This is a genomic window from Halobacillus faecis (assembly GCF_007991335.1).
Classification (GTDB): domain Bacteria; phylum Bacillota; class Bacilli; order Bacillales; family Halobacillaceae; genus Halobacillus; species Halobacillus faecis.
In genome coordinates, this window is record NZ_BJYD01000031.1 from 1 (window position 1) to 55,291 (window position 55,291).

Sequence of the window (55,291 nt, forward strand, 5' to 3'; positions counted from 1 at the left end):
AAAGAGAGCTATTCCCCGCAGCCCTATCCGCTCAACAAAAGTCTCGAAACTGAGTCTTCAAGTAAAGGGAGCTATGGTTTGCATAAAGAAAAGAAGGAAAAGAATTGTTTTACATTTGCATCTATACGTAGCACATGGGACGATAGTAGTTAGATAGAATGATAACGAAAGAAGTAAATGGGGTATGAAAATGAAATTAAGTGTATTGGATCAATCCCCTATCTTAACCGGGACAGACCCAAAAGAAGCCTTGCAGCAAACGACAGATCTAGCAAAATGGACGGATAAGCTGGGATATCACCGTTTCTGGGTCTCAGAACATCATAGTACAAGCAGTCTCGCAGGATCTGCGCCTGAGATACTTGCGGCCCATCTGGCTGCTCATACGGAAAACATCCGTATTGGTACAGGAGGCGTATTACTTCCTCACTACAGTTCGTATAAAGTCGCAGAAGCGTTCCGAGTTCTGGAAACTCTCCACCCTGATCGCATCGATCTTGGGGTAGGCAGGGCTCCTGGTGGGATGCCGAATATCAACTTAGCATTGAACCGCGGGAAGCTGCCAAGTATAGAAGATTATCCTTCCCAAGTGGAAGAGTTGATGGCTTATTTACATGGCCAGGACCCGCACGGAATGGACATATATGCAACACCAAAAGGAGAAACAGCACCTCCCGTGTGGATGCTTGGGTCGAGTGGAACAAGTGCCCGTTTAGCTGCAGACTTAGGGGTTTCCTACTCCTTTGCCCACTTTATCAATGGACGTGGAGGAATACGGGCGATGGATCGCTATCAAGATCACTTCACGACCTCTATGCAGCAAAGTAATCCAAATGGGAACGTCTCTGTATTTGTCGTCTGCGCAGAAACGGATGAGTATGCCGAATACCTGGCTTCGAGTCTCGATCTTGCTCTCTTACAAATTGAACAAGGTGGAAAACGGACACATTTCCCTACTCCTGACGAAGCGCTCAGCCATAAGTACACCATTTTTGAAGAAGAACGAATCCAGGAAAACCGAAATCGGATGATTGTTGGCTCTGTTGAAAAAGTAAAAGAAGAGATTGAACAGCTGGCGGAGAGCTATAATGTAGATGAAGTGATCGTCAATACGATCGTCACTCCATTTGAAGATCGTTTACGTTCCTACGAGCTACTAGCCGATGCTTTTCAATTAAGCCACTCCAAAACCACGATGACCTAACGTCATCGTGGTTTTTCTATTCCACTATTGTTCAACTAAATGGCAGGGTTGTGTAAGATTCAGTTTCGAGATGTTTCCAGGGTTCGGTGCCTTGTTGGGCGTCAGGGGTGGCTGGGAAGCTACTCGCTTTCGATGTAAGTGAGAAACGAACCCCTGGACGAAGTTAGAGGCTCCCACTATCCAACTATTAGAGGTGCAAAGCGCTCTGAATCAAGCTTTTACGCTCTGTGGAAGTGTTCTAATCATCCACATTTCTCAAACGCAATAGCCGATTTTTAGAAAGTGGTTTCGAGAATCTCCCACGGCAAGGGGCGGAGGGAAACGGTGAGACTCCTATGGGACGTGTGGGACAGGTGAGACCCCGGAAGGCATAGCCTGAGGAGGCTCACCGCCCGCCCCATGGAAAGCGAACTGTTTCCCGGAGCCCCTAGAACCACATAATCGTCTCAAAACTGAGTTTTCCACAATCGGGAGCTTTTGTGGAGTAGGGATATTAATTCTTCTTTCCTATTTAAATTGTCCTGGTAGTTTCCGATATTTATAGATGTCAGACATCATAACAAGGAGTGGTGATTTTGCAACGTCTCTACATACCCTTCGTCCTCCTTTCCTTACTTCTAGGAATGGTTGGATGTGCGAACAATGAAACGAAAGCGAATACAGAAGATACGATCAGCGCTGGTCTTATCGTTACAGACAGTGGGCTCGGCGATGATTCCTTCAGTGATTCTGCTTTTCAAGGACTTGAACAAGCACGCGATGAGTTAGGCATCACTTTCGATTATCGCGAACCGTTCGATCAGGATTACGAAAAGAATGCCAAAGAGCTATTGGCCCAAGACCACGATGTCATCATCGGACTTGGATATAATTCTCAGGAAGCCATTGAAAAATTAGCGAAAGAAAACCCTGAGCAATCATTCGTGATGATTGATGCTGTTTCTGAACTTGAGAATGTAACGTCTATCACCTTCAAGGAAGATGAGGGCAGTTACTTGATCGGCCTGATCGCTGGAATGAAAACAAAAACAGGTACGGTCGGATTTATTGGAGGCGAGAAAATTCCAGTTGTCGAACGTTTTGAGAAAGGATTCAAAGAAGGAGTACAAGAAGCAAATCCAGATGCAAAAATCCTTTCTGATTATGCAGGAACGTTTGATGATGATGAACAAGGAGCCTCCATTACAAACGACATGGTGGAAGAAGATGCTGATTTTGTCTTTCCTGCGGCAGGTTTTACAGGGATCGGAGTTTTGAAGGAAGCTCAAAAACAAGGAATCTACGCATTCGGTGTAGATAGTGATCAGTTTTTCGTAGCTGAAGAAGCTGTCGTCTCTTCCATGCTTAAAAATGTTAATGTCGCTCTTTTTGATGTGATGAAACTTTTAAGTGATGGGCAAAAGCTCGATGGTGGAACACAAACGCTCGGCATTCAAGAAAATGGTGTAGGTCTTGCTCCAATCCGCTTGATCGAAATGACGCCAGAAGAACAAAATATGATCAATGAAGCGACAGGAAAGTAAGGGGGAAATGTGATGACCATCGGAAGAAGATTATATATAATGACGCTCATTCCATTACTTTTATGCCTGGGTCTCATCAGTTTCATAGTATTTCAAATGATGGACGTGCAACGCTCGTCGAATCAAGATGTCCAAATTTTACTGGAAGGCAAAGAACTGCATGGCCAGCTTGTCAGTGTGGAACAGGCATTGACTACTTACGGATATAACCCATCAGAAGCTTCCCGCAGCGAAGCTGAAGTTCTGATTGAACAAACCGGCACCATCTTCGCGGATATGGAGCCGCTGATTGCCACAGAATCTCAGGAACAATGGTACAACCAGGCGCAGACAAAATTTGAAAATTGGACAGGACTTGCCTCAGAAGCACTGGCAAGCAATGATACGAATGAAGTACAGCGTCAAGCGGCCCGTACCGGCGGGATCATCAACGATATCTATATGCTCCAAAACGAATCCCAATCCTGGTATGACGGTCAATTGATGGATCAGAGACAGACGATCCAAAATATGATTCTGTTTACAATTATCGCAGCAGCCGTTCTAGTCGCCTCTACGATTCTATCAACGACAAGATTGAGTAAACATATTGCGCGACCAATTCGTGATCTCGCTGATCAAGCATTTCAAGTGGCCAATGGTAACTTGAGGACTACTATTGAAGTGAACGATAAAGAGAAAGATGAAATTGGGCAATTGAAGCGATCCTTCCGTACAATGATCGATAACTTGGAAGGAACTGTTCAGTCCGTTCATCACATCGGTCAAAATGTACAAGATTTTAGTTCCCGTCTTCACCATGAGATGGGTGGCCTTTCTGAAATATCGAGCCAAGTAGCCAATTCAACTGATGAACTTGCCCAAGGGAGCCAATCCATTTCTGAAGATGTTCAGGATGTGGCCAATCTAATGGATGACCTTCACCAAGGATTTGAAATGAACCGTGAACAGGGTCAATCCTCAATGGAAGCCAGTCAGCAAGCCCTCTCTTACGTCGATGAGGGGCAGACGAGCATTACAAACCAACGAGCATTAATGGATCGAAGTGCTGCGTCCATTGCAAATGTAGAAAAATCCGTCAATCAATTCATCCAATATACAGATCAAATTGAATCCACCGTCAAACTCGTCAACGATATCGCTGAACAGACCAATCTCCTCGCTCTGAATGCTGCCATTGAAGCAGCACGAGCTGGTGAACACGGAAAAGGTTTTGCCGTCGTTGCGGAAGAAGTACGTAAACTCGCCGATCAGTCTACTTCAGCTACAGGCAACATAAGTGAAATGGTCATGCAAATTCGAGATGGCGTTCAAATCATTGAACAGGAAATGCAAGAAACCATCCAAATCTCGGAGCAGCAAAACCATTCTGTAGATACGTCGAAAACAGCTTTTGAAAAGATAAGCACTCAAGTGAAGTCCATTGACGAACAGCTGGAAGCCCTGGTCAACGGCTTGGATGAGTCTAAAGAGAAAAGCGCGAATGTTTATGTTTCTATTGAGAATGTGAGTAGTATTGTTGAAGAGACAGCGGCAGGTACAGAAGAAATCTCTGCGTCTACTGTCGAGCAGCAAGCCGCCTTCCAACAGATGATCAAAGAAACCGATCACTTGGAAAATATGGTGGCAGACTTGAACAAGCAGCTGCAACATTTCGAATGGAATCAACACGCGGAAGAACAATTATTAGAAAAAGATAATGAAGTAGATCACGGAGATGATAATGAAACACTATACACCGCTTCAGCTTAATGAAGCGGTGTTTTTTTACCGGCGTTTCGGTTTCCCTGCTGGTCGTTCGAGGGAACGGAGATCTTCATCGACGTTCATAACCTTCTGTTCTACCATCTGTCTCGCGTCTGCTACTCCTTTGTTATAAAAGAAGGGACCCATTTCTTCTGCTAACTTATGTACCCATTGTTCAGCAGCCAGGTCACCGATGACCTCTCCCCGTTCTAATTCAAAGTATTCTTTGACCTGATCCACCATATACTCTCTTTCTTCTTTTTTTAATTTCATAGGCTTTTCCCCCTTTTTCTCTATCCTACCATACCCTCTTTCATTCCAGTCACACAGACCGCATCGTTGGGTTTTTCTGATTTGTAATGGATACACACACGGCGAAACCCTGCTTTTATAAGGAGATTCTGAATTTGACCGCCAAGTACTTCTGTCGTATCATCAGTGGCTCCTTCTTCATGGGGGACAATCGTCAGAGCGATTTTTCCTTTTTCACTAAGTAACGTCCGCAAGTGTCTGAGGATCTCTAAAGGTTGATCCCAAAAAGTGATAGTGTTAACGGCATAGATTTTGTCCAAAGGTTTGTGAAAATGATGCAGGTGATAGGCCTCCCCATGAAAAATACCGATCTGCTTTGAAGACGTCTGATCATTTAACTTTTTTAGAACCATTTCAACCATTTCCTCGGAAGGATCGATGCCATAAAGGGCTTCAGGTTCCCTGGCAGCTATTTTTTTCAATGCTGCTCCTGAACCAAACCCAACCTCTAAAACGCGGTCTTCCTTTCCTACATTCAGAAAAGACAGGGTCCAGTCATTCAACTCCTTGTTTTCTCTTTCCATAAACATTCCAGCAAACTTGCCCGCTATTCCTTCTGGTTTTGCGAATTGATTGTAAAGCATATGTCCGCCCTCCTTTTCACTCCCTTTACCCGTATCTTTTTAAGTTCACGCATTATGAAAGCAGTATTAGTTTTTTTCTGATCGGATTGTTTGTATGATAAATGACAGAGGGATTTATGCAGTACCCATATAATGAGAATCATAGGGGGGATTCGGTTGAAGAAATTCATACCATTTTTCCTGTTGGCGATGCTGCTTGTGGCCGCCTGCAGTGAAACATCCACAAATACTAAAGATTGGACAGAAGCTTCGTGGGATGAGATTGAAGCGGCAGCAGACGGGACAGAAGTCCGTTTGTACATGTGGGGCGGTGATGAAGGAATCAATGCCTATATTGACAACTATGTCACACCACAGCTGGAGGACCAATATGGTGTCTCGCTAAAACGGGTGCCTCTCGACACGCCGGAGATTTTACAAAAGCTCCAAACAGAAAAACAAGCGAATAAACAAAATGGCTCCATTGATGTGATATGGATCAATGGCGAGAATTTCAAAAACGCGAAAGAAAACGAATTGCTGATGGGGTCTTTTACAGAGGTTCTTCCTAATTTCAATGATTACTACAATACCGAAGATCTAGCTTTCCAAACGGATTTCGGAACAGAAGTGGAAGGAATGGAAGCACCCTGGGGGAAAGTTCAGTTTGTGTTTCATTATGATTCAGAAAAAATAACAAACCCTCCAGCTACCATGGAAGAATTACAGACGTGGATAGCTGATAACCCTGGCAAATTCACATACCCAAGAGCGGAAGAATTTACAGGTAATGCTTTCTTAAGGCACGTCCTATACGCTCAAGCAGAAAGGCCTTCGGATATTTATGAGCAGCCGTTGGAAGAGAACGACATCACTCCAACGGCCGAACGCACATGGTCCTATCTTAACGAAATAGAAAACGACCTGTGGCGATCAGGAGAGCACTATCCAAACAGCCTGACAGAGTTGGATCGTCTGTACAGTCAAGGTGAAGTATGGATGACAATGGGATATAACGAATCACGTGCTGCATCATTAATTTTAGAAGGCGTATTCCCTGAATCTACACGTTCGTTCGTCATGGAACCAGGATCCATCGGAAATACGCATTTTCTTTCCATTCCTTTCAACAGCCCAAATCAACCCGGTGCGTTGGCGGCCATCAATTTCATGCTTTCTCCAGAAGCCCAATTGGAAAAATATAAACCGGATGATTGGGGAGAGAATACGCCCATCAGCTTCGAGCAATTGCCTGAAGATATCAAAAAAGAATTTAAAGCTGTTGAACGTGGGGAGAGCGTGTTATCAACAGAAGAACTTGAAGAAAGCTTCTTGCCGGAGTCAGAAGCCGCCTATGTCGACTGGATAAAGGAACAGTGGTTCAATGAAGTTGTTCAAAAATAAAACTTTCCTTCTATTCCTTCCTGCGGCGATTTTTATGATCATCCCTTTCTATGGGTTCTTTCATGCGCTCACCCAAAGCACAGGAGGAGAGGGTTTAGCCCATTACGAAGAAATCTTATCTTCCGAACGGTTTCTGTCATCGGTCTGGTTTAGCATTCGAACAGCAGGAATAGCCACCATCATTTCCATCATCCTCGGGCTTGTATTCACAAAGTTATTTCACCCGCTGTTGAACAACACCTTTCCCCGGCTGATGGTATGGATTCCGATGCTTTTCCCTCATTTCGTCTGGGGGTATATGGTCATTCTCATACTTTCAGAAACAGGATGGATGGCACAGACCTTAGTGGCTGCCGGCTGGCTCGGGGACACTTCGAACTTCCCTGTATGGACCAGGGATCCAGAAGGCATAGGCATCATTATTACGTATGTATGGAAAGAAGTTCCCCTTGTCATTCTGCTTCTTTTCCCTGTGTATGCATCCATACGCCCTGAGTTTTACGATCTCGTAAACAGCCTTGGAGGAAACGCTTGGCACCGATTCACTACAGTCGATCTGCCACATCTCCTCCCCGTTCTCGTGGAGTCATTTTTGATCATCTTCTCTTTCACTCTGGCCGCCTATGAAGTTCCCGCTCTCATCGGCACCACTTTCCCGGAGATGATCTCTGTGCTCGGGTACGAATGGTTTTATGGAAGTTCATGGGACGACCGCCCACTAGCCTTTGCCGCCATGGTCATGACTAGTCTATTTCTCTTGGTATTGACTTTGATCGGCTACTTTGGGTTAAGCCGGCGCAGGTGGAGAGCAATGAGGGGGGATGGAGCATGATTCGCAAGAAAGCGATGTTTCTTAGTTTGAGTTTGCTTTTTTTCATCTTTCCACTAACCATCATGCTGTTGCAAAGCATAAGTGCCCCCTGGCGCTTCCATACGGGAGAAGGCATAGACTGGGGATGGCAAGGGTTCTCCCCCCTCTTTCAAAACTCGCAATTGTGGGAGGCAACGTTCACTTCCATCTGGATCGGGTTTGCGGTACTGTTCATCAACATCACCATTGGATTGTTCACAGGAAAAGCTTTAGCCTCCTACACTGCCTATGGAAAAGCCTGGCTGGAGGCTCTGCTTTTATCACCGATTTTGATTCCATCCTTGGCCATTGCGATGGGCCTGCATCTATTCATGATTCGGGTCGGTCTGGCAGACACCATTTGGGGCGTCATGCTTATTCATTTAGTACCAACTGTGCCTTACAGCATTAAGATCTTTCATAACAGCTATCAACAAATGGGAAAAGCGATGATGGAGCAGCCTCACATTCTTGGGGCAGGATTTTGGACACAGGTATTCACTGTAGAACTCCCGCTATTTAGACCTGCAATCCGCAGCCTTACCTTTTTAACGATTGTGATCAGTTTGAGCCAGTATGCCATCACCGCTATTATCGGCGGCGGCCGGGTCTTGACCTTGCCATTGGTCTTTTTTCCATTTCTCGATAATGCAAACACATCAATTATGGCGGCATTCTCAATCTGGTTCGCACTCATACCGGTTTTTATGTACATCATCATCGAAGCTTTGATGATGTTTCTCCCCTACTCTCGATTGCCATGGAGGAATCATCGATGACACAGACGAAGTTAGAAATGAAAAACATTACAAAAGCTTTTAACCAAGATATGATTTTGAAGGACCTGACCTTCCATTTGGAGAAAGGCGAAATCATGAGCATTGTCGGACCTTCAGGCAGTGGAAAAACGACCCTGCTCCGTATACTTGCAGGTCTGGAAAAACCGACAGAGGGCGAAATCATCATGAATGGAAAAGACATCACCAAACAAAAAGCGAATCGGCGCAGCATCAGCCTCGTTTTTCAACAGCCCTTGCTTTTCCCACATATGACCGTTGGAGAGAATATCACTTACGGAGCAAAAGTCTCAAAAAAATATAAAGAAGAAAAAATCAAAGCTTTACTGGACGCCATCGGGATGACGCGTTACCGTGACCATTATCCTTCCGAAATTTCCGGTGGACAGCAGCAGCGTACGGCCCTCGCCCGTGCGATGGCGACGGAACCTGAAGTGATCTTGTTCGACGAACCCTTCAGCAGCCTCGATCCATCTTTACGGCAGGACCTCAGGTACTGGGTGCGTGATTTTCTTGCCTCAAGAGAGACGACCGCTATATTCGTCACACACGACATGGAAGAAGCGATGATCATGGGGGATCAGATCGCTGTCTTTGAAGACGGAAACTTTCAGCAGATCGGCACAGCTGAAACGTTGCACAAGCTGCCCGCCAACAGCAGTGTCGCTTCCTTTTTAGGAGGCCATCTCATTTTAAATGACCAAGAATTCGTCCCCTTGCATGCCGTTCAAGTAGGAATTCAAAAAACACGGGAAGAAGAAATCAGCTTCGACGCAACTGTCGAGCATGTCACTTACCAACATGGCCGCCCGATTGCACATTTATATATCAAGGACCTGGAAAAGAAAATGTCCCTGCCAATCAACGAATCGTTCCCCAAACGAGAAGTCCAGGTAACGATTCCGGCTGATTCCATCAAGTCCTTCAGCGGAGAGACCCGATGAATAAAAAAAGTATATTCCGGACCGTGTTGTTCCTTAGCCTGTTTATTGCTCTTGCCTGGTTTGTTCGCTCACGATTTGATGTAAGTGCGGATAATATCCGCTCCTATATTCTATCGTTCGGTGCCATAGGACCAATCATCTTTATGGGGCTGTATGCCATCGGCCCCATCGTCGTGTTTCCTACCTCCGTGCTTTCACTTGCTGCCGCTTTTGCATATGGAATCTGGCCCGGCATGCTCTATATCGTCATTGGGGCTACAGGAGCCGGTATCACTGGATACATCATGGGAAGGTTTTTCGGAGACTCTGTACTCAAGTTCCATCAGTCAAAATGGGCGGGGAACATATACGAGCGGATGCAGGGACAAGGTTTCCTTTACGTGTTTATCCTGCGTCTGATCCCACTCGTTGGATTCGACATATTAAGCTATCTTGCGGGAATGACGAGGGTGAAGTTTCTCTCTTTCGTACTGGCTACGGTTATCGGGATGCTTCCAGGGACGTTTGCATACAGCCTGGTTGGAACAAGCCTCGCGAGCGGAGACCGTACGCTGATTTTGATCGCATTCAGTGTCTTCACCCTGCTTCTCGTCACCACCTACCTCTTCCGCAATAAAGTCCGAGCCTGGCTAAAACTATAAACTGTATTCAGCAATATGGCAGGATTATTGAGGACATAATTTCGGGATGTTTCTGGTTCGCTCCTTAGTTGAGCATCTGGGGTGACTGGGAAGCTAATCGCTTTCCTGAGGGGGCGCCGAGCTTCCTCCCCCTCTCGAAACTGAGTCTTCCATAATCGGGAGCTCCAGTAAAAATAGAAAGAGTCTTTGAGAGTGTCCGGAGGGGACGCTTCAAAGACTCTTTTTTATTTATATTTAGCCATGAATTCACGATCAATTTTGTTTTTTAACTGCCACGCCTTCTTATTATGTGAACTGACCGGTCCATACACAAGAAACCCTTTTTTCCCCCCTGTCGATAATATATAAAGGGCATTTTTTTGTGGAATGAATGTGTCCAATGGTAAATCAGAAAGATAGTTTTTCAGGTTCTGCCAAAGGACCGGTCCTTGTCTTACGGCATACACACCACTTTTAGGGAGGTTCGGATCATCAATCATTGTGACACAATCTCCGGCACCGAAAATGAAATCATAGTCACGGAATTGCAGGGTAGACCGAACAAGTGCGAAAGAGCGTTCGTCTATGGCGAGTGACGACTTTTCAAAAATCGGATCTCCAATGGCCCCACCCAGCCACAGCACACCTGTATGGCGGACTCGATTTCCATTGTCCGTTTTGACGAATTCTTCAAAAACCTCTTCGACACGTTCGTCTTCCCAGACACGCACCCCTTTTTTCTCTAAGAGCTTTTTCAATTTTGTAGAGATCCATTTCGGTCCATCAGCAAGTATTCGATCAGATGTAATTAAACGGACTTGACCAGGGATTTTGTGTTTATCTTTATAGGCTTGTATGGACATTGCAAGCTCCGTTCCAGCCGCACCACCTCCCACAATCAGCGGTTTTGTCGTATTTCTCAAGGTTTTCATCTGTTCTGTAAATTCGTAATTCGGTTTAATGGTCCGGGCAGCTGAATCTTCAAATGATGAAGGGAGACTTTTGGATCCAATATCGAAACTGACAAGATCAAAAGGATAAACGGACCCATCTTCACACACGACCTTTTTTTGTTGCGGTTTTACAGAAGCTGCTTTTTTTGGAATCCAATGAACATTAGCTGACTTCGCTAACTGACGAACATCCACGCGAATATCCTCTTCAGAATAAAGGCCTTCTGTGTATCCTGAGAACATTCCTGAATAATACTGGTAGGGCGAAGGTGTAATCATACAAACATCGACCTGCCTCCAAACTTCATTCCGCAATTGTCTCAAAATTTCCAGATGAGCATGGCCAGCTCCGACGAGCAATAACCTTTTTGACAAAAGAGCACCTCCTTACAGAAAACGTCCACATGGCAGGACCATGTGGACGTGTTTTTTTAAAGACTTGCTTGCAGAAACTCCTCTACTTCTTCTGGAGTTTTTGCATTCGCACTATGAAGATGGGCTTTCTTGTTTCCATCTTTAAAAATCAGGATGCTTGGAATCCCCATTACTTCGTACTTTTCTGCAATCTCTGGAAGTTCATCTCGATTGACGTTATACCAATCGTACCCATTGTATTCTTCTAGAATATCTCCGATAAACATATCCATGCGTCGGCAATCGGGGCACCAGTCCGCTTCGAATTTAACGATAACCGGACGGTCACTTGCAATTGTTTCGTTAAACTTTTCCGTTGTATGAATGGCTTCCATCAAACTCAATCTCCTTTATAAATATCTACTTCTTATCATACCCAAAATGGATGCATTTGTCTTTCGTCAGGCTTACTTATATTCCACCCTGCCTAATAACCATGCAGCAAGCAGACCACCGAGGAATGCAACGATACTGACAAGCATCAACATTCCCGTTCCAGGCACTCCAGGAAAAATAACAAATACAGATCCGATGACTAGACCGATGATAACCGCGAACGTTCCAGACGTATAATTTTCAAGGAAAAACTTCACAATCTTACTCATCACAACGATGCCACAGACAATCCCTGCACCTACAACGGCGATGATATCAATTCGGAAATCAGAAATCCCTGAAGTTACGGTCGTGTACACCCCGATAATCAATAGAATGAATGATCCACTGATTCCAGGGAGAATCATAGCACTGCTGGCAATCCATCCAGAGAAAAACAAGAGAATATATCCAGCAAATGACAAGTTTTGCATCGGTTCAGACTCAGCTGTTTGGAAAAATGCCATAGAAGCGACTAAAACAGCTCCAATCAGCAGTAATGCAAAGTGTTTTGCTTTAAAATTATGCTTCACATCTGCTTTATGCGTTAAGTATGGCAACACGCCGATAATCAGACCAAGAAAGAAAAACTGTGTCGGCCCCGGGTAGTGTTCAAATAGCCACTCGATCAAGTTAGCCATTAAACCAATGGCGATGACTACTCCAATTCCAAGCGGTAATAAAAATTTCAAATGTGTTTTCCATTCTTTACTAAAAAAACCATTAATGGCTTCAATCAGGCGGTCGTAAATGCCGAGAACGACAGCAATCGTCCCTCCACTTACACCTGGTACGACGTCACTCGCCCCCATCAGCATGCCACGGTAAATATTTCTCCATTCCCACATATCTTTGGCTCCTTTTATATCTAACCCTTTTCCCTTCTATTCTATCAGATTTCTTTAAGTTTTTATGATACATTTTCATGAAAAGTAACACAACAAGTGCCCGGTATATATCCACTTCGAATGAGAAGATTTTAGCAGTAGCCGGTCCCTCATCCCATGCAAAACTACCTTTCAAGGAATAGAGAGTTTGATGGAAGAAAGGAACTTCCGCACCATAGAGCGAAAGTTCCTTCTGAGATTAGGCTGATGTTTTTTCTTCTTTATCCTTCCCTCGATCAAGTGCAATTTTATCTGCCCGAATCGCTTTATATAAGGATACGACCATTAAAATCATGATGAAAGAGAATGGAAACGCAGCTGATATGAGCGCGTTCTGCAACGCCTGCAGTCCACCAGAATATAATAATACAGCGGCCATCGATGACTGGACAATCCCCCATACGAACTTAACCATCGTAGGTGGAGTCAGTGATCCGTTTGTCGTCTGCATTCCTAACACAAAGGTTGCAGAGTCTGCAGATGTAATGAAGAATGTTCCAATCAGTACCATCGCGATGATTGACAGGATCAACCCCAGCGGGTAATTATCAAATGTTCCAAACATCACTTGTTCTGTAGCTAGATCGGAAAGTCCACCTTGATCTTGTTGGACTTGGATCGCCGATGAACCGAAAGTGGAGAACCATAGAAAACCTACAGCAGACGGTACAAGTAAAACACCTGATAAAAATTCTCGAATCGTACGTCCTTTGGAAACACGTGCGATAAAGATACCGACAAATGGGGACCATGCAATCCACCATGCCCAGTAGAAGACCGTCCAGTTGTTGATCCATGTACGATTTTCTTCACTGTTCGGTGCAAGACGGAAACTCATGGTCGGCAAGTTTTGTAAATAAGCACCGATCGTGTCTGTGAACATGTTCATAATGAAGAGCGTAGGACCTACAACCAACATGATGGCAAGTAGCGCTATAGCTAAGATCATATTCGTATTACTCAAATAACGGATCCCTTTGCTCAATCCAGTATAAGCCGAAATCATGAATAGAACAGTAACGACACCTATGATGGCCAACTGTACACCAAACGAATCTTCAAGCGGTGTTAAAAACGTCAACCCACCATTGATCTGTGCTGCACCAAATCCAAGAGTCGTCGCTACACCGACAATGGTCGCGAACACGGCGATGATATCGACGACTTTCCCCCACGGTCCATTCATCTTATCTCCGAATAACGGTTCGAGTGTGGAGCTTATTAAAGCTGGTGCACCTCGACGGAACTTGAAATAAGCAAGAACAAGAGCAACGATTGCGTAAATTCCCCACGCATGAACTCCCCAGTGGAAGTACACGAATCGCATGGATTCATTTAGAGCGGCTGCTGTTCCCGTCTCTGCGGTCGGGGCATTATTGGCATAGAAATAGATCGGTTCTGCTGCTCCCCAGAAGACGAGCCCGATTCCCATCCCGGCACTGAAAAGCATGGCGAACCATGTCGCGTAGTTGTAATCAGGCTTGTCCGTAGGCTTCCCAAGTTTCATTTTTCCATATGGACTGAAAATCATATAAAGACAGAAAATCACAAAACCAGTAACGATCAGTAAGTAATACCATCCAAAGTGAACAGAGATGTAAGATTGGATGCTGCCTGTAATACTTTCAAGATTTTTAGGGGCAACGGAACCCCAGACGACTGAAAATAAAGCAATAGCTAATGTAACCCAAAAAACGGAAGTGACTTTTTTCATGATAAACTCCTTTCCAGAACTTGTACGTATTTTCGATACAGGGGGATATTCATGCGAGGGGGTGTAGCGTCTGATGTATGTTTATCGAATACCCAAACCGAGAAAAAATAAACAATTCGTCGAATTTTTCCTACATAAATATAGCCCAAAAGACGGATGTCTCCTGGGCTTTATCCATTTCAATTGATATGTTTCTCGAGTACGCGTTCAGTAGAGTAAATTTTCGAGCCACGGATGTTCAGGCTGGTGATGCATGAGTGACTGTTTTAACCACTCCTTTTGATGTTCATTGAGGAAAGGAAAGACGTTTTGGAAGTCCTCCTCGTCATTTTTTGTCGTATGGGTTGATTTATAGAGAAGGACAATTTCAGGATTCAAATACGGGTGCCCGAGTTCTGACTGCAGGTGCATACGACTGATCTCAAATGTAATAGAGGAATCTCTTCTGAAACGCCACCGGTGCTTATTTTTTTCATTGAGGAGAATCTCTAATCTATGACCCTCTGGAGAAAAGGCGTGGATTTCATGGACAGGAAGTGCGAGGACTTCTCCTTCCCAACGCTTAAGTTCCTTCTGTTTGACGACATACAAATCCCATGATTTTAATGTTTCGTATAATTGGTGCTGGTCTTCACGGAAAGCAGCGACTTCCACATCCTCATGATGCCTTGTTTCTTCGCCGATATGAAGGTCAATGGCCCATCCCCCTGCAAACATCCATTTCCTATTAAATTCATTTAACCATTGGCGGACTTCTGTACATTTTTCAAACATGCGAAACCTCCTCTTTCTCATTTTGTCCGAGTTCAAAATCTCTTAACCTTTCTATACGATCCGTACAGGAGTCGCTCCGAATTCAACGCGTCCATGTTTTTCACAGGAAAATGTAGGGAATAAACAAACCGATCATCAAATTCATGTTCATCAATTACTTATGATTCATGAAAGGAGTCCACGATGAAAGATCAAATCAAAAACCCTGTTTTCCTCATTTCCGCAACGGTCATCACTGTCCTCGTCATCGTAGGAGCAATTAATCCTGAAGGCTTTGGTACAGTCGCCGGTACCTTATTTGACTTCACTACCCTTAATTTTGGTTGGTTTTATCTCATTTCCGTCTTCGGCTTCGTCATTTTCCTGGCTGCTCTCGGACTGAGTAAATACGGAAAAATCAAAATCGGTCCTCAAGATTCCAAGCCTGAATTTCCTTTTTTCACGTGGATTGGAATGCTCTTCTCCGCCGGTTTCGGGGTAGGACTCGTATTCTGGGGAGTCGCAGAGCCGATGAGCCACTACTTCGAAACGCCCTTCTCAGATTTGGAAGCGCAGACCGAAGATGCTGCGCGCGTTGCTATGGGTTATTCCTTTTTTCACTGGGGAATCAACCAGTGGTCTGTTTTCGCCATTGTCGGCCTGCTTATAGGTTTTTTGCAATTCAGAAAGGATAAGAACGGCCTTGTGTCAACAGCTCTTGAACCCGTGCTCGGGAAGTCAAAGCCGGTGAAGTACACCATCGACTCATTAGCCGTTATCGCTACAGTAATGGGAATCGCCACTTCACTTGGGCTGGGAATTCTTCAAATGAACGGTGGATTGAACGCCGTATTCGGCATACCGAATAGTACATCGATCCAGCTTATCATCACAGGCGTACTGCTCGTCTTATACTTAACTTCATCCAGTACTGGATTGGAAAAAGGGATCAAATGGCTCAGTAACTTGAACCTGGCCCTTTGCTTAGTTTTACTTTTATTCGTCTTCTTCGCCGGCCCGACGGTATTTATATTAAATAGTTTCACCTTAGGGATCGGGGATTATATATCCAACTTTGTAGAGTACAGTCTAAGGTTAACTCCTTATGAAGGTGGAAGCTGGCTACGTGATTGGACGATTTTCTATTGGGCGTGGGTCATTGCATGGTCTCCATTCGTCGGGGCATTCGTTGCCCGCGTTTCCCGTGGTCGAACAATCAGGGAGTTCATATTCGGTGTCCTTGTCGTACCACCGCTGATCGCTTGTTTGTGGATCGCCGTATTCGGTGGTACAGCCTTGAACAGTGACTTGAACAATGGAACACAGATTGCTGAAGCCGTGAACAATGATGTGACGGTCGCTCTTTTTAAAGCTTATGAATACCTGCCTCTCACAGGCATTTTATCCTTCTTATCTATTTTATTGATCGCAACGTTCTTGATCACATCTGCTGACTCCGCTACCTACATCCTGGCAAGTATGACAACGAACGGCAGCCTCACCCCTGCTCTTGCCATTAAAGTGATTTGGGGGATTTTGATGGCAGCCATTGCCGGAGTGTTACTGGTCGCCGGTGGTTTAGATGCTTTGCAGACAGCCTCTCTCGTTTCCGCTCTTCCGTTTACAGTGATCATCATTCTCTTCGTTTATGCCTTTACGAAGATGATACGAAAAGAGCCACTGCCCGAACGACGCAAAAAAAAGAACGAATAGCTGAGAACGAAAAAGGTGTCCTATCCCAATACCGGATGGACACCTTTTCTATTTCCTATACTTTTAACTTTCTGGATTTTCTATACTCCAATAACCTCCATCAATCGGATCCAGGGCGGTCTTACTCTCTCCTATTCCCCATGAGCCTGCGAGCGTCAGTAAAAGAACAACAAACAATCCGGCTAACCTTTTCATAAGAGAAAACCTCCATTTATTTTTATATTCTTTCTAAATACGCTAGTGGTAATTGAGCAAAGAAGTAATCCCCTTGTTCTTGAATAAACCGGTGATAGGAATGCCTCAGCATCTCCCTGTTCCCTGTAGCCAGTCCCAAATAACTCTCTTGAAAGGGAGTGAGTGATACAAAGGAATGCAGGATCTCTTGTGTTTTCTTATAATCTCCCCGCGCTAGAGCAAGGTGAGCCTGCTCTACTGGATCTGTAGTGGAGATCCCTTCAGTTCTCTGATGAAAAGAAGATATAAAAGGAAGCGAGCGGTTTTTTACCGTTTGCAAAAAGCGTATATGCCCATGCTTTTCAGCAATCTCTATGGACTTTAGTAACGATTCCATAGAAGATTCATAGCCATTAAAAAGCTGACATAATGCCAAATCATGATGCATCCGGCTCTTTCTTCTAGATGAAACTTCTGTGTTGATCATTTTATATGCATAACGGCTCGCAAGGATAGAGTTATTGGTCTTCCAATAATGATAAAAAAGCAGCTCTTGATAACGTTGATTCAAATAATAATACATTAAAGGCTCGTCTACTTGCTGAAGCGCCTGGTCGCATTCATCCAAGTACTTATCCAATGCTGTAAATACTTTTAAGTCCTGATAAGAATAAACGAGGGTGAACAAGTGAAGGCATCTCAACGATGGATGCGTAAAATGGAGATCTTTTAGCTCATCTAAGTAATTTTTGTTTTTATCTCTATCGGTCTGAGACAAAATCACTTGATACAAATGACCTACCTCTTTATTTATGTAAGGGGATTCTGTAATGACAGACAGATCTTCAAAAAAATCATTCATATAAAAAAATTCCATGCAGACAATTTGCTCGTCAATTGAGGTGGGGAAATGGGAGAGGATGTGGTCTTTTGTTCTTAAGACAGCATCTCTTCTGGGGTATTCCCTTAAATAACCAAGGTACACATCATATAAAGAGGAAGTGCGACTCATTTGAAGCTTTCGCAATGGGCTCGGTTCAATTAGTTGGTAATCTGCCACAACACTCGCCCTCCTTATCTATCTTTCTTCTATTTTATTGAATTTTCGGAAATATGTCTATACAAAAATTAAAGAGACTGAAATATTTATGGATTATATTCCCTTTTAATCACCTGTTTCATAAACGTTCCCTATTCTTGAAGACTCAGTTTCGAGATGTTTTCGGGGTTCGTTACCCAGGTTGAGCGTTAGGGGTGGCTCACCGCGCTCCCGCGGAAAGCGAGCTATTCCCCGCAGCCCCACCCACTCAATAAAAGTCTCGAAACTGAGTCTTCAAGTATCCTGCCATATTGTGTAATAACTGGGGATAGAAAAAAGACACTACTAGAATGTAGTGTCAGAAAATGTTTGAGGTGAGGTACCATACGTTCCATAAGAGCAGGGTATAGACAATGAGACGCTCACTGTTTGATCCTGTTCTGAAGGTAAAGATGAACTGTAAATACTTCTTTGAAAAAGGGTAAGCCAATGGGATGCCTTTTTTCGTTATGTAATCTCCAAACAAATGGGAAACCACTCCTATAATCAATCCCCCGATATACATACGGGGGATGGCGAAGGCTTGTTCAAGGATTGTCCCGTATCCAATAAGTAAACCGACAAACAACACAGAGTGAGTCATTTTCCTATGTCCACGAATCATAATCAGAATAGGTAAAAGCAGCATGACGAAAATTTTCAGTTGTTCTCGATATGTATCCAAATACTCTGGTACAAATAAATAACAGAGAAAGGCGACGGTAAAGACTGTCATAAGTCCCCGCCAAAACTTGTGCCCAAGGGTAGATGTTGGTGTGTCGATATCCGGTAACAGCGAACCGAAAAGGACGAACACAAAGAATAAAACCGTTTGCAGAGGCTGTTCAGGCATCCACTCGAACGTAGGAAGCAAAGTCATTGCCCCCACCCCGAAAGTGAAGCCCACAACCTGGTGTCCTGATGCCATCATGATGTGCAGCGATCCCCTCTTTCTAGTATGTGCCTTTCAATAGGGAGAGCTCTATATCCGGGTCGTTCCGTTCTCCTATAAAAAATATACCCACAAAACTGTGGGCATTCATCTATATTAACAGTCTTTCTCTGGAAGCCCCAGCATCTGAAATTTGGGACCTTCCATGGTCTGCTTCCCTTCGATTGTCAAGTCTTCCGTCATATGGGCTATTCTACTGTCTATGGCCACGGGAATAGAATTGATGTGATGTAGTTCATCATCCCCTTCCGGTTCCCCAATCGTCATTCCGATATCCGGTTCCCCACACCCGTAACCAGCAAAAAACAAGCGCAGACATCCTGCATCTTCATCTTCTAAGATTTGATTTAATAAATCCCTCGCTTGGTCGGTGATTTTCATCGCCTTTCACCCCTTCGACTATAAAATACCATAATTACCAGCACGCCTGGTAGTAATACGAATTGCATGTATATGCTGTAGCTATTATTCCCTTCCAATAAATAAAAATCCCTGGTGGAGTTTCCACCAGGGATGTAGAGGTTATCTTTTATACAGCGCTCGCTTTGATTTCAACGTCGATGTTTCCACGCGTCGCTTTAGAGTATGGACAAACTTTGTGTGCTTCCTCAGCAAGTGATTCTGCTTCTTCCTGAGAAACACCTTTCACTTTCACATTAAGGACAACGCCTACTTTAAAACCATTGTCCGATTCATCTTTCATGAGGCTTACGTCAGCAGTGATTTCAGATTCGATATCTTTTTTCTGTTTACTTGCAACCAGGTTCAACGCTCCATCGTAGCAAGCGGAATAACCAGCAGCAAACAATTGCTCTGGATTCGATCCTTTTTCATCACCTTCGCCAGGCATGGAAAGGTTCAAATCAATTAAACCATCATCTGACTTAACGTGGCCATTTCGTCCACCTTGTGCTGTTGCATGTGCGGTAAACATTACATTACTCATTATCCATCACTCCTTGACTAATTATTGAATCCACAACAGTTACATACCTCATCTTGCCGTTGATTAAACATTTCTATTCATCATAGACGCGGTACTCCTTTTGCAAGTCCGCAGGAGCCATCTTCACCATCCATTGCATAATGTAAGTGAAAACCGCAAGATCATCGACAAGACCGAAAAATACGAGGAAATCCGGGATGACGTCCCATGGGAACAGAAGATAAGCGACTAAGAGTACAACGGAAAACCATTTCTTCCCGGTACTCACATCTTTTGATTTGAAAAATCGTACAAGAAACGGCACAGATTTTCTGACATTAAAAAGAAACTTAATTCTTCGCCATAAACGGATCATCGCCTTCCCTCCTTCCCCTATTATACCCTTCTTATTCCGACATAAAGCAAGCAGAATCCTCACAATTGCTTAAATAAGACGTATACTTTACCATAAAAAGAAAAGAGACTATTTCATATATACCAACCGTCCCGGTGACTGACGCCAACTCGTTATAAAAAAGACGGTTAAGCTTCGATTTGTACCCGCAGAGTAAATTTTCATAAGATAATCGGGCAAGGCCAACACATACTACCATTAGTTACATAGCCCACTTTATGAAGTTCTGCATACGATAACATAGCTCAAAGAAAATTGAAGGGGAGAAAGTTGCCATGAAGATCCTACTATTGAACGGAACGATCGTCGGGAAGAAGACCCGGACGCTCCTTGATGAAATCGAAAAATATATACAACAGCTGCCAACGGATCACACCACAAAAATTGTTGACCTTGAGAATTACGAGCTTCAATTCGTAGATGGCCGCCCAGCTGAAGAATACAACGATGATATGAAAAGATTGATCCATGAAATCGAAGAAGCTGATGCTTATGTCATTGCTACTCCCGTTTTCCAAGGATCAATCCCTGGCACTTTAAAAAACGTATTTGATGCTGTATCGCCCCTTGCCATGCGTTATAAACCCGTATCTATTGTAGCCAATGGAGGGACCTTGCAACATCACCTCGTCGTAGAGAACCAATTAAAGCCAATTTTGAATTACTTCCGCTGCATGGTGACACCAAACTACGTGTACACCCACACGAACCACTTTTCCACTCAGGGAGAGCTCATTGACGAAGACGTCCGCAACCGATTAAAAGAGATGACGGTCGTTTTTGATCAATACATGCAGATGAGTCGGGAGCTTGAACCAGATAAGTAGAGAAATAAAATACTGCTATTCATTTCCATGAAAAAGCGCGGGTCTTTTATAAGACGTCCGCGCTTTTTTATGCTTTTCCGAGTATTTTAGATATGTAATTTTGAGTTTCCCGGAATGGTGGCACACCCTCATACTTATCTACATTACCAGGGCCTGCATTGTAAGCAGCGAGCGCCAATTCGGTATTGCCATCATAACGGTCGAGCATTTGCCTCAAGTATTTTGTCCCGCCCATCAAGTTCTGCTCCGGATCAAATGGATCTTTCACACCAAGTCCCTTTGCTGTTGAGGGCATAAGCTGCATCAAGCCTTGTGCTCCTGCATGACTGACGACACCAGCATCAAAGTTCGATTCAGCCTTCACTACAGATCGTACCAATTTTTCATCGACGCCATAGCGAACCGATGCTTTCTTTATGAGCTGATCCACATTCGCGTTTCCACTGGTAACATTTGAGGTATCATTCATCATTCCATGACTTTTCTCTACAGACACTGGTACTTGCTGAGCCAAAGGACTTTGCACTGGGTGGGATAGACGGCTTGGCGAAGAAGGCACGCTCGCACGAAACGAATGCTCCATTGCTTCATGCAGAAGGCTTTGAAACGTAATATCCTGCATCCCATTTGATAAGTTGCTCGAATTTCGATTCCCTAACATAGACATGGCTTGCATTTGAATCATTAGTTGGATTTTACTGACATCCATGTGCTCCACTCCATATAGTTGATAATTCAAGTGTACAGGATTCATGCTTTTTCAACAATTATACTTCTGAATATATTTTACAATTTACCAATAGTAGACAAAACTTGAGAAAATTTTTTCATAAAACCTCTATTCAGTTATCACTTTTGCACGTTTTTTTCCCAAAGCAGCAACCCGGGAAAAGGTGATACAATAAGGAATAGCAAAAGAGATACTGAATCGTGCTCGTGCGCTGTCGTGCTGGTTGTCCACGCTTCGCACATGGTTTATTTGTTTATTTGTATTCATTTCTTTCTTGAGTACTCTCTTTTGTCTCTTACGTCGAATCACCCTATTATTTTTCCCCGCCAGGAAAAATAACCTGTAGATTTCATGGTCTGTCTCTCTTCAATGAAAAGACACATACCATCTCCCCCTTTTGCCCATTCAAAAGGGGGCTTTTTTTTATCCTCTTATATATCACTAGAGCTCCCGATTGTGGAAGACTCGGTTTCGAGATGTTTGTGTGATTCTAGGGGCTCCGGGACAAGGTTCGCTTTCCATGGGGCGGGCGGTGAGACCCCGCAAGGCTTCAGCCTGAGGAAGCTCAGCGCGCTCCCGCGGAAAGCGAGCTATTCCCCGCAGCCCCAATTCACTTAACAAAAGTCTCCAAAGCAAGTCCTTCTAAAATCCTGTCAAATCGTGTAATAATGATAGAACATTAGACAGACTCCGTGTTTTGTGTGGACAAGCCGGCAAATTATTTTTCTAAAAGCTAAATATTCCACGTTTGTACATCATATATTGAAAGTACAAAGGAGGTGGAATAAAGATGGATTTCAACAACCGTGTGTTCCTGTTTCTAGCTGCTCTTCTTTCCGGGTATGCGCTTTACAGCATCGGTGACTCAGCTGGTAACTTTTTCGATCAATTCTTGTTCTACGCCGGCTACATTGCAATGATACTTTTTTCCTTTGCTATTATTATCGTCGGGCTGGCAAGATTCTTGAATCAGTACAAATAGAAAATGGCCTCTCCAGGTGAGAGGGACGTGTGAAAAAAGGCTGCGGATGATCCGCAGCCTTTTTTTTATTTGGATGGTTTAAAAAGAGACTTGAAGAAGTTTGTCCATCCATTCTCTTCAGATGACTCTCCAACTTCCTCTTGTGCTTCCACCCTTATATGCTCTTTTTCAATCGCATAATCCAATGTAAGGACAGCTCCGAATTCTGATTGTGTTTCCTGGTTTGAAACAGTGGAGTGGTGGATGTTATGCCTCTCGGCTAGATCCATGTAGGGGGATAAAAACCGATAGCTTATCTCTCCGTTCAACAACAGTTTGGCATCTTGATAGCTTTTCATAAGCTCTTCCAACTCTTCCTGCCCCTGCTCACCCATCACCTGCCCCTTCGTCAGAGCGACCAAGACTCGTTCTCTCAACGTACCAAGGTATTGTTTTCTCTCTCCCGGTTTTGTTTGCCGACTTCCATAAATGCCTTCCTGTAGGTAATCTTCCATATCTGGTTTCTTCATAAGATGCACCTCGTTCAATCCTAGTATGACACAGAAAAAAGGCTGTACACATGACAGCCTTTACCTATTTTACAACCACGGAAATGTGAGAAGGAAGGACCGCAAGCTCCACGGGAAGGGAATCCCCTTCTTCACCATCGACATTTGTCACCAGGTTTTCCTCTGAAGTCACACGTACGTGATCCGCTTTGAAGTATTCCACATCCTGCTCATCTTTAAGTCCACCTCTAAGGATCGCTGAAACGATAGATGCAAGACGTATCATGTTTACTTTAGGTACGATATACCCGTGAATTTTCCCGTCATTTACTTTAGCTTCCGGAGATAATTTTTCGAATCCGCCTGCTGAATTCGTTAAAGCTGCAAGGAATAGAAAAGATTCCCCTTCCCATGCCTTATCATCGTATTCAATCCGCATTGGATAGCTGCTGTTCTGAGTCAAGGTTTTCATCCCTTCCATCATATAAGCAAGCGGACCAAATTTCGTCTTTTGTTCTGGCGTCACTTCATACGTTGCTTCAGCAAGGGCTCCTGCTGCCACGATATTAACAAAATACTGGTCATTGAACTTCCCAATATCCACAGATTTGCTCTGATCGGATCGGAGAACGTCAACCGCCTCTTCAACCTTCAGTGGAATATCAAGAGCTCTTGCAAAATCGTTCACTGTCCCAAGTGGGATAATTCCTAAACGTGGGCGGTGGCTTTCATCTACCATCCCATTAATTGTCTCATGGAGGGTACCATCTCCTCCCATAGAAACAACGAGATCGAACTCATCTCTACAGGCATTCTGGCAGTACTTTGTGGCATCCAGCTCCTTTTCTGTTTGAGCAACTTCCACTTCGTATCCTTTTTCCGATAAAATGCTCTCGATTTGTTCGACATGATCGACGGCTTCCTCTTTTCCTGAAGAAGGATTGACGATCAACATAGCTTTTTTCATTGTTTATCTCCTCTCCAAAACATCCTTTATTCTTTTGACTGGTATTCATAAAGGGTGCTGACAGAAGAAAAACCGATTTTGCGGATGAATTCACTTACTCCGTTTTGATGCGGCCGAAGGCTTACCTGTATGGCTTTTGCTTCCTGCTCATACATCCACTTGATTAGTTCGTCACACAGGTCTGTGCCAATGCCTTCCCGTCGATAAAATTCATCCACAAATACTTCCCTGACATATCCATACACATCCTCTTCCCCATGGGACTCAATGATGCCAAGGACATATCCGATCATTCTTCCATTCATATCAGCAACCAGTAGTTTCTGGTTTGGGTTCTTTGCTAGAAATTGATCTGCTGCCCAATACTTACGATTCCTGACTTCTTCATTGGTCAGCCTCTCAAAGCTTGCCACATGAAGAAAATCGATGCTGTACCTCGTAAAGTGCATCAAATCCTTTTCCTCAGGTTCCCTTATTTTCACCATCAGAAACTCCTCCTCTACGCTTTTAACACCACTTGGTATTCCGGTGTATTTTCAATAACTTCCCGGGCGAAGGAGCAGACCGGGTCAATTTTCAATTTATGTTTACGAGCGTAGTTTACAGCATAATCAATCAATTCCCCTCCCAAACCTTGTTCACGTTCAGATGGCGCAACGAAGGTACTTGTAATGACCATTGTATTTTCATCTTCATCAAATAGAAGCTGGGCTTTAGGGTCCTTTTCCTCTCCTATATAAAACGTTCCTTGTTTCTGTTGGATTTCCTGTTCCACGACAATCTCTCCTTTCCCTATAAAGGATACCCTTTCATCTCCAAGAAAAACATAACGTTTCCATATCCGGGTGGACGGTGATGAGTGTCCGTTAGAGAAATTGAGGTATTCGATAATGATATTTTAGAATGCGACATATTAAATTGAGTATTCGACATGGTTATTCAGGAATTCGACATCACAGATTGAGTATTCGACATAATAAGAGAATTTCTCACCGTTTCCCTAAGTGCCAATAGAAAAAGAGCACCTACTTTTTAAAGTAAGTGCTCTTTAACATCAGGCTGTTTGCTTTAAATCTTCCTCTAATGGGATGTCCTTCTGTAATCCGCGGCGGGCGGCAATGATGAAGGCTGTGACTACTGCTACGGTGCCGATAGCTGCAATGATGTAGGAAACATTCAAGGACAATCCGAATCCGATCGGTGCATTCAGGATATAGGTGAATGTCGCCATCGTCATAAAGGTTGCAGGCACGGCAGCGATGAAGTAGTTTTTACGAGACAGGAACAAGTACATCGCTCCTACCCAAAGCGCGATGACGGCTGTCGATTGGTTCGCCCAGGAGAAATATCTCCACAGCAATGTAAAATCGATGCGCGTCAATGCGAAGGAGATGACGAACAATGGAAGAGCAATCCAAACACGGCTCATGACTTTCTTCTGTGGAACTTTAATATAATCGGCAATAATCATACGCGCGCTTCGGAAAGCTGTATCCCCAGAGGTGATTGGCAGTACAATGACACCTAAGACAGCAAGTGTACCTCCAACCGCTCCTAGCATAGCGATGGAAACTTCACTAACGACGGCTGCCGGCCCTCCACTCGCAAGGATTTCATTCAGACCTGCAGATCCGTTGAACAAGCTCATAGCTGCAGCTGCCCAAATCATCGCGATGATCCCTTCTGCAATCATCATGCCGTAGAAAATACGACGTCCTTGTTTTTCTTTTTGTGTCGTTCTTGAGATGATAGGGGTTTGTGTCGCGTGAAAACCTGACAAAGCACCACAAGAAATCGTTAAGAACAACAGTGGGAAAATCGGTGCGTTATCCGGGTGCATATTGGTAAAAGTCAATTCTGGGATCGGTGCGCCTGTGACAATAAGAGATACTCCGACTCCAATTGCACTGATCAATAGAAGAGCACCGAAAATTGGATAAAAGCGTCCGATGATTTTATCAATTGGAAGCATTGTCGCTAACAAATAGTAAGCAAAAATCACAAGAAGAATGACTGGTAAGGCAAGCCAGCTGCTTGTCATGTTGTGTAAAAGGTCTGCAGGTGCTGTAACGAATACAGTTCCTACAAGGACAAGCAAAAGAATCGCAAACGCGTTGACAACGTGCTTCATGACTTTCCCTAAAAACTTCCCTGCAAGCTCAGGCAAATGAGCGCCACGGTTACGGATGGATATCATCCCAGTCAAATAATCGTGCACGGCTCCTGCAAAGATAGCTCCAAACACAATCCATAAGAAAGCTACAGGCCCATACAAGGCTCCGAGAATCGGACCGAAGATCGGCCCTACACCCGCAATGTTCAAGAGTTGGATTAAAGCATTCTTCTTTTCTCCCATCGGTAGGTAATCGACACCATCACCGTGAGAATAAGCAGGTGTTTCACGTCCTGTGTTGACTCCGAACGTCTTTTCAACATATTTACCATACGTAAGATAACCAATAATTAAAAGTGCAATACTCACTAGAAAAGTAATCATCGTTTTTCCTCCTTTTCGCGCTTATCTGTAATCGCTTACATAGAATATACCAAGATAACGCTTACAAAAGGGAGGTTCTTGATTAACATGTCAGGATTCTTGCCCAAGATGTCGTAAATGACGATTGAAATACAACGAAAATTTACAACTCCAGCTTCTTTCGTAATTCTTTGACATAATTCCTGCTCACAGAAAGCTTTTCCTCGGTACCCTGCAGTTCCAATTGGTAGGCTCCATTGAACCACGGTGATAACCTATGCACGTAATCCAGGTTTACTAGATAACTTTTATGAATTCGGAAGAACGAGAAACCTTGCAGCCGCTCCTCTACATCTTTCAGTGCATCTTTCGTTTCATAAACCTTTTGTTTGCCGACGATTTTTGTGATTCGGTCCTCCCTGTGGACATACATAATTTCAGATGGGTTTAGATATTCAATCATATCCTCCACTTCAACGGCTAACTTGGAAGGGGAATTGACAGCCTTCTCTTTTACTGGCTGAAGCTTCTTTTCTATTCTTTCCACGGTTTCATTCAACTGTTCCTCGTCATAAGGTTTGAGTAAATAATCGATTGCCTTTTGCCGAAATGCTTCAACCGCAAAATCTGGATACGCCGTTGCAAAAACGATCTCCGGTACCTTTTTGAGTTCTTGAACTGCTTTCGCTACCGCCATTCCATCCATCTTCGGCATCTCCACATCAAGAAAAAGCACATCCGGCTGAAGCTTTAATGTCTGCATGACCGCTTCATCTCCTGATCCTGCTTCTCCTACAACTTCTATCCTATCGTAAGGTTTTAGCAAGAAGTTCAATTCTTCTCGACTGAAGCGCTCATCATCAACGATGAGCACCGTGATTTTATCCCTCATGGTCTATCTCCTTTTCCTGAAGAGGGACAGTAAATGCAATGGTTGTCCCTTGTCCTTGTTCACTCGTAATTCGTAGCTTCGCACTCTCTCCGTGCATGTATTCTAAACGCTTATTTACATTATATAATCCGAAACCAGTCCCTCTCTCAGACGCAACCGATTGTTCCCCCAAGGTCCTCAACCTCATCGGTTCAATGCCTATTCCGTTGTCCGCAACGCTGATGTGAACGAAATTACCATCTCTATGGATACGAATCGTGATTTCCGCTCCCCCTTCCTGGTCTTTAATTCCATGCTTGATGCTGTTCTCGACCAGGGGCTGCAAAGTTAAAGGAGCAATTCGTGCTGATAAGGCGTCTTCATCAATATCGTAGTGGACATGAAGGCGATCAACGAAACGCGTTTCTTCAATGAGAAGATAAGACTTTACATGTTTCAACTCTTCTTTTAAAGAGATCCAGGTTTTAGTCGTCGCCCCTAGGTTTTGCCTGAAGAACTTGGAAAGCGCGATAAGCAGCGCTCTTGCCCGGTCAGGTTCCGTACGGGTCAGCGAAACGATGACATTTAACGAATTGAACAAAAAGTGCGGGTTAACTTGTGCCTGCAGAGCCTTCACTTCCGCTTCCCGCGCAAGCTCCTGTGCTTCTTCAGCATCAGCAAGCTCCAGCTGCTGACTGAGGAGAGCACTCAATCCCTGGATCAGTTCCAATAAGACATTGGAGATCTCTTTTTGTGACGAAACATAAAACTTCAAGGTTCCAACCACTTCTTGACGTTTTTTCAATGGAACGATAACAGCTGCCCCGAGCGGACAGTTCGGCTGTTGGCATTGAATTTCTTCATGTCTGACTACAACACGTTTCCCCGTCTCAATGACTTCACGAGTGGCGTCCGTTTGAATTGGCTCCCCCGCTTTGTGATGGTCATCAGCCTGGCCCACATGGGCCAGGATGCTTTGTTTATCTGTCATGGAGATCGCACTCACTTGAACCTCTTCATAAATGATTCGGCATGCCTTTTCTGCTGAATCCAACGTCAATCCTTTACGTAGATGAGAAACTGTTGATTCTGCCAACTTTAATGCTTTTTGTGCCTGCAAAGCTCCGACTTTCTCCTCTTCATGAAGAACATTGCGAATGATTAACAAGAACAATGCAGAGCCGACTCCATTTGCTACAATCATAGGCACTCCAATTTCTTGGACGAGGGCCCACGCACGAGGATATGGATCAGAAATAAGGAGAATGATCCCCATCTGTACCGTTTCTGCAAGAGCACCAACAAATAAGGCGGTCTTCAGTTTCAAAGGTTCCTCTTTTTTATGGAAGTAACCTGCAATGATTCCAGCTATGACAGCAGAAATCCCACAAGCGATTCCGGTGAATCCTCCGAGGGAAACACGATGCAAGCCAGCAATGATCCCAGCTCCTATACCAATGCGGTACCCTCCGAAAAGCCCAGCCGCCACGATTCCAATGACTCTTGAGTTCGCCAGTGCTTCCGATTCGACAAGATTGTAAGCCCAGCGTCCATAATCAAATGAACTTGTATCATAGGTGATGCCTGTATATGTACCAATGATTCCGAACAACCCGAAAAAAGCGATAGCCATGTACCGCTGACGCTGGTCGAGCGTTTTTTGATCAATCAACTCCCGAAAGAATCGGAAGCGAGTAATAATGAAAGCGACCGTTACTATAATCCCAAGTCTTTCAAGCATTGGGAGGAACAACTCAAACATACTCTCACTTCCTTTTTCATACCTCTACTCTTTCATTTATATGATCCCGATTGTGGTGGTGGTTGGCTAAGTTTCGACGTTTTTGAGCGGTGGGGGCTGCGGGGAATGGCTCGTTTTCCGCGGGAGCGCGGTGAGCCTCCTCGGCGCTTCCCACAGAAAAGCGAATGGCTTCCCAACCACCCCTGACGCTCAACTCAGTAATCGATTCTTGAAATCGAGTCTTCTAAATCCTTCCATTTAGTTTAATAGCGATTTATGTTTATTGTAGCATGGGCGGTTTGTTTCGATACACAGAATGAAGGCAGGAGATGAAATCTTATAATCCAGCTAGAACCCTATTCGAAAACATTAGGGAAACGTCAGAATTTTTTGATACACTAAAAAGAAAATGAGGTGATAGGATGACAACAAAAATAGCAATGATTCAAATGGACATCGCCTTCGGTGATCCTGAAGAAAACCGGAAAAATGCGCAGAAGAAAATAAAAGAAGCTGCTTCACAAGGAAGCGAGGTCATCTTGTTGCCTGAGTTGTGGACGACAGGCTATGATCTTTCCCGCTTTGAAGAAATAGCAGAAACACTTGAGGGTCCGACGCATCAGCTCTTGATTTCTTTAGCACAAGAACTTAAGGTCACCATTGCCGGCTCCATCGCTGAAGAAGCAAACGGTAAGTTTTATAATACCTTCGTTGCCTATGATGCTAAAGGTGACCGGCTGTTCAACTACCGAAAAGCGCATTTGTTCCGTTTGATGAATGAGGAAAAGTTTTTAGAATCAGGGGATCAAAAAGGAAATTTCCCCCTTGGAAATGTGCCTGTAGCCGGGGTCATTTGTTATGATATCCGTTTCCCTGAGTGGATGAGAACACACATGCTGGATGGTTCACGCGGATTGTTTGTCGTGGCAGAATGGCCAAAACCGCGGGTCGAGCATTGGCGTAACCTACTCATCAGCCGGGCGATTGAAAATCAATGCTTCGTTATTGCCTGCAACCGTATAGGTTCTGATCGAAACAATGAGTTCGGAGGCCACTCCATCGTTGTGGATCCTTGGGGCAACGTGTTGGCTGAAGGTGGTTTCGGTGAAGAGATCGTTTATGCAGATGTAGACTTCACAGCTGTTGAGGCCATTCGCGAGCAGATTCCTATTTTTCAAGACCGACGTCCGGACTTATATGAATGAGTTCTTCTTAGACCATCGTTGAACGATGGATATTAGAATAGAAATGGATCATCTTTCAATAAAAAATCCTTCCGAATCAATCGGAAGGATTTTTTTCATAAGCCGGGGGTTGATAGAAATAGTTCGGTGTGTCCATTCGGTTTTCATAGGCCGAATGAAAGATGTGTGTCGTTGCTGGCGAAACAGGCGGAATGAGCCATGTCCAGTCACCCGTGACCTGACGCCCACACGCTTGTTCTTTTTTCTCGAATTGTTGGAACTGTTGAGCCGCTGTATGATGATCAACAAGGCTGACCCCATCGGAATGATATGAAAACAGCACAGCTTGATTAAGCTCTACCAAAGCGCGGTCTTTCCACAAGGACGAATTTCGCTTCGTATCTAGGCCCATTGCTTCCGCTACAACAGGCAGAAGATCATAACGAAATTCATCGGCGAGGTTGCGGGCACCGATTTCTGATTCCATATAAAAACCGTTAAACGGGGCAGCTGTATAATTGATCCCACCAATTTCAAGACGCATGTCAGAAATCACCGGGACGGCATACCAGCGTACACCTAAATCTTCAAACCAAGGATAGTCGGGATGACGAAGCGGTATTTCTAACACCTTGTTTGAAGGAATGTCAAACCACATGGGTTCCCGCCCATCCATTTGAACGACAAGAGGCAACAAATCAAAGGACGTACCTTCTCCTCTCCACCCAAGCTTTTCACATTCCTTCGTAAACGAGACTGAAGCTGGGTCTCCTGTCACGCTTCCATTCACTTCATACCCGGCGTAACGTATTAACTGATGGTTCCAAACCCGCATTCCCCCTTCCGAGGTTTCAGGTTTGAAAATAGTAATCGTCGAGCGGATGCGCCCACCATTCGTGGCATAATCCAAGTGGTCAAGGAGTGCATCTCGCATGCCCTCTTCTGTATTGACCTGCCTGGCATCAAAGACCTTCAAGCTATTCCAAAAAAGACGTCCGATGCAGCGGTTGCTGTTTCGCCAAGCGACTTTGGCGCCATATTCAAGCTCATCATAGGTATGCGTGTAACTTCCCGTTTTACCAATCTCCTGCTCGATTTCATAAAGTCTCTCATCTGTACCAGCAAGCTGTTGTTCCTGATGGTACTGGCGAATGAATGCTTCCGCCTTCTTATATAAATCTGTATTCACAGCATGAATCCTCCTGTATGGTGCTTCATTCCTATCCTACCATACATGAAGAACTTCCTACACGAATCAGTCTGCTTTACGGGCTGCCTGCTGCAGGGGATCCCACACGCTGTTATACGGAGGTGCGTAGGCGAGATCCAAGTCTTCCAATTCATTGATCGACATTTCATGAAATAGAGCCGTAGCAAAGACATCGATTCGTTTGTCCGCTCCTTGACCTCCGATGATTTGAGCCCCGAGCAATTGACCGGTATGTTCATGGTAGATGATCTTCAATGTCATCCGATTTTCTTTGGAATAATAGCCGGCGGCATGTGTCGATGCAATCGTGATTTTCTTGTATGGAATTTTTTCGTTCTCAGCCTCCCGTTCAGAAAGACCAGTCCGGGCAAGGGTTAGATCAAAGAATTTCAATATCGACGTACCGACGATGCCCCGGAACGATCTTCTCTGATCAATCATGTTCAGCCCTGCGATTTGTCCTTGTTTATTGGCATGTGTGCCTAATGGAATATAGTCATCCTTTTTCTTGATCCGGTGATATTGGGTTGCACAATCCCCGGCAGCATAGATATCCATTATGCTTGTCTCCATAAAAGCATTCACGGCAATTGCGTCGTTCATCCCTTTGTACACACCCGTATTTTTCATGAATGATGTATTGGGTGTCACTCCAACGGCGACAAGGACTAGATCGGATTCATATTCTCCTTTATCCGTGATGACCGATTGTACATGTTGATCCCCTTTGAACCCTTCGACCGACTCCCCAAGATGTAGTTCCACACCGTTTCGTTCGGCTTCTTCATGGACCAGCTCTCCCATCTCCTCATCGAAAATTTTCGCCAATTGAGGGCCGCGGTCGATCAATCGAACGTTCTTTCCAATCGACACAAAGCTTTCAGCCATTTCCAGACCTATGTAACCACCGCCGATGATCGTCACACGTTCCTTATCCTTGGTAGTCGCTGCTATAATCTCCTTAATGTCAGGAATGGTCTTCAGGGTGTAAATCCCTTCAAGCTCCCGTCCTTGCCACGGAGGCATGACTGGTGCTGCACCGGAAGCGACAAGCAGACGATCATAGGACAATTCAAACCCTACACCCTGGTCATCTTTTCCGTAAACAACTTTATGATCACAATCTACTTCCGTTACCGTGTGATAGGTTCGCACATCGATGCCGTATTTTTCACGAAAGGTTTCAGGGTCGCGCGCGATGAGGTCTTCTGTAGACTCGACATCCCCACTTAATACATAGGGCAGGCCACATTGTCCATAAGATGTGATTCCTCCGTGTTCCAACACAGTAATGGAATGCCCTTCACTGTTCCTTACAATTTGCATGGCTGCACTCATCCCGGCAGCATCTCCTCCAATAATAACGAAATCCATCCGACTCACTCCTTTTACGTGCCTTCTATTCTCTTATTCTTTGCCTATATGGTTCCCACTCAAACTTCTCTCATGTTAAACTAACCATATTATCTTTTTGTACGACTTTTCAAAAAAATCATTCGAGGTGAAAAACATGAAGCAATTCCAAACATCCAAAGCCATCCAGCGGCTTCCCGACCAATTTTTCGCAACTATGATTGATAAGTTAAATCTATACAAAAAACGTGGATATGACACCTTGAACTTAGGCCAGGGAAACCCTGACCAACCTACCCCCTCCCACATCGTGCAGTCCCTACAGGAGGCGGCAGAAGATCCGGATTTCCACAAATATCCTCCCTTCCACGGTTATGAGTTTTTGAAGGAAGCGGTGGCTGAATTCTACAAGCGTGAATATGACGTGGACATTGACCCTGAAACAGAAGTCGCCATTATGCCCGGCAGCAAAACAGGTCTCGTTGAGCTTAGCCAATGTTTCCTCAATCCAGGAGATGTCGCGCTTGTCCCCGACCCGGGTTACCCTGATTACTGGTCCGGCATTGAAATGGTCGGCGCAGATATGAAGTCGATGCCCCTCAGGGAAGAGAATGGCTTTCTGCCTGATTATGCAGAAATTGATGAAGAGAGCTGGGAGAAAGCCAAGCTCATGTTCTTAAACTACCCCAACAATCCGACGGGGGCTATGGCAGATGCGGACTTTTTTGAAGAAACCATCCAAGAAGCAGAAAAAAACGATGTTTGTGTCGTTCATGACTTCGCCTATGGGGCCATTGGGTTTGATGGGAACAAACCGCTCAGCTTCATGCAATTCGAAGGTGCGAAAAATGTGGGTGTTGAGGTTTATACGATGTCCAAGACATACAATATGGCCGGATGGCGGGTCGCTTTTGCAGTCGGCAATCCAAGCGTTATCCATGCGTTAGAAGTCATTCAGGACCACTATTTCTGCAGCATTTTCGGCGGATTGCAAAAAGCATCAGCCACCGCCTTACTAAGCTCACAACAATGTGTCACAGAGCTTGCTGAAACCTATGAAAAAAGACGTGACCTTCTCGTCCGTGGGCTGGAAGAAGAGGGCTATCATGTCGCTCCCTGCCAGGGTTCTTTCTTCGCATGGCTGCAAGTGCCTGAGGGCTATACGTCTCAAGGTTTTGCGGATGATTTATTGGAAGAGACAGGATTGTTTGTCGCCCCTGGGATCGGCTTTGGTAAGTATGGAGAGGGCTATGTGCGCATCGGATTGAACAATTCGGAAGAATCATTGCAGGATGCGGTGAAACGATTTAAAGCATTTAAGCAGAAGTAAAATGAAGGACAGCACTTCCTAACTCGGAAGTGCTGTCTTTTTTATTTTTTCACTATAACAACCACTCGCTTGATCCAGATGAGCAGCGCAACCGTATATGCATACTCTTTCCTGTCGAAACAAGTCTGTTTGTTGGACAATTTTTATGAAAATAACCATTGAATACTTATTCAAAATGTATTTTAATTATCTTATACAAATATCCTACAACGACTATACAGGAGGGGTTCATAATGTATGCACTTATTAGGAAAGATGATCGTTTATTAGAAGTTTTAAAAGACCCTATTGATCGTCGAGACAGGGTTTTCCCCCAAAGAAAAGATGCTGTGAAATATGCGGAAAAATTAAATGGATATATACAATCCGGACCGAAATGGGAAGTACAGGAATATATGGTCAAAAAACGCAGAAGCTCTATTTCTTGAGCTTCTGCGTTTTTCTTCTCTTAATTAAAATGGAAATTCCCGATAACCGTTCATCACGCCGATCCATTTAACGGTCGTAAATTTATCTAATGCCCATTGGCCACCGAAACGTCCAAGACCTGATTCTTTTTCACCACCGAAAGCGACGTGTGCTTCATCATTGACGGACTGATCATTCACGTGAATCATCCCTGTCTCCACACGTTTGGCTACTTCCACACCACGATGGACATCACGAGTGAATACAGATCCACTTAGTCCATATGGAGAGCTGTTCGCCGCTTCAATCGCTTCTTGTTCTGATGAAACTTTAATGACAGAAGCAACTGGGCCGAAAACTTCATTTTTGGCTATCGGCATCTCGCTCGTTACCCCCGTCAAAACAGTGGGCTGCATGACACTTCCATCTGTTTCCCCACCGGTGAGGATTTCAGCGCCCTGACCAACACTTTCATTCACATCCTCCTGGATCCGTTCAATGGCATCTTTATTGATGAGAGGTCCAATGACGGTGTCTCTCTCCGAAGGGTCACCAGCTTTCAGACTCTCAACCTTCTCTTTGAATTTCTCGATGAATGAATCATGTACATGTTCGTCAACGATGATTCTGTTCAGAGACATACAGATCTGCCCTTGGTGCAGGAACTTTCCGAAAGCAGCCGCTTCCACTGCTTGATCAATATCCGCATCCTCAAGAACAATCATAGCGTTGTTTCCGCCAAGCTCTAGAGCTGTCTCCTTAATATATTTCCCGGCGAGCTCACCGATATGGCTTCCGACCTCCGTCGAGCCAGTAAATGAAATCAACTTCGCTGCTGGGTGTTTAACAAAAGCATCACCGATTTCTGATCCTCGACCGACAACTACATTGATTACTCCTTCAGGGAACCCGGCTTCTTCGAACAGGTCAGCGATTAACAAACCAGAGGTGACCGGGGCATCAGACGCGGGCTTAACGACAACCGTATTCCCTGTCGCCACCGCAGGAGCGATGGATCTCATCGCTAAATGGAAAGGAAAATTCCAAGGTCCAATAACACCGATGACACCTTTTGGTGAACGATATACCCGGTTCTCCTTCCCTTGCGTGTTGGACGGTAAAATCTGCCCGCTCATCCGTGTCGGAAAACTGGCGGATTCCCGGATGATGGCGACAGCCGCCTGAAATTCAACCTCCGCTTTGACAAGCGTACTGCCCGCTTCTTTTACGAGCCAATCAATGATTTCATCTTTCCTCTCTTGGACTACTTTCAACAGTAGATCAAAAGACGCCTGTTTTTTAGCAGGGAGAGTCGTCATCCACGACTCCTGAGCATTTACGGCTGCCTCGTATGCTTCGTTAAGATCATCCTCATTTGCTGAAGGGATGGAAGCAATCGTTTGCTGTGTATAAGGATTGACGTTATCTACATACTTCTCACTGGAACCGCTCTTCCACTGACCATTGATGTATTGTTTAGTAAATGTTTGCGGACTCATTTCAAAACCTCCATTCGGAAACTTTTCACAAAGCTATCATTCCCGGTTAAAGTGGAATCGAAACGGTTTAGACTTCCATGAGCATATCCACGTGCGGAATTCCATCCTCAAGGTAAACCTCTGATACCTCTTTGAATCCGAAGGAACCATAGAAATGACGCAAATGCTCCTGGCCGTGCAGCCAGATGTGGTTGACCTTATAGTCTTCTTTCAACACATGGATTGCCCGTTCCATCACCTGACGGGCATAACCCGAACCTCGGTGCCCTTCTTTGACGAGCACGCGACCGATACTGTGGTATTGTTCCCCTTTCTCTGGCGGGACGATACGGCAGTAGGCCACCATTTCCTCTTCTTTTTCCATCCATATATGTAAGCAATCTTCGTCTCTTCCGTCGACTTCAGGGTAAGGACATTCCTGTTCAACGACAAAAATCCCGACCCTTGTCTGCAAAATCTCATACAATTCCTTTTTGGAAAGTTCAGCGAACGTTTTATGTACCCACACCATGATAAATCCCCCTTTTCAACGATTATCTTCTCAATATACCTCACCATTCTTAAACTGACAAAGACTCCGTTCAATCTAAACAAAACCCGACTTCCTGATGACACAATCATGACATCTCAATCGATGGATTGTTCGAAATATGAGAGTTTTTGTAGAAAAATATCTTATTCTCGTTTTATTGATTCGAACGAAGGGGAAACTACGATTACCATTCTTACAAGAAAGGGGGATTCTTATGTTCTTAAAATTGTTACCTGTATCTATACAGAAATATGCAAAGATGTCTAAACGGCAAAGAAAGCACGAAATGCAAATGACCTTATGGTATATGCCATTTTTCTATATATTATTGTCCATATTCTTTGTTGTGGTCACCCTGTTGTTGGATGTCGTTTTCCAAATTGAGCAGTACACCTTTGAATTTTTCCGGATTAACGCAGAAATCACCCGTATGCTGGTCAGTACACTCATCGGTGGTATTCTGACACTGAGCGCTTTCACCTTGAACTCCTTACTGGTCGTGTTGACGACATTCAGCGGTCAATTTTCCCCTCGAATGCTCCTTAACTTTGTTTCAGACCGCAGGACGCAGCATGCGCTTGGGATTTTCAATGGGAATTTTGTCTATGTGCTGCTCGTTTTCTTATTTATCGGAAACACAAGACATGAATTTTTCGTAGCGGTGCCGATCGTTACGATTTTCCTTGCTTTTACTTCTTCCGTTACATTTATTTACTTTATTAATCATGCAACAACATGGATGCAAGTGCACAATATCACCGATACTATGAAACACTCGTCTGAGCAAATCATCAACCAGACCCTTCGGAAAGACCTTGAACAGTTCAGGACGGAAGAACCAGGAGACATGATGGAAGATCAGCGCTTAGAGGCGCAGCCGATTGGGGCGATTAAATCCGGATACATTCAGCTCGTCGATTATAGGAAAATGATTGAAGAAGCAAGAAAAGATGACATCATCGTTCAATTTCATGCTCAAGTAGGAGACTATATTTTAAAAAATAACCATTTGATCAGCTACTGGGGGCCTGGGGCTTCAGACATTGATGAAGAGAAGTATTGCAAGATGATCATTATTGATTACAAAGAAACAGAACTGCAGGACATCCAGATGGGCATGCACAAGCTAGCAGAAATTGCGATTAAGTCTCTCGGAAACGATGACCCGAAAACCGCGACCAATACCATCCACCAGATGGCTGAGTTAATGCTTACTGTAGAGGATTACATCACATTCACACCATACTTGATGGACAGCGAAGAACAGGTCCGAGTGGTTCTTCTCTCCGAATCCTTCGAGTCCTACACCTACCGCGGATTTGGCTATATCCGGCACTACGCCCGAGACAACCACTTAATCATCACGGAGCTTGTCGCTTCCATTGCCATGGTAGCTGAGTCGATCGACAGCTCTAAGCACCAAATGCTATGGGAATTTGCATGCAATACCATCGACCATATAGAAACAGAAGTGATCTACCAGTTGGACAAAACCTTCCTGCTGGATGCACTTGAGAGATTATCAAAAGTGACAGGGAACCAGCTTGATTATTACTCGATCTATCGTAGGTTCTATCCGATCAACTAAATCAATGCATGGGTAAAGTTCAGGAATCATGGTCCTGAACTTTACCCATGAGCTCATTGGAGGAGATCAGTGATCCTTAAGCAGGTAAAACTAAAAAGGATTGACAATGCTCTTCATATTTCCTATGTTATATATATGAACATATAATCATATAAAGAAAAAGAGGTGAGCATATGGGACATCATCACCACCATATTGATTCAACGACTGGTAAAATTAAAACCGCTTTTTTCCTGAATCTCTTTTTTACGATTATTGAATTGATTGGTGGACTCCTGACCAATAGTATGGCGATCCTTTCTGATGCTTTACATGACCTTGGGGACTCCCTTTCTCTCGGACTCGCCTGGTTTTTACAAAAATTTTCCCGTAAAGAACAATCGGATCATTTTTCATTTGGATATCGGCGTTTCTCGCTTTTAGCTGCTTTAATCAACAGCGTGGTTTTGATTGTCGGGTCTGTTTTTATTTTGACAGAGGCCGTACCCCGCCTCTTGAACCCTGAGCAGCCCAACGCAGGAGGAATGATTGCTCTGTCCATCTTAGGAATACTCGTTAACGGTGCAGCGGTCTTCCGGCTTAAAGGCGGAGACTCCATGAACCAAAAGGTCATGACCTGGCACCTGCTTGAGGATGTCCTTGGTTGGGTAGCCGTCCTTGCCGTCAGTATTGTTATGCTATTTTTTGATGTGCCAATTCTGGATCCGATCGCATCCATTGGGATTACCTTATTCATCTTATATAATGTTGTGAAAAACCTCATACAGACCATGCGTCTCTTCCTCGAGGCTGTACCGTCCGGGGTTGACCTTGAGGATCTATCCCAACAAATTAATCATTTGCAGGATGTTCAATCCACACATCACACCCACCTCTGGTCTATGGATGGTGAAAATCATGCCTTTTCGACTCATATCGTTGTGCGTGCAGAAGCGACAAAGGAAGAGATATGTAAAGTCAAAGAAGAGGTGAAAGAAATCTTACACCCGATTTCGCTCGAGCACATTACTATTGAGATTGAGTATGAAGATGAACCTTGTTCCCTTCAATAAAAAAGCGGTCAGCTTCAGCAGCTGACCACTTTTTATTTTACATATCAAGACGTTCCGGGGTGTCTTGCCCTTGATTCATATAGCGTATACTTTCCGGGAGGATCTCAAGCACGACATATTCCGGATCTTCCTTGCCATCAAACCAGCGATCCATATGATCGTTCCATAACTTATCCTTGATCTCCTGGTCTTCACGAATTTTCGCCTGTCCCTCGACTTCTAAATACGTATCCCCATAACCATCACCTTCATACCCAAGAAGGATATGGACATGTGGGTTCGCTTCGATTTCATCCGCTTTATGTGTCTCTCTGTTCGTTGGTGTATAGAAAGTGAACTCATCATCATTCCAAAACGTCATATAGCGTGTGTGCGGTTTATTGTCTTTCACCGTGGCAAGTGTTCCAACTTTATGCTGCTCCATGACTTCGTGAATTTTCTTCTTCAATTCTTCTTGATTCAATGGAAAGCTCCTTTCCGTAATCCAATCTTTTTACAATTTCAGTTTTCCCCGAAAAATGGGAGATAAACCCTTCAATGTCCATTGACAGATCCGGGTATGCTAATGATATCTTCGACACATTGTCATTCTTTTTTCATAAATATACCAGGAAACGCCACGCGTTACCCGTTACACTATTCATAGATTTGTTTTTCAGGAGGAAAACGTTATGCTATGGAAAAAATGGGCGCCGATCTTGATGGGCTCCCTTCTGATCGGGCTGCTCTTTTTTATGATCAACTCAAGACCCGGAAGTTCTGAACCCGTCGATCGCGAAGACCTTGTACCCACATTGTTTGTGCATGGCTTCAAAGGCGGACCGCGAAGCTTTGAAACGATGATGGACCGGATGCAGAACCTGCAGTGGGGACAGAAACATATGACGGTTTATGTCTCAAGCCGCGGGCATGTCACCATCCGAGGTGGCTTTGCTGAAACGCACAACCCATTCATTCAAGTGCTTTTCGAAAACAATCGTGCAAGCATCTACAACCAGACTCATTGGCTTTCCGAGATCATGCGGCGGTTAAAAGCCGATTACAACATCCAACAGGTAAATCTCGTTGGCCACTCGATGGGAGGTCTCGCATCGGTGAATTACTTGCTGAGCGAGCATCACTATTCCGTTCCTCGAGTAGAGAAACTGTCGGTCATTGCAAGCCCCTTTAAGGGCATCGAAAAAGAAGGCTACTTCGCATCCAATTACGGAGAAGCCACGACTGACCTGCGGCCGAAATCTGAAGCTTTAAAGCAAATGGTACAAAACAAAGATCAATTTCCGAATGATGTGGAAGTGTTGGCTATAGCTGGTGTGATTAATGGCGATGACCCTGAAACCGAGCATTGGGACGGACTTGTCCATGCCTCAAGTGTGAGTGGATTGGAAGCCATTGTCCCCTTTGGTCAATATGAGGAAAAGCGCCTCTACAACCCACTAGCCACCCATTCCGGCCTCCACGAACTCGAAGAAGTCGACCAACTAATCAAAGAATTCCTCTGGGCTGATAAAGGGAAATAATGGATGACCCAGCCATCCATTTATTCCCAAATATGTACTTATCAGGTGTACCAGGTCATCCATTTATTCCCAAAAACAAAAGCACCCGCATAACGGGTGCTTTTGTTCGTTGTTTATTGTTTTTCAAAGATGAAAATCCACATGAAGGTTAAGGCTTGTTTTAATTCTTCATCCAGCTCCGCGATATGGTGGTCTTCCACCCCGCGTTTATATACTCCTTGTCCTTCTACATAGGTCCAGCCGGTTTCCTCGGCCATTTTTTGAAGTTCCCATGGCATCATCGTATTACAAATGACTTCTTCTCCATATACCCTGCGATAACTATTGATGCGTGGCATCGCTGTAGGTCCAAGTAGTCCAACACATAAACGCCCTCCTGGTTTCAAAATCCGCTTCATCTCTTCCAGACCCTTGTACGGGACTTCTGTCCATTCGAGTGAATTGATCGCCATAGCCGCGTCAAAAGATTCATCCTCAAACGGTAGGTCTGTCAAATCCCCTTGAACAAATGAGATGCGCTCATCATTCACTCGCTCATTGGCGCGCATCACCATATCCTCTGACAAATCAAGTCCTGTGACGTCAAAACCTTCTTTGTAAAGCAGATACGATCCATAACCATCTCCGCATCCTAAATCAGCGACTTTCCCTTTTGATATATGCTTTGTCATATAAGGAATGATTGTGCACCTGCTTCCGTCATCCCACATCTCTCTACTTTTTGAATTCCACATTTCTGCACGATCATTCCATTGCTTCTCCGCTTCTTTATGCCAATTAAACGTTTGTGCCACACTATCATTCCTTTCAAATTTATTTCCTACCCTCCATTATAGCGGATCATAAAAGGGATGATAGCTCTATTCTTGTCGAACTCTAATAAAAAAGAGTTGCATGATTTCCTCTTCAGCGTTATGATATAAACACAATATAAGCTAAATAAAATTAAAATACACACTATATATAGTATCTACGAACAGAAGATGCCACAAGGCTTAATAGGGAATCCGGTTAGAATCCGGAGCTGCCCCCGCAACTGTCATCACTCGCGAAATGGACATTCATTCCACTGTGCTTTGCACGGGAAGGACCAGAGTAAGATCGAGTGTGAGCCAGGAGACCTGTCTTCGTTCGTCGCAGTTTCAACTTCTTCGGGGATTGAGAAGATGAAGCGATGGAACGAAGGCTCCCGTGTCTTCTCTTCGTTTCATGGTTTCATCCGCTCAATTTTCGTTGAGCGGATTTTTTTATTTTTCCGAATCCCGACTTTTAATGAACATACACCTTCATTTTCAAGGAGTGAAAAAGAATGGAAACCATAAGAAGAAACACGTGCTGGCAAAAGAGAATTCAAGAATGGGAAGCAGCCTTTCCTCATTTGGATGTACAACGACTCATCGAAAAGTCTCCCAACCTCATGAATGATAAACATGCATTTATCCTGGAGTGTCTTGCAGAAATTGACGAAACAAGCCCGGATTGGACGTATGTTGCGAGCCGCATCCACCTGGAAGACCTGTATGAAAAGTCCTCGTACAACCGATCCACATCTGCAGCTTATGAGGACTTCTACGGACTGATTGAAACATTGATTGAGAAGAACATCTACAGCAGGAAGCTCCTTACATACTACACAAAGAAAGAAATAGAAGAATTAGAGGAAGCTCTCGTCCCTCATCGCGATCAACTCTTCACCTATATAGGTTTGAAGACGTTAAGCGACCGCTATCTTGCGAAGAGCAAAGAGAAGAAAGTCTATGAACTTCCCCAAGAACGTTTCATGATCATTGCCATGGTGTTGATGGCGGAGGAAAAAACATCGAAGCGTCTTTCTCTCGTTAAAGAAGCGTATTGGGCGCTGAGTCATTTGTATATGACGGTCGCTACTCCTACACTGGCCAATGCTGGAAAACGGTATGGGCAGCTGAGCTCCTGCTTTATCGACACCATTGATGATTCCTTACAGTCCATCTATGACAGCAATACCGACATCGCCAATTTGAGTAAGCACGGAGGGGGAATCGGTGTTTACTTAGGTAAAATCAGAAGCCGCGGAAGTGACATCCGTGGATTCAAAGGCGTCTCATCAGGAATCCTCCCATGGATGAAACAGCTTAACAACACGGCCGTCAGCGTGGATCAACTTGGTCAGCGTCAGGGAGCTGTCGCTGTATATTTAGATGTATGGCATAAAGATATCTTCCCTTTCCTTGACAGCCGATTGAATAACGGGGACGAACGTCAACGAACGCACGACCTTTTTACTGGGGTATCCATCCCGGACCTCTTTATGGAAGCGGTAGAAAACCGTGAGGACTGGTACTTGTTTGACCCTCATGAAGTCCGCATGGTTATGGGCTACTCTTTGGAAGATCATTTCGATGAAAAAAGGGGAACGGGCTCCTTCCGAGAGAAATATGCCGAATGCATCGCTCATCCAGACCTGTCTAAAGAAAAAGTGCCGGCGATTGAAATCATGAAGCGCATCATGATCGGTCAGCTTGAAACAGGGACTCCGTACATGTTTTACCGAGATGAAGTCAATCGCATGAACCCGAACAACCACATAGGGATGGTTTATTGCAGCAATCTATGTACAGAGATCACCCAGAACCAAAAGCCGACCACTCAGGATGAACAATATGTGGAAGACGGAAAAATCATTACCGTGAAGACACCAGGTGACTTTGTCGTTTGTAACCTGTCGAGCATTAATCTCGGTCGTGCCGTCACTGAAGGAGTCCTGAAGCGCTTGATTCCCATTCAAGTTCGCATGCTCGATAACGTGATTGACCGAAATACTATTCCCGTTTTACAAGCGCAGCTCACGAACCAATCTTACCGAGGCGTTGGACTCGGAACGTTCGGATGGGCCCACCTTCTGGCCAAGAAAAAGATCGACTGGGAATCTGAAGAAGCGCTCGACTATACAAAGGAAGTGTATGAAGCCGTTGCCTATCTGGCCATTGAGGCAAGTTCTGATTTGGCTGTGGAAAAAGGGAGCTACCCTCTATTCGAAGGATCAGATTGGCAAACAGGGGATTTCTTCATTAAACGAACGTTTGACCAAGAAGGCACATGGAACTGGAAAGCCTTGCAAGATAAGGTTTCCAAGAGTGGAATGAGAAATGGATATTTGATGGCCGTAGCACCGAACTCAAGCACCTCCCTCATTGCGGGAAGCACAGCCAGTATTGATCCGATCTTCAAAAAGTTTTATTCCGAAGAGAAGAAAGATTACAAGATTCCTGTCACCGCACCTGACTTAACCTATGAAACCTATGGATACTATCCATCCGCCTATGATGTCGACCAACACGCATCCATCAGGCAGAACAGCATCAGACAAAAGTATATCGATCAATCCGTCTCATTTAACCTTTATGTAAGGAATAACATCCAGGCGAAAGAGCTCTTGGATTTGCACTTATCCGCATGGAAAAGCGGATTGAAAACAACGTACTATACACGATCAACATCCAGCCAAGGAGAATTTGATGATTGTGAAGTTTGTTCATCTTAAAAAGGAGGCACTCAACATGACAGCATCGATACAAAAAAGAAAACTCGTCGATTATGAAGCACCAAATGCCTCGACAGGTGTAATCAACGGAAAAAGTTCGAATATCTTAAATTGGGACGACACCCGCTATTCTTGGGCATACCCGATGTATAAGACCATGCTAGCAAATTTTTGGATCCCCAATGAAATCAACATGAGCAACGACTTGAAGCAGTGGCCGGATCTTTCAGAGAAAGAACAAACGGCCTTCAAAAAAATTATTGGCCTGCTGGCATTTTTGGATTCCATACAGACCGATTATTCAGGAAAAGTCGCAGACTATTTGACCGACTCAAGTCTCTCTGCCTTGATGCAAGTGCTCGCCTTTCAGGAAGTTGTCCATAACCAATCTTACTCCTACGTTCTATCCACGCTCGTGGATCAAGCAGAACAGGAAAAGATTTTTGATTATTGGAAGCATGATGAAGTGATCAAAGAACGCAACACCTTTATTACCGATGGATATCAGGAATTCGCTGATAATCCTTCCTTGGACAGCTTTCTGAAGTCTATTGTTTATGATGTCGTTCTTGAAGGTCTCTTCTTCTATGCCGGTTTCGCTTTCTTCTATAACCTTGCGAGGAATCAGAAGATGGTCTCTACAAGTACGATGATCAACTACATTAACCGTGATGAACAAATCCATGTCAGCTTGTTCGGGCATATTTTTAACGAAACACTAAAAGAAAACCCGGAGTTGGATCATGAATCCTACCGGGCGTTTGTAACCGATACATTCCACCAAGCGGCTGAACTTGAAATCAAATGGGCAAACCACCTGATCGGCAACCAATTCCCAGGGATTCCAATTCAAGACCTTGAAGACTATATCCGTTATATCTCTAACAAACGATGCAGGCTCCTTGGAGCAGAAAAGCCATTCCCATCCTATAAAGAAAACCCCTTAAAATGGATCAGGGCTTACCAGGAAGTCGATGAAGGAAAGTCCGACTTTTTCGAACAAAAATCACGCCAGTACACCAAAGTATCCGAAACCAACGGCTTCGACGACCTGTAACGGATCTATAGACCAAATATCACCGATCACCCGACCAGGTCATCCATATTCTGGATGACCTGGTCTTCCTTTTTATTCAAGAAAGCGCTTTTATGTCAAGTTATCTGACATATTATCAAAAAGTGTATTGATTTTTCAGAATATTTATTTTATAGTTAGGTTTAATTACTTACTCAATATGTAAGGAAACCTAACACATTGGTAAAAGGAGGACTATAGTCATGAAAAAGGTGGAGGCAATCATCCGTCCTGAAGCATTTCAGGAATTGAGGCAGAGCCTTGACGAGCTAGGCGTGAAAGGACTGACGGTGTCCGAAGTGGCCGGATGTGGTCAACAGAAAGGTCAGGAAGGAATTTTCAGGGGAAGTCGTTTTGAAATTAAGCTCTATCCAAAGGTAAAGGTAGAAATGGTCGTGGAGAACAGTGAGTTAGGATCAGTGGTTGACGTCATTATCAATACATGCGCTACAAATGAAGTCGGGGACGGAAAGATCTTCGTTTCTACGATTGATGAAGTGTTCCGCATCCGCACAGGAGAAACTGGCAAACAAGCACTAATCTAATACTTTATTTCGAAAGGAAGAATTCATTTATGAGAAAAGTCGTTCCTTTGTTCTTATTCGCTCTCCTAGGATTCCCAGTTGTTGCGAGCGCTGAAACCGCAATATCTGCAGAAGCTGTTCTGCAATCTGTCGACATGGTCTGGGTCATGATTGCCGCTTTCTTAGTATTCTTCATGCACGCAGGGTTCGCTATGGTCGAATCCGGATTCACTCGTTCGAAAAATGCACTGAACATCTTAATGAAGAACTTCATGACGATGTCCATCGCTGCCGTCCTTTATTTTGTCGTCGGGTACGGCATTATGTTTGGTACTTCTGGCGGGGGCATCATCGGAATTGATGGCTTCCTCTTAAGCGGCCAAGAAGACCAAATCGGGTTCTTCGTGTTCCAAGCAGTGTTCGCAGCCACGTGTGCAACGATCATATCCGGGGCCGTTGCTGAACGTATGAAACTCGGCTCTTATCTTCTCCTTACTGTTGTTATGACAGGTTTCATTTATCCAGTCGTTGGTCACTGGGTTTGGGGTGGAGGATGGCTTTCCGAGCTTGGATTTGTTGATTTTGCCGGTTCAACTGTCGTCCACTTAACAGGTGCGCTCGGCGCTATTGTCACAGTCATGTTCTTAGGCCCCCGCCTCGGTAAATACAGTGGTAAGAAAGTGAATGTTATCCCAGGGCACAACATTCCTTTAGGTGCACTTGGTGTCTTCATTTTATGGTTCGGCTGGTTCGGATTTAACGGCGGAAGTACGCTTGCCGCTGACCCATCTCTTGTTCCTTCTGTTATCGCAACAACTCTATTATCTGCATCAGCAGGAATTATAAGCTCTGCCTTTTATTCTTACGCTAAGTTCAAACGCATTGACGCTTCCCTTACATTGAATGGCGCTCTTGCAGGCTTAGTGGGGATCACCGCAGGAACAGCCAACGTTTCCTTAGTTGGTGCACTAGCCATCGGTTTGATCGCAGGTATCATTTTAGTAGAAGCTGTTCAGTTTCTTGATCGAGTTGTTCGCATTGATGATCCTGTCGGTGCTATCGCTGTTCATGGAATTTGCGGCATCTGGGGCACGATCGCTGTCGGACTTTTCGCTGTCGAAGGTGGTCTCTTCTACGGTGGTGGTGCAAGCCTTCTAGGCATTCAGGCGATCGGGGTCTTATCTGTCATTGCCTGGACGATGCTGACCACAGCAGTCGTTGTCTTTATTGTCAAAAGCACTGTCGGCATCCGAGTTTCTAGACAAGAAGAAATATCCGGCCTTGATTTCTCCGAGCATGGATCTCAAGCTTACGAAACAAGCCGTGGAATTTTCAATGAGAACATCAACCCAAGTACAGGTGGCGATTTCGGAGTCGGTTTGCTCCACCGCCTAGACGGTTTGAATTCTGATTCTGAAACAAAAACACCTACCGAAACGAAGACAGCGCAATAAAATATCATTCGTGGATTCACCTTGGTTCCCCCTATTAACCCAAGGTCAATCATATAAAAAAACTCCGGCTTACCCGAGATGGTAAGCCGGAGTTTTTTAGTTCCTTCTGTCTATTTTACGAACACACGTTCTTATTTTTCGCAAAATATGGTATCCTTATAGATAGATACCGTTCTCTATTTAAAGAAAAAGATTATGATAGAAAGGGTGTGAGGCCATCGATGAGCACATATGAATCTCTTATGATCATGTTCGCGTTTGGAACGTTCATCATTACGCTCCTTGCGCTCATCATAAAAATGAACAATAAAAAATAGACCTCCACACGTAGTGAAGGCCAGAATCCATGATATGCGAACGGTATCCTGGCGACAGTTGCAGCTGTCGCCGTTTCACTTTTATTATAGCATAAATCCATAATAACTGAAGAGGAAGCTTCCGGTATTCTGCTGTTCAAGGATCGACAGGAAGATCCAAGTTCCACGTGAAACATTTCCCAGCAAGCTAATCGCTCTCAGGTACCATTCGGCGGGGCTTACTTACACCCCTCCATGCAAAAACAATCAACCACGAAAAGAGCAATGCAGAAAAGAATCCATACGGTGGAATGGTCGCAAGCATCCCTACACTACTCAAACGACCGATACTCATTCCCTTCCACAACGCACTGCCAACGATACTGAACCCCATAAGGCTCGTCAAAATCAATGCCGTCTGTACCCATGGCTTAAACTCAACCGATAACCAGAACCACCATAAGCACATCCAAACAAGTAAAAATGAAAAGATGACGACAGAAAGAATGATTGCTTCCGTTCCATACAAGAGACTGAAGAAACCAATTACGGGACTGATGAGAACCATAATAACTAAAAAACGGTAAGGTTTATCGACTTGCTTTTTCGACTTAACCTCCATCTCTTTTCGGTACCGACCAAAGAACCCGGTGATCACGGCCAATAAAAAAACAACTCCGTGAAAAAACAACGCCAAAACAATCCATTCCCGTGTCGAAAATGAGCCAAAATTTTTTATAGGTAGGCGGGAGAAGAAGAGGAAAAGACCGGCGAAGGCTAAATATAGAAAACCGGCATCGATACTTAACTCTTCCACCCTCGTCCCTTGACGCAATCGAAAACGCCAGACACCTCCCACTGCCACGGATAATGTATAAATGAACCAAATGAACCCCCATGCGGCTGCTTCCCAACTCGCCTCCATGGATAAAGACAAGACCCCTGATATAGAAAATGGGAGCAGGCATACCAGACACTGCCACAACCAATGTCCCGCTCGATCTTCCCGAAAATCTTTGACTGCTTCTTCAAGTAAAAGTGGAACAAGAACAAATAAACTGAAACCTATCGAAAATTCCAGCCATTCGATGGAAAAGGAAATTTTCCATATCAGCCATAAGAAAAATCCCGCAACAGCAAGCCAACGCCCAGGTCTTTGCATTCCATACCCCTCCGATAATCATAGAGGACCGCATCCATCCACGACCCTCCCTCTTTTTTAAAAAAGGAAAACGGTGATTTCTATCGAATACATAGATATGCTCATAAGAAATAAAACAAATTAAAAACTTATTCTCGGGGAGTGTCGTCTAAACAGATGAGGTGGGAAAAATTGATACGCAACCAACGCTCACAATCTACATATGAACCCGAAGAACATGGTGAGGAACAGCTGGAAGAGTGGATTCAAGAATACGGCCATGATTTAAAATGGCTCGCTTATTCGTATGTAAAAGATTATGCGATAGCTGAAGATATTACTCAAGAAACGTTTATTAAAGCATACCAGAAATATGCCAGTTTCAAAAAAGAATCTACGATAAAAACATGGTTATATAAAATTACCATTAACTTGTGTAAAGACCATTTAAAAAGCTCATACATGAAAAGAGTCGTTAAGAAAGGTACGGAACTATTTCGTTCCATTCCTTCAACAAAGGAGACACCGGAAGAATTCGTGCTGCAGCAAGATGAAGATGAGACCCTGCTCGCTCATGTGCTGAAGCTTGAAGATAAATACAGAGAAATCATCATTTTATATTACTTTGAAGAGTTCGACATCAATGAATTGGCGAATATGCTGAACACAAGTCCGAACACAGTGAAAACTCGTTTAAGACGCGCACGTCAACTACTGCAAGAAAGGTTAACATCGGAAGGGAGTTCCCAGAGTGAGTGATTTGATTGATCGTAAATTAAAAAAAATGGACCAGAACGTGAAATATGACCAGGTTCCATTTGATGAAAGACATATGAAGAAGATGGTCATGAAATCTTCCCACATAAAGAAACAAAAGAAATCACACGCGGGCAGGAAGTCCCTCCTCATCCCAACAGCAACCCTCCTCCTGTTTACAGGATGGCAACTCTCACAAAACCACCAGTCACCAGAAACAGCAGGTTTGCTGATGACTAAAGACACCGTACCTGAGCTGAAGACAGCAGCTGTAGAGCCACCTTCCACATTTGTTAAAGCCGATAATTCACAGAAGCACAAAACATCGATGATGGTCAGGGAAACGTACGTCATTCATGAGGATGAGCAGTTTTTCCAAACGGCAAAAAGAGTCTCACCCAAGGAGCTCGGAGAAGTCATCGGAACCATCAACCACAAAACTCCAGGCGAAGATTCTGACGCATTGGAGAGTGTGACCGCTTTTCTCCCTGAAACGAAAATTTACAGAATCAAAGGAGATGACGATGAAAATCGAATCGCCATCCGTAGCTGGAGAAGCACAGGCTTAGGAGCCGCAACCGCGAGTACACAGGGCTACTTTGTTTTTGAAAAGGTTCAGATGAACCAAAATGGAGACAGTTAACTCCTTAGACGGAGAACCACCTCTCATGGTGGATCTCCTTTTTATTTAAAAAATATGTCCGCTGAAGGTAACCATAGCATTACTCCTCTTCACGCTCTAAATAATCTTTCAACCGATCCAGTGAATGATAGATATCTTCCTTGATTTTTGGATTATAGAAAATAGCCGCCGGATGATAGAGAGGAACAACCGTATATTCTTCCTCCGTCTCCCCATACCCTCCACCCTCTTCCCTCTGTATACGGGTGCGGATGGCTTCACCAATAACATCACTAATCTTCCCCTTATCACCGGTCAGGCGCTCATAAGCGACTCCCCCAAGAGCGATAATGACCTCAGGTTTCATTTGTTCAATTTGGTAATCGAGCAGCTTGGCATGAGCATAAATTTCTTTTTGGTTTGGTTTACGGTTGGCTTTCCGCTTCCCTCCTGACCCCTTCTTGTTCGTATTCACCCATTTGTAGGGACGGCTTCTGACTACACTGGTGATGTACACATCTTGCCTTGATAAACCGAGATAGTCGAGTTGTTTGTCCAGTTCATCGCCTGCCCTTCCAATAAAGGGCTCACCTTTAACCGCCTCATTTTCACCAGGCGCCTCACCGACGATCATGACTCTGCCACGATGGTCGCCTTTCCCTAGAACGAAACCTTCCACATCATAGGGTTCTATCCTTTTTTTCGCTTCGTTCACTAAACGTTCCGGCCAATCCATCCACTTCCCTCCTCCTCTTCCTTCACTTCCTGAACCCAGTACCAAGAAACTTCAATCCACTGGATCAACCACTCCCCGACTTTTAATGGGAGAGCATGCTTATCATTTCATCTGAAACGCTATATACGTAGTGACAAAGTAGCTCACAATAATTAAGAATGAAGGAATCAGGTAATTCCATGCGCGAACATTTTTTCGTGTGATACTATAGATGATTAACAGAATGAACACGATGGACGTCACCCCTGTAATCATGTTTGCAGGGGACGATTGCTGAAGAAGATTCCCTTTGAAATAAATAAAATCTGTAATGGCAAGAATCATTAGGTTGAACGCATTACTTCCGAGTAGTGAGCTGATTCCAAGGTTAAAATTCCTAAGTTTGAGTGCCGTCCCTACACTTACAGCATCAGGTAAGGATGTACTTATGGCTACCAAAAAAGCCCCAATGAACGAGGCACCAATGCCTGTAATCACGGATATACGCTCAGCCGTAATGGTCAACACACTGCCAATAACCATAATAAGAAAAGCATATAAAATGAAGCGCCAAAGCACCTGCTTATAGGAGAAGTCTTTGTATCGTTCATTTTGTCGTTTCACTTTTCTACCTTGGTACTCTGTCCGATCATTAATAAACTTGGAACCAACAAAGTAGAGAACCACAATGACAATGGACGTATAACTAATGTGGAAGATATGGGTCGGCAGGGTCAAACTAAGACCGGCCATGACAATGAGTGTCATAAAAATCACAAGCCAGCCATATAACTTACTCTCCACAGTGGCATGCGTCAATATTTGATAGCGGCGATAGACAATGTCAAAAATCGCAAGGCCCATGATGTTGAATAAGTTGCTTCCGATCAAATTCCCAACAGCCAAGTCAGGACTGTCGATGACGATCGCCGTAACGCTTGAGGTCAATTCAGGCAGCGAGATAGCTATACCAATGATCGCTCCCATGAAAGCGGAAGATGCTCTCGTTTTTTCTTTTACCGCATCTCCAAATATCGCAAGTCTTGATGCTATGAAAAAGGTTAAAATTCCTGATATAAAAAACAGAGCAAAAATCATCCAGTCGCTCATAAAAAAACTCCTTCAACTCAACTTCAGTATGGCATTTTTCAACCATTCCCTTCCCTTCTCACCGGTAAACAGTAAATGAATGGAACCCTAGAAAAAAAACTCTTTCTCATACAAAAAGCTCAGTGCCTCGACGGCGCTGAGCTTTTGTTTCACTGGTGAACGGGTTCTGTTTCTCTCTCTTTAATCAAGTCGGCAGTCAGCTGTCCCGACAATGTTACCATCGGTACACCTCCACCCGGGTGGGTAGAGCCACCGACAAAATAGAGCCCATCATAAATTTGACTCTTGGAAGGAATCTTAAATCCACCATTGGACTTGCGGTCAGCCGCTATCCCATAAATCGATCCACCGTTTGGACCATATAAGGCCTCAAGGTCTTCAGGAGTAAAACGATACTCAAACTCAATAGAATCGCGCAGCCCTTCCATACCCATACGCTCCAACTTATCCAACACCGTTTCACGATAGGCATCCCAGTCGATTGGCTTACGCTTTTTGTTTTCAAGCGGTGGAACGTGTGTAAGAACAAAGAGATTGTCCTTTCCTTCAGGCGCTTGTGTTTCATCAGACCTTGCTGAGATTCCGATATAGATGGTCGGGTCATCCGCCGGCTTACCTTCTTCAAAGATCTGTTTGAATTCTTTTTCCGGATCTTCAGAGAATAGAAAATTATGATGCTTCAAATTCTCGAACTTGCGATCTGTACCAAGTAACAGCACAAGCCCTGATACGGTAGGATCGAATTTTTTCTCGAGAGCTTTTGTTTCTTTCTTCACTTTGGATGTTTGCGGGGCTAGCTTCCGATATGCTGGAATGACCTCAAGGTTGGAGACGACTACATCCGCTTCGTGAACCGTTCCTTCTGCCGTTTCTACACCGATGACACGATCACCATCAACAACAAATCGGTGTACCGGAGTATTCAATTCCACATCGATACGCAGCTCTTCCATAAGACGCCCCATACCCTCGGCAATCTTGTACATGCCGCCTTTAACATAATGAATGCCAAGCCCGAGCTGAACATAGACGAGCTGGTTTAAAATAGCCGGTGTAGCATATGGATTCGAGCCTACGTACATCACAAAATAGTTGAACAGCTGTTCCAGGTATTTGTTATCAAAGTGCTTGTGCGTCGCTTTCGCTACCGTATTCATCGGATCCATCTGGAATAGTTCACTCAATTTATGATGTTTCTTCAAATCTTTCAGGTCTTCAATACTATATTTATAAAAACTCTTCATACAGAGTTCATACATATCCTGACTGTAGGACAAGAAGTCTGTCAGCTTTCGATTCGGCCGTTCGGTGACCTTAGCCATCTCTTCCAGCATGTTTGGCAGGTCACTCGTTACATCCAGTTGTGTACCATCTTCAAAAAAGGTACGCCATTGAGGTTCAACACGCTCTACAGTAATGTAGTCCTCAAGACGACGATGTACACTTTCAAAAAGCTGCTCCAGCACCCAAGGCATCGTCAATATGGATGGTCCAGTATCAAACGTAAACCCTTTTCCTTCCCTGCGGTTCAGCTTTCCACCTATGTTGCTGTTCTTTTCAATGATTTTCACATCATAACCATCTGCCGACAGTCGAATTGCTGCTGACATACCACCTAAACCTGCTCCCACTACAACCGCTGTTTTCTTTTTCAATCCATCCACCTCCAAAATTAATAGACAAAAGGAATCAGCCGGTACCTCGAGCGGCACCATTTTTTGTATCGGTCCCCATGCTGCTCCACGAGCATCGCTTCTTCGAGCTTAATTCTATGTAGTAATGCGATTGTCATGAAAATTCCACATATGAGGGCTGCATACAGGTTACCAAGTCCTGAACAAAACCCAATAATGATGAATAAAAGCCCCGTATAAAGAGGGTGTCTGAGTAAACGATAAGGACCACTACTCACGAGGCGGTCTCCTTCTTGAACGGAGACGTTGCGCGTAAATTGATCTTTCAGATGGAGAATCCCCCAATATCTCAGGCCTACTCCAATGGCGTACACCACCAATCCTATCCACCAGATTCCTCGATGATGAATAATCCCAATGTTCCATTCCTGCATAAAGAGAGAAAATACGAGCGTCACGACCACGGCCGCGAGGATCAGCAGAAAAGAGCGGCGTTCATGAGAACCGCTTTCTCCCGTCCGATCATTTCTGAATATAAAAAACTCTGCCAGCCAAAAGGCCGTCACTACTAAAAACAATCCATCAAACAGGGTCATGGAGCACCCATCCTCTCTGGATACTATCTTCCATTGTTCCCTTTACAACCTGCGGATAAACCGCAGCTATACACTCATTCCCAAACATTCCACCCTCTCCTCTTCCTCGCATAATTGTTCCATTTCCATTACAATAGCAACAATAATGAAGAAAGGGGTGAAAGGAGTTGGACATATTTTATAGTGTTTTTATCATTTCCGCTGTCATCGCCACGTTTTTCGTGATCTTCAAAAAAATTACGAAGGCCACATATTGGACCATGGCGATTGTAGGCGTCTTATACATAACCATTCTATTATTGAGTTTTTTCTATGATTTCCCTTAAAGATTCTTGTTTTGTTTATTGATGGCTTCACGGATATGATAGAGTTCCGCGTACATGGCCGTCGCATAAACACTGATGATACTCAAGAACATAGAAAGGACGAAAACGGATCCATCAAGACCGAATCCCAGAACAGACGAAAATCCGATGATGGCCCCAATAATGACACCGATCCCTGTTAGAAAGATTATTTTTTGTAATGTTACTGAATAAAACATCGTATCACCTCTTCCAAATGATCTATCTGTTACTATACCCATCAGAGGCCCCGGATACACGTCACCCCTCTCCTATTCTTTGTTACTAATATTCTTCTTTCTCATACGAAACCCTTTGTGTCCATACAACAAATCCATTTGCTTCCCATAAAAAATCCGACTGCTTCAAAAGGCAGCCGGACACTTCAGCATTTTATTCCCTCCCCTTTCACAAACGCTCCCTATTC

The 55,291-nt window shown here is 44.3% G+C and carries 57 protein-coding genes and 1 riboswitch; of the genes, 24 read left to right on the forward strand and 33 right to left on the reverse strand.

Annotated features, from left to right (window positions below; translation table 11 throughout):
- The first annotated feature begins 190 nt into the window (after positions 1-190).
- The 3 genes from HFA01_RS16470 to HFA01_RS16480 all read left to right on the forward strand — a co-directional run bounded on the left by HFA01_RS16470 (position 191) and on the right by HFA01_RS16480 (position 4,479).
- Positions 191-1,204 carry an LLM class flavin-dependent oxidoreductase gene (locus HFA01_RS16470; protein ID WP_146818424.1) on the forward strand — a complete coding sequence of 338 codons (1,014 nt, stop codon included), beginning with the start codon at positions 191-193 and terminating at the stop codon, positions 1,202-1,204.
- A gap of 575 nt (positions 1,205-1,779) precedes the next feature.
- On the forward strand, positions 1,780-2,727 hold the full coding sequence (locus HFA01_RS16475) for a BMP family lipoprotein (RefSeq protein ID WP_146818313.1): 948 nt from the start codon (positions 1,780-1,782) through the stop codon (positions 2,725-2,727).
- A 12-nt stretch (positions 2,728-2,739) separates the two neighbouring features.
- The gene (locus HFA01_RS16480; RefSeq protein ID WP_146818315.1) at positions 2,740-4,479 is read left to right on the forward strand and encodes a methyl-accepting chemotaxis protein; all 1,740 of its coding nucleotides are present in this window, start codon (positions 2,740-2,742) and stop codon (positions 4,477-4,479) included.
- Positions 4,480-4,494: 15 nt separating this feature from the next.
- Here the strand turns inward: HFA01_RS16480 and HFA01_RS16485 are convergent, their stop codons facing one another.
- Entirely contained in the window at positions 4,495-4,746 is a 252-nt protein-coding gene (locus tag HFA01_RS16485; protein ID WP_146818317.1) for a DUF2164 domain-containing protein, read from the reverse strand.
- A 20-nt stretch (positions 4,747-4,766) separates the two neighbouring features.
- Positions 4,767-5,369, reverse strand: coding sequence for a class I SAM-dependent methyltransferase (locus HFA01_RS16490; protein WP_146818319.1), 603 nt, complete (start codon positions 5,367-5,369; stop codon positions 4,767-4,769).
- A 156-nt stretch (positions 5,370-5,525) separates the two neighbouring features.
- Here HFA01_RS16490 and HFA01_RS16495 point away from each other — a divergent pair, with 156 nt between their 5' ends.
- Genes HFA01_RS16495 through HFA01_RS16515 form a run of 5 tightly spaced genes read left to right on the forward strand, consistent with a single transcriptional unit; the run spans position 5,526 to position 9,984 of the window.
- On the forward strand, positions 5,526-6,752 hold the full coding sequence (locus tag HFA01_RS16495) for an ABC transporter substrate-binding protein (protein WP_246139356.1): 1,227 nt from the start codon (positions 5,526-5,528) through the stop codon (positions 6,750-6,752).
- Positions 6,733-7,584, forward strand: a complete 852-nt coding sequence (locus HFA01_RS16500) for an ABC transporter permease subunit (protein ID WP_146818323.1) — start codon at positions 6,733-6,735, stop codon at positions 7,582-7,584. Before HFA01_RS16495 ends, HFA01_RS16500 begins: the two co-directional genes overlap by 20 nt.
- Positions 7,581-8,381: an ABC transporter permease gene (locus HFA01_RS16505; RefSeq protein WP_146818325.1), complete on the forward strand. Its 801-nt coding sequence runs from the start codon at positions 7,581-7,583 to the stop codon at positions 8,379-8,381. The genes HFA01_RS16500 and HFA01_RS16505 overlap by 4 nt, the downstream gene beginning before the upstream one ends.
- On the forward strand, positions 8,378-9,343 hold the full coding sequence (ccmA, locus tag HFA01_RS16510) for a heme ABC exporter ATP-binding protein CcmA (RefSeq protein WP_146818327.1): 966 nt from the start codon (positions 8,378-8,380) through the stop codon (positions 9,341-9,343). The genes HFA01_RS16505 and ccmA overlap by 4 nt, the downstream gene beginning before the upstream one ends.
- A complete protein-coding gene (locus HFA01_RS16515; RefSeq protein WP_146818329.1) occupies positions 9,340-9,984 on the forward strand; it encodes a TVP38/TMEM64 family protein in 645 nt (214 codons plus the stop codon). Before ccmA ends, HFA01_RS16515 begins: the two co-directional genes overlap by 4 nt.
- Positions 9,985-10,208: 224 nt before the next feature.
- On the opposite strand, the gene HFA01_RS16520 is transcribed toward HFA01_RS16515, so the two are convergent.
- From HFA01_RS16520 to HFA01_RS16540, 5 genes are all read right to left on the reverse strand, one after another.
- Entirely contained in the window at positions 10,209-11,291 is a 1,083-nt protein-coding gene (locus HFA01_RS16520) for an FAD-dependent oxidoreductase (protein ID WP_146818331.1), read from the reverse strand.
- A gap of 56 nt (positions 11,292-11,347) precedes the next feature.
- The gene (locus tag HFA01_RS16525; RefSeq protein ID WP_146818333.1) at positions 11,348-11,665 is read right to left on the reverse strand and encodes a thioredoxin family protein; all 318 of its coding nucleotides are present in this window, start codon (positions 11,663-11,665) and stop codon (positions 11,348-11,350) included.
- 72 nt (positions 11,666-11,737) lie between these two features.
- Entirely contained in the window at positions 11,738-12,553 is an 816-nt protein-coding gene (locus HFA01_RS16530) for a DUF368 domain-containing protein (protein WP_146818336.1), read from the reverse strand.
- A gap of 238 nt (positions 12,554-12,791) precedes the next feature.
- Positions 12,792-14,306, reverse strand: a complete 1,515-nt coding sequence (locus HFA01_RS16535; protein WP_146818338.1) for a glycine betaine uptake BCCT transporter — start codon at positions 14,304-14,306, stop codon at positions 12,792-12,794.
- 207 nt (positions 14,307-14,513) lie between these two features.
- A complete protein-coding gene (locus HFA01_RS16540; protein ID WP_146818340.1) occupies positions 14,514-15,080 on the reverse strand; it encodes a nucleotidyltransferase domain-containing protein in 567 nt (188 codons plus the stop codon).
- 183 nt (positions 15,081-15,263) lie between these two features.
- Here HFA01_RS16540 and HFA01_RS16545 point away from each other — a divergent pair, with 183 nt between their 5' ends.
- Positions 15,264-16,772 (forward strand): BCCT family transporter, encoded by a 1,509-nt coding sequence (locus tag HFA01_RS16545; RefSeq protein ID WP_146818343.1) that lies wholly within the window; start codon positions 15,264-15,266, stop codon positions 16,770-16,772.
- A 63-nt stretch (positions 16,773-16,835) separates the two neighbouring features.
- On the opposite strand, the gene HFA01_RS19175 is transcribed toward HFA01_RS16545, so the two are convergent.
- The 6 genes from HFA01_RS19175 to HFA01_RS16570 form a co-directional block, all read right to left on the reverse strand.
- On the reverse strand, positions 16,836-16,967 hold the full coding sequence (locus HFA01_RS19175) for a hypothetical protein (protein WP_281290522.1): 132 nt from the start codon (positions 16,965-16,967) through the stop codon (positions 16,836-16,838).
- A gap of 22 nt (positions 16,968-16,989) precedes the next feature.
- A complete protein-coding gene (locus tag HFA01_RS16550) occupies positions 16,990-18,006 on the reverse strand; it encodes an AimR family lysis-lysogeny pheromone receptor (protein ID WP_146818345.1) in 1,017 nt (338 codons plus the stop codon).
- A gap of 337 nt (positions 18,007-18,343) precedes the next feature.
- Entirely contained in the window at positions 18,344-18,955 is a 612-nt protein-coding gene (locus HFA01_RS16555) for a metal-dependent hydrolase (RefSeq protein ID WP_146818347.1), read from the reverse strand.
- A 117-nt stretch (positions 18,956-19,072) separates the two neighbouring features.
- Positions 19,073-19,357 carry an iron-sulfur cluster assembly accessory protein gene (locus HFA01_RS16560; RefSeq protein WP_146818349.1) on the reverse strand — a complete coding sequence of 95 codons (285 nt, stop codon included), beginning with the start codon at positions 19,355-19,357 and terminating at the stop codon, positions 19,073-19,075.
- 148 nt (positions 19,358-19,505) lie between these two features.
- Complete coding sequence (locus tag HFA01_RS16565) at positions 19,506-19,922, reverse strand: organic hydroperoxide resistance protein (RefSeq protein ID WP_146818351.1); 417 nt, start codon at positions 19,920-19,922, stop codon at positions 19,506-19,508.
- Between the two features lie 73 nt (positions 19,923-19,995).
- Positions 19,996-20,277 carry a YkvA family protein gene (locus tag HFA01_RS16570; protein WP_146818353.1) on the reverse strand — a complete coding sequence of 94 codons (282 nt, stop codon included), beginning with the start codon at positions 20,275-20,277 and terminating at the stop codon, positions 19,996-19,998.
- A 314-nt stretch (positions 20,278-20,591) separates the two neighbouring features.
- Between HFA01_RS16570 and HFA01_RS16575 the strand changes: the two genes are divergently transcribed.
- Positions 20,592-21,143, forward strand: coding sequence for an NADPH-dependent FMN reductase (locus tag HFA01_RS16575; protein ID WP_146818355.1), 552 nt, complete (start codon positions 20,592-20,594; stop codon positions 21,141-21,143).
- Between the two features lie 67 nt (positions 21,144-21,210).
- Here HFA01_RS16575 and HFA01_RS19180 read toward each other — a convergent pair whose 3' ends face one another.
- Positions 21,211-21,852 carry a lytic transglycosylase domain-containing protein gene (locus tag HFA01_RS19180; RefSeq protein ID WP_146818357.1) on the reverse strand — a complete coding sequence of 214 codons (642 nt, stop codon included), beginning with the start codon at positions 21,850-21,852 and terminating at the stop codon, positions 21,211-21,213.
- An 811-nt stretch (positions 21,853-22,663) separates the two neighbouring features.
- On the opposite strand from HFA01_RS19180, the gene HFA01_RS16585 reads away from it, so the two are divergent.
- Positions 22,664-22,855, forward strand: coding sequence for a hypothetical protein (locus HFA01_RS16585; protein WP_146818359.1), 192 nt, complete (start codon positions 22,664-22,666; stop codon positions 22,853-22,855).
- Positions 22,856-22,920: 65 nt separating this feature from the next.
- Here HFA01_RS16585 and HFA01_RS16590 read toward each other — a convergent pair whose 3' ends face one another.
- The 7 genes from HFA01_RS16590 to HFA01_RS16620 all read right to left on the reverse strand — a co-directional run bounded on the left by HFA01_RS16590 (position 22,921) and on the right by HFA01_RS16620 (position 29,419).
- Complete coding sequence (locus HFA01_RS16590) at positions 22,921-23,364, reverse strand: YueI family protein (protein ID WP_146818361.1); 444 nt, start codon at positions 23,362-23,364, stop codon at positions 22,921-22,923.
- 64 nt (positions 23,365-23,428) lie between these two features.
- A complete protein-coding gene (locus HFA01_RS16595; protein WP_146818363.1) occupies positions 23,429-24,310 on the reverse strand; it encodes a diacylglycerol/lipid kinase family protein in 882 nt (293 codons plus the stop codon).
- Positions 24,311-24,336: 26 nt separating this feature from the next.
- Positions 24,337-24,795, reverse strand: a complete 459-nt coding sequence (locus HFA01_RS16600; RefSeq protein ID WP_146818366.1) for a GNAT family N-acetyltransferase — start codon at positions 24,793-24,795, stop codon at positions 24,337-24,339.
- 14 nt (positions 24,796-24,809) lie between these two features.
- Positions 24,810-25,085: a GNAT family N-acetyltransferase gene (locus HFA01_RS16605; RefSeq protein WP_146818368.1), complete on the reverse strand. Its 276-nt coding sequence runs from the start codon at positions 25,083-25,085 to the stop codon at positions 24,810-24,812.
- 279 nt (positions 25,086-25,364) lie between these two features.
- Entirely contained in the window at positions 25,365-26,807 is a 1,443-nt protein-coding gene (locus HFA01_RS16610) for a carbon starvation CstA family protein (protein WP_146818370.1), read from the reverse strand.
- Between the two features lie 142 nt (positions 26,808-26,949).
- Complete coding sequence (locus tag HFA01_RS16615; protein ID WP_146818372.1) at positions 26,950-27,678, reverse strand: LytR/AlgR family response regulator transcription factor; 729 nt, start codon at positions 27,676-27,678, stop codon at positions 26,950-26,952.
- Positions 27,668-29,419, reverse strand: a complete 1,752-nt coding sequence (locus tag HFA01_RS16620; RefSeq protein WP_146818374.1) for a sensor histidine kinase — start codon at positions 29,417-29,419, stop codon at positions 27,668-27,670. Before HFA01_RS16620 ends, HFA01_RS16615 begins: the two co-directional genes overlap by 11 nt.
- Positions 29,420-29,820: 401 nt before the next feature.
- Between HFA01_RS16620 and HFA01_RS16625 the strand changes: the two genes are divergently transcribed.
- A complete protein-coding gene (locus tag HFA01_RS16625) occupies positions 29,821-30,603 on the forward strand; it encodes a carbon-nitrogen family hydrolase (RefSeq protein WP_146818376.1) in 783 nt (260 codons plus the stop codon).
- A gap of 76 nt (positions 30,604-30,679) precedes the next feature.
- On the opposite strand, the gene HFA01_RS16630 is transcribed toward HFA01_RS16625, so the two are convergent.
- Positions 30,680-31,771: a nitric oxide synthase oxygenase gene (locus tag HFA01_RS16630; protein ID WP_146818378.1), complete on the reverse strand. Its 1,092-nt coding sequence runs from the start codon at positions 31,769-31,771 to the stop codon at positions 30,680-30,682.
- A 66-nt stretch (positions 31,772-31,837) separates the two neighbouring features.
- Positions 31,838-33,166, reverse strand: a complete 1,329-nt coding sequence (locus tag HFA01_RS16635) for an FAD-dependent oxidoreductase (RefSeq protein WP_146818380.1) — start codon at positions 33,164-33,166, stop codon at positions 31,838-31,840.
- Positions 33,167-33,302: 136 nt separating this feature from the next.
- Here HFA01_RS16635 and HFA01_RS16640 point away from each other — a divergent pair, with 136 nt between their 5' ends.
- Both HFA01_RS16640 and HFA01_RS16645 read left to right on the forward strand, forming a co-directional pair.
- The gene (locus HFA01_RS16640; protein ID WP_146818382.1) at positions 33,303-34,475 is read left to right on the forward strand and encodes a pyridoxal phosphate-dependent aminotransferase; all 1,173 of its coding nucleotides are present in this window, start codon (positions 33,303-33,305) and stop codon (positions 34,473-34,475) included.
- A gap of 233 nt (positions 34,476-34,708) precedes the next feature.
- Positions 34,709-34,903 carry a hypothetical protein gene (locus HFA01_RS16645; protein WP_146818384.1) on the forward strand — a complete coding sequence of 65 codons (195 nt, stop codon included), beginning with the start codon at positions 34,709-34,711 and terminating at the stop codon, positions 34,901-34,903.
- Positions 34,904-34,927: 24 nt separating this feature from the next.
- Here the strand turns inward: HFA01_RS16645 and HFA01_RS16650 are convergent, their stop codons facing one another.
- A complete protein-coding gene (locus HFA01_RS16650) occupies positions 34,928-36,382 on the reverse strand; it encodes an aldehyde dehydrogenase family protein (RefSeq protein ID WP_146818386.1) in 1,455 nt (484 codons plus the stop codon).
- A 67-nt stretch (positions 36,383-36,449) separates the two neighbouring features.
- On the reverse strand, positions 36,450-36,893 hold the full coding sequence (locus tag HFA01_RS16655) for a GNAT family N-acetyltransferase (protein WP_146818388.1): 444 nt from the start codon (positions 36,891-36,893) through the stop codon (positions 36,450-36,452).
- 235 nt (positions 36,894-37,128) lie between these two features.
- Between HFA01_RS16655 and HFA01_RS16660 the strand changes: the two genes are divergently transcribed.
- The gene (locus HFA01_RS16660) at positions 37,129-38,502 is read left to right on the forward strand and encodes a DUF2254 domain-containing protein (RefSeq protein ID WP_146818390.1); all 1,374 of its coding nucleotides are present in this window, start codon (positions 37,129-37,131) and stop codon (positions 38,500-38,502) included.
- A 173-nt stretch (positions 38,503-38,675) separates the two neighbouring features.
- Positions 38,676-39,554, forward strand: a complete 879-nt coding sequence (locus HFA01_RS16665) for a cation diffusion facilitator family transporter (protein ID WP_146818392.1) — start codon at positions 38,676-38,678, stop codon at positions 39,552-39,554.
- A 37-nt stretch (positions 39,555-39,591) separates the two neighbouring features.
- Here the strand turns inward: HFA01_RS16665 and HFA01_RS16670 are convergent, their stop codons facing one another.
- Positions 39,592-40,017 (reverse strand): pyridoxamine 5'-phosphate oxidase family protein, encoded by a 426-nt coding sequence (locus tag HFA01_RS16670; RefSeq protein ID WP_146818394.1) that lies wholly within the window; start codon positions 40,015-40,017, stop codon positions 39,592-39,594.
- Positions 40,018-40,225: 208 nt separating this feature from the next.
- Between HFA01_RS16670 and HFA01_RS16675 the strand changes: the two genes are divergently transcribed.
- Positions 40,226-41,074 carry an alpha/beta fold hydrolase gene (locus HFA01_RS16675; protein WP_146818396.1) on the forward strand — a complete coding sequence of 283 codons (849 nt, stop codon included), beginning with the start codon at positions 40,226-40,228 and terminating at the stop codon, positions 41,072-41,074.
- A 113-nt stretch (positions 41,075-41,187) separates the two neighbouring features.
- On the opposite strand, the gene HFA01_RS16680 is transcribed toward HFA01_RS16675, so the two are convergent.
- Entirely contained in the window at positions 41,188-41,808 is a 621-nt protein-coding gene (locus HFA01_RS16680; protein ID WP_146818426.1) for a class I SAM-dependent methyltransferase, read from the reverse strand.
- A 230-nt stretch (positions 41,809-42,038) separates the two neighbouring features.
- A riboswitch (cobalamin riboswitch) is annotated at positions 42,039-42,216 on the forward strand.
- Positions 42,217-42,383: 167 nt separating this feature from the next.
- On the opposite strand from HFA01_RS16680, the gene HFA01_RS16685 reads away from it, so the two are divergent.
- The 5 genes from HFA01_RS16685 to HFA01_RS16705 all read left to right on the forward strand — a co-directional run bounded on the left by HFA01_RS16685 (position 42,384) and on the right by HFA01_RS16705 (position 47,967).
- A complete protein-coding gene (locus tag HFA01_RS16685; protein WP_146818398.1) occupies positions 42,384-44,597 on the forward strand; it encodes a ribonucleoside-diphosphate reductase subunit alpha in 2,214 nt (737 codons plus the stop codon).
- Positions 44,598-44,613: 16 nt separating this feature from the next.
- Positions 44,614-45,654: a ribonucleotide-diphosphate reductase subunit beta gene (locus tag HFA01_RS16690; protein WP_146818400.1), complete on the forward strand. Its 1,041-nt coding sequence runs from the start codon at positions 44,614-44,616 to the stop codon at positions 45,652-45,654.
- 221 nt (positions 45,655-45,875) lie between these two features.
- Positions 45,876-46,217 (forward strand): P-II family nitrogen regulator, encoded by a 342-nt coding sequence (locus tag HFA01_RS16695; protein WP_146818402.1) that lies wholly within the window; start codon positions 45,876-45,878, stop codon positions 46,215-46,217.
- A gap of 29 nt (positions 46,218-46,246) precedes the next feature.
- Positions 46,247-47,650, forward strand: coding sequence for an ammonium transporter (locus HFA01_RS16700; protein WP_146818404.1), 1,404 nt, complete (start codon positions 46,247-46,249; stop codon positions 47,648-47,650).
- A 221-nt stretch (positions 47,651-47,871) separates the two neighbouring features.
- Entirely contained in the window at positions 47,872-47,967 is a 96-nt protein-coding gene (locus HFA01_RS16705) for a putative holin-like toxin (RefSeq protein ID WP_146818406.1), read from the forward strand.
- 187 nt (positions 47,968-48,154) lie between these two features.
- Here HFA01_RS16705 and HFA01_RS16710 read toward each other — a convergent pair whose 3' ends face one another.
- Positions 48,155-49,108 (reverse strand): YndJ family transporter, encoded by a 954-nt coding sequence (locus HFA01_RS16710; protein ID WP_146818408.1) that lies wholly within the window; start codon positions 49,106-49,108, stop codon positions 48,155-48,157.
- Between the two features lie 171 nt (positions 49,109-49,279).
- Between HFA01_RS16710 and HFA01_RS16715 the strand changes: the two genes are divergently transcribed.
- Together HFA01_RS16715 and HFA01_RS16720 are read left to right on the forward strand one after the other, a co-directional pair.
- Positions 49,280-49,846 carry a sigma-70 family RNA polymerase sigma factor gene (locus tag HFA01_RS16715; protein WP_218027771.1) on the forward strand — a complete coding sequence of 189 codons (567 nt, stop codon included), beginning with the start codon at positions 49,280-49,282 and terminating at the stop codon, positions 49,844-49,846.
- Positions 49,839-50,486, forward strand: a complete 648-nt coding sequence (locus HFA01_RS16720; protein ID WP_146818412.1) for a hypothetical protein — start codon at positions 49,839-49,841, stop codon at positions 50,484-50,486. Before HFA01_RS16715 ends, HFA01_RS16720 begins: the two co-directional genes overlap by 8 nt.
- A gap of 79 nt (positions 50,487-50,565) precedes the next feature.
- Here the strand turns inward: HFA01_RS16720 and HFA01_RS16725 are convergent, their stop codons facing one another.
- The 5 genes from HFA01_RS16725 to HFA01_RS16745 form a co-directional block, all read right to left on the reverse strand.
- Positions 50,566-51,201 (reverse strand): uracil-DNA glycosylase, encoded by a 636-nt coding sequence (locus tag HFA01_RS16725; protein ID WP_146818414.1) that lies wholly within the window; start codon positions 51,199-51,201, stop codon positions 50,566-50,568.
- 102 nt (positions 51,202-51,303) lie between these two features.
- The gene (locus HFA01_RS16730; protein ID WP_146818416.1) at positions 51,304-52,290 is read right to left on the reverse strand and encodes a sodium:calcium antiporter; all 987 of its coding nucleotides are present in this window, start codon (positions 52,288-52,290) and stop codon (positions 51,304-51,306) included.
- 149 nt (positions 52,291-52,439) lie between these two features.
- Positions 52,440-53,945 carry a phytoene desaturase family protein gene (locus HFA01_RS16735; protein ID WP_146818418.1) on the reverse strand — a complete coding sequence of 502 codons (1,506 nt, stop codon included), beginning with the start codon at positions 53,943-53,945 and terminating at the stop codon, positions 52,440-52,442.
- A gap of 17 nt (positions 53,946-53,962) precedes the next feature.
- Positions 53,963-54,520, reverse strand: a complete 558-nt coding sequence (locus HFA01_RS16740; protein WP_146818420.1) for a methyltransferase family protein — start codon at positions 54,518-54,520, stop codon at positions 53,963-53,965.
- Between the two features lie 322 nt (positions 54,521-54,842).
- The gene (locus tag HFA01_RS16745; protein ID WP_146818422.1) at positions 54,843-55,064 is read right to left on the reverse strand and encodes a hypothetical protein; all 222 of its coding nucleotides are present in this window, start codon (positions 55,062-55,064) and stop codon (positions 54,843-54,845) included.
- Positions 55,065-55,291 lie beyond the last annotated feature (227 nt).

Coding starts and splice junctions, on each gene's coding strand:
- HFA01_RS16470 (WP_146818424.1), top strand. CDS start 191: ATGAAATTAAGTGTATTGGATCAATCCCCTATCTTAACCGGGACAGAC.
- HFA01_RS16480 (WP_146818315.1), top strand. CDS start 2,740: ATGACCATCGGAAGAAGATTATATATAATGACGCTCATTCCATTACTT.
- HFA01_RS16485 (WP_146818317.1), bottom strand. CDS start 4,746: ATGAAATTAAAAAAAGAAGAAAGAGAGTATATGGTGGATCAGGTCAAA.
- HFA01_RS16490 (WP_146818319.1), bottom strand. CDS start 5,369: ATGCTTTACAATCAATTCGCAAAACCAGAAGGAATAGCGGGCAAGTTT.
- HFA01_RS16500 (WP_146818323.1), top strand. CDS start 6,733: ATGAAGTTGTTCAAAAATAAAACTTTCCTTCTATTCCTTCCTGCGGCG.
- HFA01_RS16505 (WP_146818325.1), top strand. CDS start 7,581: ATGATTCGCAAGAAAGCGATGTTTCTTAGTTTGAGTTTGCTTTTTTTC.
- ccmA (WP_146818327.1), top strand. CDS start 8,378: ATGACACAGACGAAGTTAGAAATGAAAAACATTACAAAAGCTTTTAAC.
- HFA01_RS16515 (WP_146818329.1), top strand. CDS start 9,340: ATGAATAAAAAAAGTATATTCCGGACCGTGTTGTTCCTTAGCCTGTTT.
- HFA01_RS16525 (WP_146818333.1), bottom strand. CDS start 11,665: ATGGAAGCCATTCATACAACGGAAAAGTTTAACGAAACAATTGCAAGT.
- HFA01_RS16530 (WP_146818336.1), bottom strand. CDS start 12,553: ATGTGGGAATGGAGAAATATTTACCGTGGCATGCTGATGGGGGCGAGT.
- HFA01_RS16535 (WP_146818338.1), bottom strand. CDS start 14,306: ATGAAAAAAGTCACTTCCGTTTTTTGGGTTACATTAGCTATTGCTTTA.
- HFA01_RS16540 (WP_146818340.1), bottom strand. CDS start 15,080: ATGTTTGAAAAATGTACAGAAGTCCGCCAATGGTTAAATGAATTTAAT.
- HFA01_RS16545 (WP_146818343.1), top strand. CDS start 15,264: ATGAAAGATCAAATCAAAAACCCTGTTTTCCTCATTTCCGCAACGGTC.
- HFA01_RS19175 (WP_281290522.1), bottom strand. CDS start 16,967: ATGAAAAGGTTAGCCGGATTGTTTGTTGTTCTTTTACTGACGCTCGCA.
- HFA01_RS16555 (WP_146818347.1), bottom strand. CDS start 18,955: ATGATGGCATCAGGACACCAGGTTGTGGGCTTCACTTTCGGGGTGGGG.
- HFA01_RS16560 (WP_146818349.1), bottom strand. CDS start 19,357: ATGAAAATCACCGACCAAGCGAGGGATTTATTAAATCAAATCTTAGAA.
- HFA01_RS16565 (WP_146818351.1), bottom strand. CDS start 19,922: ATGAGTAATGTAATGTTTACCGCACATGCAACAGCACAAGGTGGACGA.
- HFA01_RS16570 (WP_146818353.1), bottom strand. CDS start 20,277: ATGATCCGTTTATGGCGAAGAATTAAGTTTCTTTTTAATGTCAGAAAA.
- HFA01_RS16575 (WP_146818355.1), top strand. CDS start 20,592: ATGAAGATCCTACTATTGAACGGAACGATCGTCGGGAAGAAGACCCGG.
- HFA01_RS19180 (WP_146818357.1), bottom strand. CDS start 21,852: ATGGATGTCAGTAAAATCCAACTAATGATTCAAATGCAAGCCATGTCT.
- HFA01_RS16585 (WP_146818359.1), top strand. CDS start 22,664: ATGGATTTCAACAACCGTGTGTTCCTGTTTCTAGCTGCTCTTCTTTCC.
- HFA01_RS16590 (WP_146818361.1), bottom strand. CDS start 23,364: ATGAAGAAACCAGATATGGAAGATTACCTACAGGAAGGCATTTATGGA.
- HFA01_RS16595 (WP_146818363.1), bottom strand. CDS start 24,310: ATGAAAAAAGCTATGTTGATCGTCAATCCTTCTTCAGGAAAAGAGGAA.
- HFA01_RS16600 (WP_146818366.1), bottom strand. CDS start 24,795: ATGGTGAAAATAAGGGAACCTGAGGAAAAGGATTTGATGCACTTTACG.
- HFA01_RS16610 (WP_146818370.1), bottom strand. CDS start 26,807: ATGATTACTTTTCTAGTGAGTATTGCACTTTTAATTATTGGTTATCTT.
- HFA01_RS16615 (WP_146818372.1), bottom strand. CDS start 27,678: ATGAGGGATAAAATCACGGTGCTCATCGTTGATGATGAGCGCTTCAGT.
- HFA01_RS16620 (WP_146818374.1), bottom strand. CDS start 29,419: ATGTTTGAGTTGTTCCTCCCAATGCTTGAAAGACTTGGGATTATAGTA.
- HFA01_RS16625 (WP_146818376.1), top strand. CDS start 29,821: ATGACAACAAAAATAGCAATGATTCAAATGGACATCGCCTTCGGTGAT.
- HFA01_RS16635 (WP_146818380.1), bottom strand. CDS start 33,166: ATGGATTTCGTTATTATTGGAGGAGATGCTGCCGGGATGAGTGCAGCC.
- HFA01_RS16640 (WP_146818382.1), top strand. CDS start 33,303: ATGAAGCAATTCCAAACATCCAAAGCCATCCAGCGGCTTCCCGACCAA.
- HFA01_RS16645 (WP_146818384.1), top strand. CDS start 34,709: ATGTATGCACTTATTAGGAAAGATGATCGTTTATTAGAAGTTTTAAAA.
- HFA01_RS16650 (WP_146818386.1), bottom strand. CDS start 36,382: ATGAGTCCGCAAACATTTACTAAACAATACATCAATGGTCAGTGGAAG.
- HFA01_RS16655 (WP_146818388.1), bottom strand. CDS start 36,893: ATGGTGTGGGTACATAAAACGTTCGCTGAACTTTCCAAAAAGGAATTG.
- HFA01_RS16660 (WP_146818390.1), top strand. CDS start 37,129: ATGTTCTTAAAATTGTTACCTGTATCTATACAGAAATATGCAAAGATG.
- HFA01_RS16665 (WP_146818392.1), top strand. CDS start 38,676: ATGGGACATCATCACCACCATATTGATTCAACGACTGGTAAAATTAAA.
- HFA01_RS16675 (WP_146818396.1), top strand. CDS start 40,226: ATGCTATGGAAAAAATGGGCGCCGATCTTGATGGGCTCCCTTCTGATC.
- HFA01_RS16680 (WP_146818426.1), bottom strand. CDS start 41,808: ATGTGGAATTCAAAAAGTAGAGAGATGTGGGATGACGGAAGCAGGTGC.
- HFA01_RS16685 (WP_146818398.1), top strand. CDS start 42,384: ATGGAAACCATAAGAAGAAACACGTGCTGGCAAAAGAGAATTCAAGAA.
- HFA01_RS16690 (WP_146818400.1), top strand. CDS start 44,614: ATGACAGCATCGATACAAAAAAGAAAACTCGTCGATTATGAAGCACCA.
- HFA01_RS16695 (WP_146818402.1), top strand. CDS start 45,876: ATGAAAAAGGTGGAGGCAATCATCCGTCCTGAAGCATTTCAGGAATTG.
- HFA01_RS16700 (WP_146818404.1), top strand. CDS start 46,247: ATGAGAAAAGTCGTTCCTTTGTTCTTATTCGCTCTCCTAGGATTCCCA.
- HFA01_RS16705 (WP_146818406.1), top strand. CDS start 47,872: ATGAGCACATATGAATCTCTTATGATCATGTTCGCGTTTGGAACGTTC.
- HFA01_RS16710 (WP_146818408.1), bottom strand. CDS start 49,108: ATGCAAAGACCTGGGCGTTGGCTTGCTGTTGCGGGATTTTTCTTATGG.
- HFA01_RS16725 (WP_146818414.1), bottom strand. CDS start 51,201: ATGGATTGGCCGGAACGTTTAGTGAACGAAGCGAAAAAAAGGATAGAA.
- HFA01_RS16730 (WP_146818416.1), bottom strand. CDS start 52,290: ATGAGCGACTGGATGATTTTTGCTCTGTTTTTTATATCAGGAATTTTA.
- HFA01_RS16740 (WP_146818420.1), bottom strand. CDS start 54,520: ATGACCCTGTTTGATGGATTGTTTTTAGTAGTGACGGCCTTTTGGCTG.
- HFA01_RS16745 (WP_146818422.1), bottom strand. CDS start 55,064: ATGTTTTATTCAGTAACATTACAAAAAATAATCTTTCTAACAGGGATC.